Here is a 56,303-nt window from a genome sequence, read left to right as displayed (position 1 = left end):
TGATCAACACCAGACCCGGCGAAAAGGCCTGCAGTTTCGAGGTTTTCACCATCAGTTCGGCCATGTTCTTGGCGTTGCCGCCGGTGGCGTCGGTGATGATCCACTCGGAGAACTTGTCCGAGGCGCGCGTGCCCGCGACGATCACCGCCCCCAGCATCCACGAACTGAACACCACCCTGGCGAACAGCCGGAACGATTCGGCGGCCTCGCTCACGGCCGCACCGCGTCTGGCCTCGGCCAATCGGCCGCCGGTGATGATCACCGAGGCGATCAACAGCAATATCTGTATTTGATAGGTGTAGTCGTTGATCTTGGTGAACAGTGCCCCCGAGTCGCTCACCGCCTCGTTGGGCACCTTCATCCAGAAGGTCAACGCCAGGATCAGCGCCTCACCGAGACCCTTCATCAGCGAGTCGACCACCTTGCCGAAGGTGGAGTCCCACGCCTTGTCCTTGACCGCGTCGGCCGCCTGGCCGGGATGGGAGGCGGCATTGCCCGCCTTGCAGACCGCCGAGGCCGCGTCGCCCAGCGAGACGCCGGGAATCGCGACGCTGTCGAGAGTGTCGTGCAGTTCGTTGCACGCCTCGTCGAAACCGTAGGTCTGGCCCATCGCCACCGTCGGTGTCGCGAGCATGACGGTGAAGATCACCGCGAAGATGGTGACGATCCGCCTCAGCATTGTTGGCACCCCTCGATGGTCGGCGCGGAATCGATCCGGGCTGTGCTTGTCCTCGATCGTCACCATGTCGTCCACCCCGCCAGCGATTCCACGTACTCGGTCTGGGCATTTGCTGTCGTCGACGGTTTGAGCCGCCAGTCCCCGTCGTCCCACACCAGGATCATCCGCATGGCGGCGTACAACTGCTTGCCGTCGATCACCGGGCCCCGCGAGGCCAGTCGCACGATCGCGAGGTCCTCGGCGAAGTCGTCGATCTTGAACGCGTCGGAGGCCACGAAGTACTTGGTCACCTTCTGCGGCTGCTGTTTCGGCAGCTTGTCCCCCGACAGCGCGGAGTCGTAGGCAGCCAATTGCGCTGTGCTGACCCGCAATTGCGTCACGTACAGGTCGCGGTCGCCGGGGCGGGCGTTGAGCCGGTAGGTGATCTGCGCGGCGGCCAGCGCGGCGCCCTGCGGGGTGCGCGCGTAGCCGACGGCGAGTCCGTCCTCGATCCGCGACGGCCCGTCGGAGGTGGAGAACGGCACCGACGCACCGTAGACACGCTGCCAGCCGTGCGGTTTCGTGGTGCCCTCCGGCGCGGCGGTCAGCCAATCCGGGTCCGCGGGGGTACGTTGCGTACCCGGTTCCTGCGCCAGCGGTTGGCCCGCCGGGTTGTTCGGAATGTCGACCCGCCTGCCGAGCAGGTCGACATCGGGTTCGGCGAAACCCGTTCCGCCCGCGGCCTGGGCGGGCGGTGGCGCACTGTCGACCACCGTGTCGGTGTCGCGCGTGAAGTACACGACGGCGCCCGCGACCATGATCAGGGCGAGCAGGGCACCGGAGGCGATCATGCCGAAGGACGCGCGGTCGCGCGTGCCCGGCTCCCTCTCGCTCACTGCGGTGCCTCCAATGTCACTATGTCCTGCGGTAATTCGTCGATCGGGTCGACCGGGCGGTCCATCGAGCCCGGATCGGGTAACTGCAGTAACCAGTCTCCGCCGTACCAGCTGACCGTGGTGTGGTTCACCGCCCGTGACCGGTCGGAGTATTCGGTGTAGACCTCGACTGTCGTTGCCTCATCACGATATTCGGTAATTTTGTAACCCAACAATTTCGGCGCGTACTCCGCCGTGGCGGGCCCGGTGATCGACAGCTGCACCCGGTTGATCGCCCACTCGTCGCGCGCCGGTCCCGGCACGAGTTCGGCGTTGACGACCTGGGCCCACTGACTGTCCGGTGCCACCGACAACCGGATGGTGTGGGTCAGTGCCGCCAGCCCGGCTCCGCGCGGGGAATGCTCGAATCCCGTCGCGGCGCCCTGGTTCACCGTTTTCGGACCCTGGTCGGTGTGCGGCATCGCGATGCCCTGGTAGTCCTGCCAGCCCACCCCGGTCGGGGCGGCGGTGAGGTCGAGTCCGGTATCACCACCGCCGCCGCAGCCGACGGCTGCCGCGAGCAGGGCGATACCGACCGCGACCGGTCGTGTCGTGGTGGACGTCATGCCGGCAGGAAGGCCAGCGCGATCGCGGACGCGGTACTGGCGACCGAGGCACCGATCAGGCTCATCAGGACACCGTGTGAGGCGTCGTTGACCGCCAGGTCGCTGCGGAATGCGATCCACAATCGACCCGCCGACAGGATCATCCAGGCCAGGCACGACAGCAGGACGAACCAGAGCAGCCAGTTGAGCAACTGCATCATCGGCGCCAACACGTCGGCCGGGATCTGTTTATAGGCGAGCACAGTGATCACTAACCGATGACCGCACTCATGATCGTGCCCGCGCTGGTCGCCACGACGCCGCCGATCATGGCGCCCGCCACCATCTTCGGCGATTCGAGTCCACCACCGGTCCAGCGCTCCCACGCGAACTTGCCGCCCGCGTAGGTGATGCCGCAGATGCCCGACAGCAGCACGAACCAGGTGAGGTAACGCACGAGCTGCAGGATCTTCTCCGAGCCGGGAGGAGCCTCCGGGGTCGGATTACCGACCTGGGCCAGCACGGTGCCGTACGTGTCCTGCACGGCGAGGAGGAGCATGCTCATCGGGTGCCTTTCTCCCACTGTAAAGGTGTTGTGCGACAAACACTTCGACGACGACACACGTTTGTACACCACCGACCGGCGACCCGCCCGGTGTTCATGATCGACCCTCGTTCCAGCCGGGTGAGCCGAGGCTCGCCCGGATGGCGGCCACCACTTCCGTGCCGAGGTCACCGATCTCGACCGGCACTTCGTCGAGCGGGTCGGGACGGCGTTTCTTGACCGTCACCTCGTCGCCCGGCGACCACACCGGAAGCGCGTCGGACTCCACCAGAGTCCATTCCTCGAACCACGGCACCTGCCAGACGTGCCCGGCCAGCGAGCCGACCACCTCCCGGTAGCGCCGGATCTCCGGTGCCATCCGCCCCGGGCGCGCGGCGACCGTGATCAGGCCGAGCACCAGCGCCGGGCCCGCGAGCCCCGCGTGGTGCTGGCGCAGCAGATCGTGGGCGCGGGTGAGTCCGGAGATGGTCTCCCTGGCGACCAGGACGACGTAGGGAGACTCACGGTCGAACACACCGGGCCAGCGCCCGCGCGCGTCGGCGGCGGGTGCGAGCACATGCGCGAGCGTGGTCGCACCGGCGCCACCGTGCACGCCGAGCAACCACACCAGTGGCGCCCGGCCGACCCCCGGCACCGGACGCTCCCAGATCTTGGCGCGCAGCGATTCTGGCGGCGCGACTACACCGGCGGGGGCGTCCGGTTCACGACGACGACGAAGATTCATGGCTGCCGTCATGATGCCACCCCGGCGAGCAAGCTCGCATACGCCGAACGCGTCGCCTCGGCGAGCTCGGCGTGGCGGACGAGTTCCCCGCGCGCGAGGTGCGGGTCGTAGGGGATCTCGACGACCTCACGCACCCAGCCCGACAGGTGTTCGCGCAAATGCTCCGCTACGCGCGAGTCGTCGTGCGAATACTGGTGCGAGACAACGATGGTGGTGTCGGCGACCACGCCGGCCCCGTCGTCGCCGTAGTGGTCGTCGAGCCATTCCAGGGTCACCCGCAGCCGGTTGGCGGCGTCGACACGGGCCGGAATGGCAAGAACCAGGGCGATATCGGCGTCGTCGAGCAGGGGACGCAGTTGCCGTCCGGCAATCGGGTTGCCGCCGTCGTAGACCGCGGTGTACCCACCGGTGTCGAGCGCCCGCGCGACAGTGAGGAATGTCGCCCGCCGCCGCAGCGGGGTCGCGTCGCGCCAGAGCAGTCCGAAACCGGAGGTGGAGCGCGACAGGCAGTCTTCCAGCGGTGCCGGTTCGTCGTCGCCGCGTCCGTAGACCCAGGACTGCAGGTTCACCGGGTGCAGGTGTTTGTCGGCGCCGCGCAGGGCGATATCGCTGCCCGCCGCGGTCGCGTCGACCGCCACGGTCGTGGCACCGGCGGTGACCAGTTCCGCCGCGAGGCCGAGCGCGGTCGTGGTCGTGCCCGCACCACCGCAGCCGCCGACCACCAGGATCGGCCTGCGGGTGCCGTCGCGGCGCTCACCGCCCCGACGCCGCAACCGCACCACCGGAGCCGGATCACGCGCCAGGTCATCGGACGGGTCCCCCTCGGGGGCCTCGTCGAGCCAACGGCTCCAGTCGTCTGTCATCGCCTCTCCTTACCCTGCCGCGATGCCCGTGATGAGCGTGCGATCGCCGACCGTCTCGGTGCGCACCGATTGCTTGGTGTAGGTGGCCGGTGCCCCCGCGGGCCGGAACTCGGTGACCTCCACCGTGAACCGGTCGGGCGCGACAGTGGTGATCCGCACGCAGTGGGTGGTCCCCACCGGGATGGTGTCGATACCGCGCTGGATCACGGCGGCAGGCGAGACCTCGGCACCGGGGGCGACCACCGCTCTGGCCTGCTCCCCCGATCGGCTCACGTAGTAGGCGTGTTGGAAGGCGAGGACGGCGTCGGGGCCCGACCCTGTGCCGCCTGCTTCGGCGCTGCGCACCACGATGTCGGTGCGTTCGGTCGGGCACGAGCCCACGGTGTCGGCGGTCAGGTTGCCCGCGGTGAAGTGCAGGGGCGAGGCGGCCTGGCGGGCGGTGTTGTCGCCGCCGCGACCGAACAGCAGGAAGAACACTCCGGTCGCGGCGATCACCAGAACGAGCGCCGAGACCGCGAGGACCACCCAGGCGCGCTGGCGTTTCCGGTTCGCGCGCAGGGCGCCGGAGGGTTCGAGTACGCGGGCGTCGTCGTATTCGTCGGCGGCGGTGTCGGCCCAGGGGAACTGGACCAGTTCGGCGTCGTAGTCGTCGTCGGGGCCCGGTGCGGGGTCGGCGACCCAGTCCGACCAGCCGCCGGTGAAGTCGCTGCGACGTCCGGCCAGTTGGGCGGGCGGCGGGGGTACCGGTTCGGGTTCGACCGGGTCGGGGCGCTTTTCGTCCTCGGCCGCTGGGACGTCGCCGGATTCGGTTGTCGCGTCATCGAACTGGACCGGTCGGCTGACCGGGCCGTCCTGATCACCGACTGTCGGCTCCGGATCGACATTCCAGCCCTGCGGTTCGATGACTATTTTCGACTTCTGCCCTGCCTCGCCGATGGCGTGCGGCGGTTCAGCGAGGGCCGGACCGAACGGTTCCGGCTGACCCTCCCCCGCCACCGCAGGTTCCGGTGCGGGCTCGGGACTCTTCGAATATCGGGCGATGCTGTCGTCGTCGCCCGCCACCGGTTCGGTGGTGTCCGGGCGTGCGGGGGCACCGGCATCGGTCTCGGGCTCCAGCGCCGAGTACCAGCGCGACAATTCGTTGTACGACTTCAACATTTCCCCCTTTCCACGGCGCCGGGCACAGTTCGCATCGAAGACCTCTCGGTGATCAGTTCACAGAGAACGGACGGGTGGTGGGTGCGGTGGTTACGGGTGTCGCGGCAGGCGGAGTCGTCGCGCCGCCGGATGAGGCGCCATCGGCTCCTGTCCCGAAGGGAAATTGTCCCCCACCGGAGGGTTTCGATGTCGTAGACGCGCCGCTCGGGCTCGGGAAAATTCCCATCCCGCGCGAGTCGGACCCACCGACCGGTACGGTTCCCTTCCCCGAAACACCGGCCGCGTCGCGGGCCAGCGCGGCGAACCACTCGCCCACGTACCGCGTCGGCGTCGCACCGTTGGCGCCGACGCCGATGCGCGAGTAGGCGTCATGGCGCTGCATCGTGTTCCAGTAGCGCACCCAGGTGGTCACGTCGAGGAGTTCGGCGTTGTCGGTCACGTTCTGCTGGATCGCGGTGAACGCCTCGTTGACCAGGCGCACCCCGGTGGTCGGCGGCACGAGTTGCGGGACAGCGCCTGCCAGTTTCGTGCCGAGCAACGTGAGCCCGGCCAGCGGATTCGACAGTGTGGCCGTTGCCAATTCGCTGATGGTCGCCGGGCTGATCACCGTTTTCACCACGGTGGCGACGGCGTTGAGACCGATCATCCCGACCTTCAGCAGCGCTCGGTACGCGGCGTTCACGTCGAGCGTGCTGTTCGGGTCGGAGGCGTCCGAGATGCGCTGCGAGATCGACTTCTTCGGCGCGAGCGAGACATCGGCGAGCGTGCTCCCGGAGATGTCCTCCTCGACCACGGCGGTGGCGGTTTTGATGGAGGTGAAGGCGAGCGCCTCGGCGATCGAGGTGAGCGAGCCGATCGGGTCACCGCCGGAGAGTTTCGACTGGCTCATGAGATTGGTGACGGCCCGCACGATCGGTGCGCCCTGCGGTGCGTCGCACGCGAGATCGCCTGTGGCACAAAAGCTTGCGACGCGACCGGTGAGTTTGCCGTAGTCGTCTACCTGGTCGCTCTGCGGCGCGAGTCCGCCCCCGGGGGCGATACCCTGACGCACCTCACCGACGGCCGCCAGCGCAACGCCTGCGGTTCCCGGCGCAGGAAGGGGTGCGGTCCGGTCGGGCGCGCCGGGGAACAGTGGCGCATTCTCGCCGCGGGTCGGGTCGGCGAACAACGCGACCGCGGCCACCTTGTCCGCGGACAGCACACCGGTGCCCGCGCCGACCTCCTGGGCGAACAGCGAGGCCACATGGGCGCCTTGGGAATACCCGACGACCGCGATCCTCGTATCCGGGCAACGCTGCGACACCTGGGTCGCCATCGAGCGGAGTCGTTCCAGGCCACCGGCCACCGACTCCGTGTACGGCACCGCGCCGCCCCGCACCGCACCGCCGAAGCCTGCCTCGTAGGGCACGTACGCACGATCGACGAGTCCCGCGTCGGCGGCACCGGCCATCATCGGACGGAACACCGTCGACAACATCCCGGTGTCGGTACTCGGCGCCGCATCCGGTGACGACTCGCCGGTGCCCTGAATCCCCAACGCATACAACGCAGGACACGCGGTGATGGTTACCTGTGTCGACGGCGCGGTGGGTGTAGGGTCTTGCGCACCCGCCACCCCCGCCGCAACCGACAGCGAAGCAACGGTGAACGCCATGAGCGTTCCCGCGAGTCGTGTCGTGCACCGAGCAAAATCGTTCCGCATCACAGTCCGTTTCCGCTGACCAGTGGAGCGTTGAAACGCACTAAACCGTAACAGATTCCGGGTATCCCAACCCCTGCCCTAATCGGCCCTTTCACTGCCACCGGCAAACCCGATGCGCCCAGCAATCTTTCGGCGATCATCCGGACAGACAGCGGCCCGGGCACCCTCGCGAGGAGAATGCCCGGGCCGTGGTCGCCAGGTCAGGCGGCGGAGGTCACCCGGTACACGTCGTAGACGCCTTCGACGTTGCGCACCACATTGAGCAGGTGGCCCAGGTGCTTGGGATCGCCCATCTCGAAGGTGAACTTGCTGATCGCGACACGGTCGCCATGGGTGGTCACCGCGGCGGACAGGATGTTGACCTTCTCGTCGGCCAGCACCTTGGTCACGTCCGAGAGCAGCCTGGTGCGGTCGAGGGCCTCGATCTGGATGGCCACCAGGAACACCGACGAGGGCGAGGGCGCCCATTGGACCTCGATGATCCGTTCCGACTGTTCCTGCAACGAATCAGCGTTGGTGCAGTCGGTGCGGTGCACGCTCACCGCGCCACCGCGGGTCACGAAACCCATGATCTCGTCGCCCGGCACCGGGGTGCAGCACTTGGCCAGCTTCGCGACCGTGCCCGGCGCACCGGGGATGAGCACGCCTGCGTCACCGGTGACACGCTGACGGGCGGGCGTGGTCGACGGTGTCGACCGCTCGGCCAGCTCGTTCTCGACATCGCCGATGCCGCCGAGCTGGGCCATGAGCCGCTGCACCACGTGATGCGCCGACACCTGGTGCTCACCGACGGCGGTGTAGAGCGTGGAGATGTCGCTGTAGTGCAACTCGTGCGCGACCGCGGTCATCGCCTCGACGCTCATCAACCGCTGCAGCGGCAGCCCGACGCGGCGGACCTCCTTGGAGATCTGCTCCTTGCCGCTCTCGAGGGCTTCCTCGCGACGCTCCTTGGCAAACCACTGGCGAATCTTGGCTTTCGCACGCGGGGAGACCACGAACTTCTGCCAGTCGCGGCTGGGTCCGGCGTTCTGCGCCTTGGAGGTGAACACCTCGATGACTTCGCCGTTTTCCAGCTGCCGTTCCAGCGCCACCAAGCGCCCGTTCACGCGCGCGCCGATGCACTTGTGCCCGACCTCGGTGTGTACGGCGTAGGCGAAGTCGACCGGGGTGGACTTCTGCGGCAGCGTGATCACATCGCCCTTGGGCGTGAACACGAAGATCTCCGGCGACTTCAGGTCGAAGCGCAGCGATTCCAGGAACTCCGCGGGGTCGGCGGCTTCTCGCTGCCAGTCGAGCAGCTGACGCATCCACGCCATGTCGTCGACCTCGGCGGCGTCACCGGAGTGCTTGCCCTTGGTCTCCTTGTATCGCCAGTGCGCGGCGATGCCGAACTCGGCGGTCCGGTGCATGTCCTGGGTGCGGATCTGCACTTCCAAGGGCTTGCCGTCGGGGCCGACCACGGTGGTGTGCAGCGACTGGTAGACCCCGTAGCGCGGCTGGGCGATGTAGTCCTTGAACCGGCCGGCCATCGGCTGCCACAGCGAGTGCACCACACCGACCGCGGCGTAGCAGTCACGCACTTCCTCGCACAGGATGCGCATGCCGACCAGGTCATGGATGTCGTCGAAGTCTTTGCCCTTGACGATCATCTTCTGATAGATCGACCAGTAGTGCTTGGGCCTGCCCTCGACGATCGCGTTGATCCGCGACGCGGCCAGAGTGTTGGTGATCTCGGCGCGCACCTTCGCCAGGTAGGTGTCACGCGAGGGTGCGCGGTCGGCGACCAGGCGCACGATCTCGTCGTACTTCTTAGGGTGCAGGATCGCGAACGCGAGGTCCTCGAGCTCCCATTTGACGGTGGCCATGCCGAGGCGATGCGCGAGCGGCGCGATCACCTCGAGGGTTTCCTTGGCCTTCTTGGCCTGCTTCTCCGGCGGCAGGAAACGCATGGTGCGCATGTTGTGCAACCGGTCGGCGACCTTGATCACCAGCACGCGGGGGTCGCGCGCCATGGCGATGATCATCTTGCGGATGGTCTCGGCTTCGGCGGCCGCGCCCAGGTTGACCTTGTCGAGTTTGGTGACGCCGTCGACGAGGTGGGCTACTTCCTGCCCGAACTCTTCCTTGAGCTGCTCGAGGGAGTAGCCGGTGTCCTCGACGGTGTCGTGCAGCAGGGCCGCGACCAGCGTGGTCGTGTCCATGCCGAGTTCGGCGAGGATGTTGGCGACGGCGAGCGGGTGGGTGATGTAGGGGTCGCCGGACTTGCGGAACTGCTTGGCGTGGCGTTCGTCGGCGACGTCGAAAGCGCGCTGAAGCAGCGCCAGGTTCGCCTTCGGATACAGCTCACGGTGGACCGTAGCGAGGGGTTCGAGGACCGGCTTGACCGCCGCGATCCCCCGCTGCCCGGTCATCCGCCGGGCCAGCCGCGCCCGCACCCGCCGCGACGCCGAACTGGGCACCGAGGCTGTCGGGGACTGCTTGGCCGGTGGTTCCGGGGTCTTCGCGGGCGTGCCCTGACCTGACGTGGCACCGGTGGATTCCTGCCCGACCTTCGCCTCGCCCAGATGTCGAGTCATGCCACCACCTCTCACGCTGCATTCGGACCTGTGGGCCGACTGCTGCAAACCGCCCGGGGCCTCAACTTTAGTCCCCGCACCGACCTGGTGTTCGAGTCACCGGGGTCACAGGCCTGCGACGGTAGTACTTCGAGATCAACGCGGCACTCTTTCGCTATAGATCGACCATGATTTCGCGCCGAAAAGGGCGGGTCGACGTGGGCGAATGCCGAGCATCCACGATCTCGGGCCGGTCCTTGATCAGGCTCGGGCGAGGCGGCGTTTCACAGCGAACAGACAGGTTTCGCCGGTGCGGCGGGCTTTCGGACGTCGGGGAGTGCCACGGGGCAACCTACCGGTGCTGATTGCCAGGCTCTGGTTGCGCGGGTCATCGAGAGACCGGACCGCTCGGGCCGAGTCGGTTCGGGCGAGGCCGACTGACTTCTCAGCGCCCGTCGGGCACAGAGGCTGTGGCCGTCCCGGTTCGTGCGCGGCGACAGACTTTCAACGCCCGTCAGCCGCGGGTCGTCGGGTGCGGATGCTGTGGCCATCGAGGCGGCCCGGTGGGGTGGCGAGGAGGTCGAGGACGGTGGGGGTGATGTCGACCAAGGTGTGGGCGGTGGTGGTGCTCGGGGTGAAGTCGGGGCCCCGGGCGATGACGAAGTTGGCGGTTTCGGCGGGCGTTTGGCCGCCGTGGCCACCGGTCGGGAGGTGGCCGTGGTCGGTCGTGACCAGGACGGACCACTGTTCGCGGGGATTGGCTTCCGCGCGGCGGTCGACTGCCGCGACGATCTGGCCGACCAGCGCGTCCACCCGGCGAATCGCGGACAGGTAGGCGCGCGACGCACCGCCGTGCTGGTGGCCCGCCAGGTCGATTTGGTCGAGGTGGGTGAAGACGAGATCGGGGCCGGAACGCTCGATCGACGAGACCACTTCGGTGGCGGTTGCGATGTCGGTGGCCGACTCGTCGGGGTCGTCGGCGACCGGTGTGGTGGTGAGGGCCAGGTCGGCGCGCCGGTCCCCGGTGGCGGCGATCGTCGCGATCTGGTGCCAGGTGCCGATCGATACTGTGTGCCGCGCGGGGTTCGCCCGTTCGATCCGGGTGAACACGCTCGGATGCGCCAGGAACGGACTCCCGTCGAATTCGTTATCGGTGATCCCGTGCTCGGTATCCCACACCCCCGTCAGCACGCTCGCCCACGACGGCCCGGAAATCGTGATGTGCCCGGCGATGTTTCCCTGCGACAACACTCCCTGCGTGGCGAGATGCCGCAACCGCGGCGCCTGGACCGCATCGGCCTTGTCGAACATCAACCCATCGATCCCGATGACGACGACCTTGTTCACCACTTCCCCCACCCCGCGTCGCGGAGCCCCGAACGCGGCCGCCGCATCGACCGTCGCCCCCATATCGTCGAACGCCGCCACCGACCCGGCCGCCGACCCCACGAGCGGAATCGTCACCAACGAGGTGACCAGCGCAACAAGCACTTTCGCCGGAGCCGACATCTCGCGCATACCCTCACGATGAGGGACCGATCCCTGCTCGGCGACCCCGCCACCACCGTGTTCACCGACGTTTCACCGACCACCCACACCGCGGACGCCCCGCTGAACAGCGCACCAACCACACCTTGCCGACGCCCATGCCGCGCGCACCTCACCTGGCCGGTCCAGACTGGCCGGGCCATACCTGTCCTGGCCTCACCGGCCTGGCCTCACATCGTCCGGCGTCGCCTGGCCTAGCCTCGCATCGCCTGGCCTAGCCTCGCATCGCCTGGCCTCGCATCGCATCGCCTGGAATCGCCCGGCCTGACTGACCTCGCCTCACCTCGCTGGCCTGGCTGACCTGGCTGATCTGGCTGGCCTCGGAAGGCGGAGCCCCAATCGCCGGCGCACGGCGAACCCCTCCACACACCCGGTCAGTTCTTGTCGGCCTCGAACGCCCACACCACTGCAGGCCGCCCCGTCGCCTTGACCCGTCGACGTTCGCCGGTGCGTTCCAGCCCGGGGATCGCGGCGAGGGTGCGGTTGAGGTTGGCCGGGTCGGGGCGGGTGCCGTTGAGGGAGGTGCTGAGGTCGACCGCGCGGGTGGCGGGGAATTCGGTGCCTGCCAGGGCTCGGGTGAGGGTGGCCTCTTTCCAGAGCAGGCCGGCCAGCAGTGCACGGCTCGTGTCGACGATGAGGTTGTGGTCGAAGGCCAGTGGTGGGACGTTGTCGAAGTCCACCCACTCGGCGGGGCCGTCGTGTTCGGCGACGACCGCCCACATGGCGATGGCCAGAGTCGGGCCGCGGGGGTCGCGGTGGGGTTCGTCGAAGGTGACGAGCTGGCCGACGGCGCCGATCGCCTCGGTGGGAACGCCGAGTTTGGTGTGGACGGCGCGCCGGGCGGCTTCGGCGAGACGTTCGCCCCGGCCCAGCAGCACGCCGGGGAGCGCGAGTTCGCCGGTGAACGGCTCGAATTCGCGCGGGGCGATGCCGATACGCACGCCGCTGTCGGCGTCCCAGCACCGCAGGGTCACCACATCGATCGACACAACGGATTGCTCCACGTCATCCCATCCTGCCTCGAGCGCCTCCCGCCGTCTCGAGGTCATTGCGCTGTCCACGAGTACGGCATCCGGATCACAGTGCGTTGTCGCTGACCGCGACCGCAGTTCACGATACGTGCGCCCCCGATTGTGCCCTGCTCACAGAGTTCAGCGGGCCACCGCCCGCGTTCGGCTCGCACCGTGGGCGCGCCACGACTCGGCCACCGCTGTGCGGTCGCGCCGATCCGGGCCGTGACCGGTCAGCACCACCGGCACCCGCAGGCGTTCGGCCAGCCACGTCGCCGGGTCGCCATCGATCGGTGCGAGAACTGGTGTCGCACAGGAGAGTTGGTCGGTGAGCTGTTGCTGGTGCTCGAGATCACGCCACCGGCCGGGGACGAGTTCGGTCAATCTGCCCGAGGGTGTGCCGTATGCCTGTGCGGCGCAGAGCGTTCCGGGCACGTCGAGGTGATTGACCACCAACCCGTCGACTCCCCCGCATACATCGACGGCATAGCGCAACAGGATCGGATCGAGGTGTCCCTGCCGGAACGCACCCTGGTAGTGCCCGGTCCCGTTGTGCGGCTCGGGAATTCGCAGCGGCGCCTCGGTCGGCAGCGGGCCGGCGCCGTGCCGAGTCATATAGGTGCGGGTGACGCCGAGAACCTTTGCTGTGCCCCCGATTTCACGAATCATGGCGCGTGCGTTGCGGGGCTCGACCGTCGACCAGGTGGTGTGCGGGTGCAGGCCACGCCACTCGTCGAGCAGCACGCCCTGCGCACCTTCGAACACCAACCGTCCGCGGTGCGCGGCGCGCGCGAGTTCTTCGCCGCCGGTGATGCGGACGGCGCGCGCGAAATCGCCGTACATCGCCACCATCGCGTCGATCGATTCGTATCCGTGCGCGCTGGGGCCGACGAGTCGGTCGTAGTGCGCGGCCAGCCGATCCAGCTTGGCCCGCAACACGTTCGGCATCCGGCAGTCGGCCACGGTCGGCGCGTCGTGTTCCAGTGCGTACCAGGCTGTTTCGCCGATGCCGCGTCCGCAGGAACCGTGCCGCGAGGAACCCCTCGCGTCCTCGCGCGCACGGTTCGCCGCGATGTGGATCGGCGTGGTCAGCAGGGCGCGCTCGTCGACGGCGAGCAGCCCGAGCGGGTCACCGACACCGAGCGCGGCGAGCTGTTCGGATTCGGCGGCGAGCACGATCGGCTCGACCAGCATGTGCCGCGACAGCCACGTCGGGACGCCCGAGAACGTTCCGGACCCGAACTGCGCGAACGTGTGGTGGCGACCGTCGGCCACGACATTGTGCGCGGCCTGCGCACCGCCGTTGAACCGCACGACGGCCGCCACCCCGAGATCGGCCTCGGCCGAGCACAACCAGTCGACCGTCGCGCCTTTGCCCGCGTCGCCGAATCCCAGATCGACGACCACGAGGTGATCCGCACCGAACATCGCAGTGCCCCTTCCTTTTTTGTTCTCAGCGACCGGGCGGCAGTGCGCGCATGGCCCGTCCGGGCTTGGAACCGAGCGCCCGTCCGACCGCGTCGGCCTCGTCGCCCGACCCGACATCGCACAAGTCGGCCAGCCCGGTATCGAGGTCGACCCGGCCCTCCCCCAATCCGATGGTGAGCGCGATCAACTCGCACACCGCGCCGGGGTCGTCGAGTTTCAGGAAGTTCTGTCCGAGCAGCGTCCGCCAGTGTTCGGCGATCTCCGGATCCCGGTAGTACGAGGACTGGTTCGGCAGGATGTAGTACACGTGCCAGCGCTGCTCGAGTTCGCGATAGATCGACTCGACCGACACATCACGGCGCACGTGATCACCGACCACCGCGCGAATGTGGCGGGCGGCCAGGCGCGGCTTGTTCAGTTCGTCGCCGATCAGGAACAGATAGCCCTTCTTGCCGCGCTTGTCCCACGCGTCGGTCGCGACGTGCTCGACCATGAAATAGGCGGCCAGTTCATAACTTTCGGATTTCTGCCCGCCACCGCCGCCTTCGAGGAGGATCGCCCGCAGCTGTTCGTCCATCCGGTTGTCGGATTCGAACTGCCCGACCTGCAACGGCACCCGGTCGGTGTCGGCGTCGCCGATGGCACCGAACAGCACCTGCGGATCCTGCGCGTACCCCTTGTTCTTCAACAGCCCGTGCAGTTTCCCGAGCTTGTCCTGCATGATCCGCGGCACCCGCCCCATCGACCCGGTCACGTCGAACAGCACCGCCACCGGCAGCGAGTTGCCGTGCTCGGCCGAATCCCGGCACTCACGCTTGTCGACCCCGAACGGATCGAGCAACGGGTGCGCGCTCCAGGTGTCATACGGCTTCGCCCGCATCTCAGCGGTGTACCCGAAGTCGTCCAGCCCCTGCCGAGCCCGGTACGTCTTGCCCGCACGGTAGGCGGTGTCATCCCAATTTCCATATCCCATCCGAACCACTCCCTCTCGAATCGTCGTTTTAGTCTATTCAACCAAAACAATGATCGTCAAGAGGGAGCGGCTCATTTGCCGAAGTTCACCCGGCCGGCGACAGTTCGTCCGGCAGCGGCGTCAGGCGGGTGCCGACGAGCGCAACACCGGGCCCCGACCTGCCGCCCGGGCCGGGATGCCACGTGACGTTGTCCGCGGTGACCGGCGCCGCGCATTCCCCGCAGACGACAACCCCTTCGCTCACCCGACCGCAATCGCGGTGAACTACCGACAGCGGCGGCCCGTCGTCGCCGGCCAGCCACCGATCCCCCCAGGCGAGCAGCATCGTCAGCACCGGATACAGATCACGGCCACGCTCAGTGAGGACATACTCGGTGCGCGTCGGATTCTCTTGGTACACGCGGGTTTCCACGATCTCGTACTCGACCAGAGTGCGCAGGCGCTCAGCCAGCACATTGGAGGCGATGCCCAGATCGCGACGCAGATCCTCGAAACGGGTGATGCCGAGGAACAGGTCACGCAGGATCAGCGGCGTCCACCGCTCCCCCACGATGCCCACGGTGCGCGCGATCGAGCACGCGATATCAGCGAGATCCGTCTTGGCCATAGCACCCACCCTAGTCCATTGCTTTTTGCAAGCTAGCTGGTTACGGTCGAAATACCCGTGAACGTCAGTCACGAAGGAAGGCGCAGGACCCATGCCCGACACACTCGACGATCAGGCCGTCACCGACACGGTCGCCCGCTTCCGCCGCGCCACCACCGACAGCGACATCCCCGCGATCCTCGACACCCTGACCGAAGACGCCGAACTCATCTCCCCCCTCTCCGGCCGCCTCGTCTTCCGAGGCCACACCGACCTCACTCCCCTGCTCACCCTCATCTACCGCCCCCGCAGCCACCTACGCTGGACCGACACCCTGGGCACCGGCCCCACCCGAGTCCTCCTGGGCGAAGCCAAAGCCGGCCCCTTCCGCATGACCGAAGCCCTGGTCCTCACCCTCACCCCCACCGGCCGAATCCACCGCCTGAGCCCCCACCTCCGCCCCTGGCCAGCTCTCACCGCAGTAGCCATCTACCTCGGCCCGAGCCTCCTCCGATACCCCGGAGCCATCCGCCGGGCCGCGAGCCCGAAACGCTGATCCACCCGAACCGCGAAGCACCGCTTTCCGCCTTGGCACACCCCGAGCATCCCGAGCACCGGTCGATCTGGCTGACGCTGCTCTCCGCCCTCAGCACCATGGGTGGCGACCGTGCCGCGTTGTACTATGACTTCATCCTGTCGACGCTGCCCCCAGCAGCACGAAACGAGTGGGAGGCGCTGATGGCCGCCGGGCTTCAAGGGTATGAATACCGCAGCGACTTCGCCCGCACGTACTTCGCCGAAGGGGAAGCACGAGGTGAAGCACGAGGCGAGGCGAAGTCCGTGCTGACCGTACTCGACGCGCGTGGGATTGCGGTGCCCGCCGAGGTGCGCGATCGCATCCTCGAATGCGCTGACCTCGAGCAGTTGCAGCGGTCTGCGTAAGGCGCTCGAGGTCAACCACGCAGCCGACCTGCTGGACTGATCCGCGCTACTCGACCAACCCCTCGGGGGTCAGTTCGAGCCTGCGGGTGATGCCGATGTCGGCGAGGAAGCGGTCGTCGTGGCTGACCACGATCAAGGCGCCTTCGAAGCTTGCCAGGGCTTGGGTCAGGTGGGTCAGGCTGGGGAGGTCGAGGTTGTTGGTCGGCTCGTCGAGCATCAGCAGTTTCGGGGCCGGGTCGGCCAGGAGCAGGGTGGCGAGGGCGGCTCGGAGGCGTTCGCCGCCGGAGAGGGCCGAGGCGGGGATGTCGGCATCGGTGCCGCGGAACAGGAAGCGGGCCAGCTGCCCTCGGATCTGTTCGGCTGAGGCGTGGGGTGCCGCGTCGGCGACGTTCTCGAAAACTGTTCGCGTTTCCTCGAATACGTCGAGGCGTTGCGGCAACAGTCGCCAGGCGACCTTCGGTTCCTCGGCGACGATCCGGCGTAGCAGGGTTGTCTTTCCCGCCCCGTTACGCCCGGTCAGCGCGATCCGTTCCGGCCCGCTCACGCGCAGGTCGACCACCGGCCCATTGGCCAGTTCGACCTGCTGCAGGTCGAGCACGTCCTGCCCCGGATACAGCCGGGTGCCGGGGAGCTCGACCCTGATCTCGCGGTCCGCGCGCACCAATTCCTCGGCGTGGTCGAGAGTTTCACGGGCGGAGTCGAGTTTATCGATGTGGGAGTTGCGCAGTTTGCCCGCCGACACCTCGGCGGCGTTCTTGCGCAGTCCCGCAATGATTTTCGGTACCCGCTTGTTGTCCTGCATCTTCTGGGCGAAGCGGGCCCGCCGGTCCAGTTTCGTGCGCGCGTCGACGAGTTCACGTGCCTGCTTGCGCACATCGCTGCGCGCATCACGTACCGCGGCGCGGGCCGCGTCCTGCTCGGCCTCGACGATCCGCTCGTAGTCGCTGAAACCACCACCGAAGGAACGGATTTCGCCCGCGCGCAGTTCGGCGATGCCGTCCATCCGGTCGAGCAGTTCGCGGTCGTGACTGACCACGATCACCGTGCCCGCGAACTGCCGGATCACCTCGTAGAGCCGCTCGCGGGCGAGGGCGTCGAGGTTGTTGGTCGGTTCGTCGAGCAACAGCACGTCGGGTTCGCGCAACAGTTCGGCGACCAGTCCGAGGAGCACGGTTTCGCCACCGGAGAGGGTGTCGAGGGTGCGGTCCAGGTCGTCGACCGAGCCTGCCACGTAGTCGAGCCCGAGCTTGCCCAGCAGTGCGACGGCCTCGTCCTCGACCTGCCAGGCCGTGCCGACGGTGTCGAAATCCTCGGGCTCACCGGTGCCGCTTTCGATGCGGTGCAGTGCGCGACGCACCGGCGCGATGCCGAGCACAGCATCGACTCGCTGACCCGTCTGCATGCCCAGGTCCTGGCGCAGGTAGCCGAGGCTGCCCGGCACCGAGATCGACCCGCGCACGGGCTTCAGCTCACCGGCGACCAGCCGCAACAAGGCGGATTTTCCGGCGCCGTTGGCACCGACGAGGCCGATCTGACCAGGCCCGACGACAGCATCGAGCCCGTCGAAGACAGCGGTGCCGTCCGGCCAGTGAAAAGTGAGATCGGAGAAAGAAAGAGAGGCCATGCGGATTCCCTGGAGGTGCGACGGAAACACGGTGCGCAGAATCGCGGACCGTCCGAGAGCGCTACCTCATGAAATCAACGCGTGGCTCCGATCGCCGGGAACAAGACTCTCTATTGATAACACCCCGAGGCCCTGCCACGCCACCCCATTTTTCGACCTGTGAGCCCACTCATGCTGACGCTAACCTGGGTCCTGGGCGACCGCCCGAGAGCGAAGGAGTGCGATGTCGAAGACAATTGTGGTTCGTACGGCCGGTCAGAGCGATGTCGACGCAGCAGCGCGGACACTGGGCGAAGCGTTCCAGGACGACCCGGTGATGAGCTGGATCCTGCCGGACCCCCAGCACCGAGCGGCGGGTCTGCCCCGCTTCTTCGCCGCTGTCGCGCGCCACGTCTTCGTGCCGGACGGCGTTTCGGACCTGGCGCTTGGCCCGGACGGGTCCGTGGGCGGCGCCGCCCTGTGGTCCCCGCCGAACGCGCACGCCTCGACCCTCAGCGAACTCCGCATGATGCCCGGCATCTGGCGTGCGTTCGGCCGCCGCATCCTGGTGGGCAAAAAGCTCGGTGACCTGCTGAAGAAGAACCACCCCGCCGAACCGCACTGGTACCTCGGCATGATCGGCACCGCCACCGCCGCGAGAGGGGCAGGCTACGGCAGCGCACTGTTGAGCTCGCGGCTCGCGCACATCGATGCCGAGGGCGGCCTCGCCTATCTCGAATCCAGCAACCCGGTCAACGTGCCGTACTACGAACGCTTCGGCTTCGCGGTGACGCGCGAACTGCAACTCCCCGGCGGCCCGCCGATCTGGCTGATGCAGCGGGCGCCGCGCTGACTCAGAGCTTGACGATCGAGGTCACCGGGTAATCGCCCTGGTGCTCGCGCCCCTTCAGGAATTCGAGTTCGAGCACCACGGCGGCGGCGACCACCTCGGCCCCGACCTCCTTGAACAAGGCGGCCGCGGCGGCGAGGGTGCCGCCGGTGGCCAGGACGTCGTCGAGCAGCAGAATCCGCTTGCCCTCGAGTTCGACGCCGTCGGCCGGGATTTCCAGTGCGGCGGAACCGTATTCGAGCTTGTACTCACGCGAGACGACCGGCGGCGGGAGCTTGCCGCCCTTGCGGATGGCGAGCACGCCGGTACCGAGGGTCGCCGCGACGCCGGCACCGAGCAGGAAGCCACGCGCGTCGACGCCGGCCACCAGGTCGGCGTCGGGGGCGATGGCGGCGAAGCAGTCGATGACCGCACGGAAGCCGACGGCGTCGGCGAAGACGGGGGTGAGATCGGCGAAACGCACACCGGGCGTGGGGAAGTCGTCGTGCCAGCGGGTCAGTCGTTCGACCGCAGAGGCCGCCTCGGCGGTCCGCTCACTGGCCAGGTCGTCGGACTCGACCACCGCGTGCTTGCTCATCGACCCTCTTTCATCACCACTCATCGCTGCAACACCCAGCGATCCATGTTCCACCCGGTACCGGCCTGTGTCGGCCCGGCGATCCCGTTCTGCATGCCGGTGCCGAAGGCGATGGTGCGCGGCGTCGCGAACAACGGGATGCTCGGTAACTGCGCCCACAGCAGGTTCTCGGCCTCGGTGAGCAGGTTCAGCGTGGTGGTCGAGTTGGCCTCGCCCGCAAGCTGATCGGTGATCGCATCGTAGCGACCGTTAGCAAAGCCACCGAAATCGAGGCCGCTACCGGCCCGCAACGCGGCGAACGCGACAACACCCGCGCTCGACCCGGCAGGCCCCGGCACCGCGCCGGTTCCGCCGAGCACCGCGTCGACCGCGCCTTCCGGGAGTTTCACCGGCGTGAAGTCGGGCGCACCCGCGTCGACCACCGTAATGCCCGCTCCCCGACAGGATTCGGCGATCATCGCCACGGTCTGCGCACGACGCGCATCCGGACCCTGATAACCGATCCGCACGGTCGGCTGCTTCGTGCCGGAGGACGCCAGAGTCGCGGTGGCTGCCGGGATATCCGCGCCGAGATAACGCTCGGCCCCACCGACCACCGCCGGGTAGTACAGCGAATCCTGCTGCACCACATGGGCATTCAGCACACCCGAACCGAGACCGTGCTTCGCGGGCTCGCCCGCCTTGCCCAGGGTGTCGAACAGCGCCTGCCGCGGCACACACTGCGCGAACGCGCGACGCACCTCGAGCCGCGAGAACACCCCGCCGGTGGCGAGCACGAGCTGTTCGGCACTGCGGCTCGGCAGGGTCTGTTCGTCGAATCCGTCGAGCTTCAGGTCCGCGACCGACCGGGCCCCGAGATCGATGACCCCGAGCGCGTTCTCCTTCGCCTTGGCGGCGTAGTCGGTGCCCTTGGGCCACACCACGATTCGCTTCGTCTCGGGTGCGTCGCCCCACCACTTCTCGTTGGCGACCAGCACCAAACCGTCCTTCGCAGTGAAGGATTCGATCCGGTACGGACCCGACGAGGGGAACTTGGTCAGGTCCAGCGACCCGGACTTCACCGTCCAGCCGCTGTTCCAGAAGTCGGCGATCCGGCCGATCACCGCGCCGTCGCCGGTCTGCAGGGCGTTCACCACGTTCGGCACGCCGACCGCCTGCGCCACCACGTGCGCGGGCATCACCTCGGCCGCGGTGAACAGCGTCCGCCACGGCAGGTAGTGCTTGCCCGGCCGGAACACCACGGTGGCGTCCTTTGATCCGGGCTGGCAGTCGATGCGTTCGATCTCGTCGTAGCCCGCGGTGCTCGCCGCGTCGAACAGCGAGACGGGACCGCGGTCGCCGGGGCGGGTGAACTTGCCCGAACGCGCCGACCAGGCCAGCACCAGATCGTCGCAGGAGGTCTTCACTCCGTCGGAGTACACCCCGTCCGGGTTGAGCCGGTACTGCACCGTCTGGGTTTCGCCCGGTACTTCCTTGGCGGTGCCGACGTCGGTGTCGGCCACCTGCTGACCGTCGGGTCCGGTGTAGAAGAACCCGGTCAGCACGCGGCCGAACACCGCGGCGGCACCGCTACTGGCGCCGAGCGTGCTCGCGCCGTTGTAGCTGGCCACCGCGGCGTCGACCGCGTAACCGATGGAAGGCACCTGGTTCTTGGTCGAGCACCCGGCCACCACGGAGGTGGTCACACCCGCCGTGGCGAGCACGGTGATCAGTCGAATCGTGCTGCGTCGCATGATGAGACCCCCTCCTGGTTGTCAGTGCCTTCTCTGTTGACGCTTCCCGGTCGGACGCGAACCCGGACGCGGGGCGCCGGTGCCGACCGGACGCGAACCACGCGCACCGGAACCCACCGGAACCCGAGGTGCCGCAGCGACCCCGGCCCGCTTGTCCAGCACCTTCTTGGTGTGCGCGGCCACCGGACCCCAGCGTTCCTTGATCGAGACCAGCACCGGAACGGCGAGGAAGATCGACGAGTAGGCGCCGACGATCATGCCGACCAGCTGCACCAGCGCGAGGTCCTTGAGCGTGCCGACACCGAGCAGCCACACCGCGATCACCAGCATGCCGATGATCGGCAGGATGCCGATGATCGTGGTGCTGATCGACCGCATCAGCGTCTGGTTGGCGGCCAGGTTGGCCTGTTCGGCGTAGGTGCGCTTGTTCAGGTGCAGCACGCCACGGGTGTTCTCCTCCACCTTGTCGAAGACCACCACGTTGTCGTAGAGCACGTAACCCAGAATCGTGAGCAGACCGATCACCGCCGCCGGTGTCACCTCGAACCCGACCAGCGAGTAGATACCCGCTGTCACGAACAGGTTGAAGAACAGCGACACGATCGCCGCGATCGACATGTCCCGTTCGAAGCGGATGGCGATGTAGACCATCGTCAACGCCACGAACACTGCCAGCGCGATCAGCGCCTTCTTGGTGATCTCGCCGCCCCAGGTCTCGCTGATCTCGGCGATGCTGATGGCGTTGCGACTCACCTGCCCGGACGAGTCCTTGGGCTGGAACTCGTCGAACAGCGCCGACTGGACCTGTTCGGTCTGGGCCAGGTCGAGGGTCTCCGAGCGCACCTGAATGGTGGCCGAGTCACCGGAGCCGACCCGCTGGACCGCGACCGGTGCATGACCGAGCGCCTGGGAGTAGACGTCTTCCACCTGCTGGGTACTGATGTCCGCGGCGGGAATCTGGATGCGCGAGCCACCCTCGAAGTCGATACCGAGGGTGAAGCCGCGCACCGCGATGCTCAGCAGCGAGATCAGCAGCAGCACCGCCGACATCGTGTAGAAGAACTTGCGCCGGCTGACGATGGGGAAACCGCCGGTACCGGTGTAGAGCCGTTCGAAGAACCCGTGCTTCGGGCCCTGCGTCGGCTCGTAGGAGTCCAGGTTCACCGATTCCTCGGTGGGGTTGTCGTTGCTCATCGTGACATCTCCTTCGACCTGGCCTGGCCGCGTTCCCTGGCGATCTGCTGAACCGAGCCGAGGCCGTTCACCGAGGGCTTGGCCCAGAACGGCGAGCGCGAGGCGAGCATCAGCAGCGGTGCGGTGACCAGGTACAGCACGATCACGTCGAGCACGGTGGTGACACCGAGAGTGAAGGCGAAGCCCTTCACCTGACCGGCGGCGAGCAGATACAACACGACCGAGGCGATCAAGCTGACCGTCTTACCGGACAGGTTGGTGCGCTGGGCGCGCTGCCAACCGCGCGGCACCGCCGAGCGGAAGCTGCGGCCTTCGCGCATCTCGTCCTTGATGCGTTCGAAGAACACCACGAACGAGTCGGCCGTCAAACCGATACCGATGATCAGACCGGCGATACCCGCGAGATCGAGGGTGAACCCGATCCAGCGCCCGAGCAGCACGATGATGCCGTACACCGCGATACCGGCCGCGATCAGCGAGAACCCGGCCAGCAGGCCGAGCATCCGGTACACGAGCAGGCAGTACAGCAGCACCGCGATCAGGCCGACGGCACCGGCGAGCAGACCCGCCTTCAGCGAGGACAGGCCCAGCGTCGCCGAGACCGTTTCCGCTTCCGAGGTCTGGAACGACAGCGGCAGCGAACCGTACTTCAGGGTGTTGGCCAGCTCGCCCGCGCTGTCGGCGTTGAAGCTGCCCGAGATGGAGGTACGACCACCCAGCTGCGGACCCTGCTGCACCTGCGGGGCGCTGACGACCTTCGTGTCGAGCACGAACGCGACTCGCTTGTTGACGTACTCACCGGTCAGCGCGGACCAGGCGTCGGCACCCGAGGACTTGAACTCGAGGTTCACCTCGTGGCGGGCCTGCTGCGAGTTCAGCTGGGAGGTCGCGTCGGCGATCTCCTGGCCGTCGATGCGGCTGGGGCCGAGCAGGAACACCTCGGTGCCGTCCTGCGAGCAGGTGACCAGTGGGAGACCCGGATCGTCGTTACCGGTCAGCGGGTCGGGCTTGGTGCAGTCCATGCTCGTCATGGCGAGCTGCTGCATGGTCTGGTCGGTGCTCTGACGCAGTTCCTTGGCCTGGGCGATCTCCTTGGCCTGCTGCTGCGCGGTGGTGAGTCCACCGGGCGGCGGCGTCGGTGTCGGCGGTGCCTGGGCGGGGAACACCCGAGACTGCGGTGCCGGGGTGGTCGGCGCGTCGGCGGGCGGCGTCGCCCCGCCCGGCTGGCTCTGTTCACCCGGCGCGGGCACCGGAGCGTCGGTCGCGGGCGGTGCGGTCCCACCCGGCGGTGCGGTGCCGGTGGCGGGCGGAGCCGCCCCACCGGCCTGCGGCGCGGTGGCGAACAGCACCGGGCGGATGTAGAGCTTGGCGGTGGTGGCCAGCGCGCGTGCCTGCTGGCTGTCCTCGCCGGGCACCGTGATGACCAGGTTGTCACCGTCGATGACCACCTCGGAGCCGGAGACGCCGAGACCGTTGACACGGCTCTCGATGATCTCCTGCGCCTTCTTCAGGCTGTCCTGGCTCGGCTTGTTGCCGTCGGGGGTACGCGCGGTCAATGTGACGCGGGTACCGCCCTGCAGGTCGATGCCGAGCTTGGCCGACGGGGAATGGTCACCGGTGAAGAACACCAGCGCGTAGATCACGGCCAGTAGCGCGGCGTAGACGCCGAGCAACCGGAACGGATGCGCCGATCCTTGGGAAGGTGGCACAGCAGGTCATCTCCTAGGCGGAAGTCGAGGGTGAATCGGTGGGCACAACGGTGCCCGGCCCGGCACGCAGCGCGCGCCCGGGCGGGAAAAGGGACTGGTCAGTCCTTGGTCAGCCGGGTCTCGGTCTGTTCCACGGCTTCCTCGGCGACAGGTGCGTCGATGGCTTCGTGAGCCCCGTCGACGGCGGTCTCCTCGACCGTGGCCTCGTCGACGCGCACCTCGCGGATCGCCTGACGCAGCCAGGTGGTCACGACCTCTTCGGCGATCTCCAGGTCCACGGTGGTCTCGTCGGTCTCGACGATGGTGCCGTACAGACCCGAGGTGGTGATCACCCGGTCACCGACCTTCAGGCTCTCCTGCAGGTTCGAGACCTTCTCGGCCTCCCGCTTCTGTTTGCGGATACCGAAGAACATCGGCACGAGCAGGGCCAGGATCAGCAGCGGAAAGAGGAAGTCCATCGTCGAAGTCAGTCCCTAGTCAGTGGTGGACGTGCAAGTACGCCTGACAGTCTGCCAGTTCCCCGCCGCGGCGACACACCGGACACCGACGCGCGCGTGAAACGGGCCACTCAGACGGCGCGACCGTAGGTGTAATCGTCGAGCGGGAAGGTGACCGCTTCGCGGTGCGCGGCGGCGGTGCTGGTCGGGCGCAGCAGCGCCGCTTCCCCGTGTTGGTTGAAGTAGTAACTGCGCGCGGTGGCGCAGTCGCCGCCGTAGAACACCGAGGAACCCAGCTTCTCGGTCATCCGGTCGAGGAAGTCCGCATTGGCCGCTTCGGTGACCTCGAAGGTCTGCTCGCCGCGGCGGAACAGTTCGGTGAACAACCGGCCCATGTGCTTCATCTGGGCTTCGATGGTGGTGAAGTAGGACAGCCCGCTGTAGGAGTAGGGGCTGTTGAGGCTCAGGAAGTTCGGGAACTTGGGCACGGTGATGCCCTCGTAAGCCTGAAAACGGTTGTCGCGCCAGAACTTTCCGAGATTCACGCCGTCGCGGCCGACGATCTCGATGGCCGGGAAGTTCACGTCCCACAGGTTGAAGCCGGTGGCGAGCAGCAGGGTGTCGATCTCGGTTTTGTGGCCGTCGGCGGTGACGATGCCGTCGGGTTCAACATGGTCGATCGAGTTCGTCTCCAGCCGAACGTGCGGGTGGTTGAAGGTCTTGAAGTAGTCGTTGGAGAACGTCGGCCGCTTGCACCCGAAGTCGTAGTGCGGGGTGAGCTTGTCCCGGGTTTCCCTGTCGCGAACCTGCGCGAACAGGTGCGCCTTGGCCAGCAACGCGGCCGCGCTGTTGAACGGTTTGGCCTGCTTGTAATGCAGCACGCCGACGATCATCAGCGCCTCGAGCATGCCGGTGTTGACCAGCCGTGCCGCCTTCTGTGTGAGCGGGACCTTGTCGAACAGACCCTGCACGACGGCCGGAATCGGGGCATCGACCTTGGGCACCACCCAGATCGGGGTCCGCTGGAACACGGTCAGCTCGTCGACCTGCTTCGCGACCTCGGGCACCAACTGCACGGCCGTGGCGCCGGTGCCGATGACGGCGGCCTTGCGACCGGTCAGGTCGTAGTCGGCGTCCCAGTCGGTGGTGTGGATGATCTTGCCCGCGAAGGACTCGATGCCGGGAAACGGCGGCGTATAGGGCTGGGACAGAAAGCCCGTCGCCGCGAGCAGATAGCGCGCGGTGAGCGTTTCACCGCCGGCGATCGTCACCAGCCACTGCTGGTTCTCCGCATCCCAGCGCGCGCCGTCGACAACGGTCCCGAACCGCATCCGCCCGCGCAGATCGTATTTGTCGGCGACGTGCTCGGCGTATTTCTTCAACTCGGCGCCGGGCGCGAACAGCCTGGACCAATACGGGTTCGGCTCGAAGGAGTAGGAGTAGGTCACCGAGGCGATGTCGACCGCGAGACCCGGGTACCTGTTCACATGCCAGGTGCCGCCCAGGTCGTCCTCCCGTTCCAGGATGACGAAATTGCGCAACCCGAGCCGATCGAGTTCGATCCCGGCGCCGATGCCACCGAAACCCGCTCCGACCACCACTGCGTCCCACTGAGGTACCACGCCGAACCTCCACACCGCATGCGAATGCCGAACCTGCAGAATGACACGTCATTCTGATTACGTCGAATGTAACATCGTCAATGTGACGAAGCCACCCTCGCGCATCGACCTACGCAAAGCCGAATTGCGCAGGGACATCATCGATACCGCGTTCGACTGCTTCGCCGAGAAGGGCTATCACGCCACCGGAATCGCCGACATCGCCACGCGCCTTCGCATCGGTCACGGCACCTTCTACCGGTACTTCGCGAACAAGCGCGACATCATCGACCATGTCATCGACGAGGTGAGCGGGCGAATCTTCGGCGCGCTCGACAACGACTCGGAACCCGAAAGCGCCGCCACCATCGACGAGTACGCCGAACTGCTCGACCGGATCGGCGACTCGCTCACCCACGTCCTGCTCGACGATCCGCGCCCGGCGCACCTGCTGCTGTTCCACGCCACCGGCATCGACGACGAACTCACCGAGCGGGTGTACGGCCTGGTCGACGCCACCGAGGTCCTCATGACCCGCTACCTCGACCACGGTGTTCGCGTCGGGTACCTGCGCGCCGACATCGACACCGCCAATACCGCCAAGGCAGCGCTGGGCATGATCGTCGCCGGGCTCGTCGCGGGCATCCGAACCCCTGATCCGGCAGCGATGTCGGTGTACAGTCACGCCGTGCGGCGGCTGTTCATCGATGGCGTGCGCGCCGCTGCCCGATAATGAAAAGCCGTGGGATAGAAGGGCAATCCTGAGACAATGACCGCTGTGACGCCCGACGATGTGAGCCGCACCCACTTCGCCATGCCGAATCTGGGGCATCGCGGCTACCACGCAGACGAGGTCGATGCCTTCATGGAGAAGGTCTCGGCCACGCTCGACGGGCAGGGTGGACTCACCGCCGACGACATCCGCCACGTGCATTTCGGCGCACCGCGTTTCGGCGGTCGCGGGTATCAGGCCGATCAGGTCGACGATTTCCTCGACCGGGTGCGGACCGAGCTCGAACATCGGCAGAAGGGCGGGGCTCCGGTTCCGGCGGCGCGGCTGGGCGACGATGTCGCCGAGATGCTCACCCCCGACGACGTGCACCGCATGCGCTTCACCCAGTCCGCGGTCGGCAGGCGCGGCTACCACGAGGAAGAGGTCGACGCCTTCCTCGACCTGGTCGCGGCCACCCTGGCCCACAACGGGCCCGGCAGTCTCACCACCTCCGATGTGCGTGGCGTGCGCTTCAACGACACCCGCCTCGGCACCCGCGGTTACGCCCGCGAAGAGGTAGACGCTTTCCTCGACCTGGTGATCACCGCCCTCGAGAACGCCGAACGGCGGTAATCTTTGCGGCTGGCGCCGCGGGTTTTCGGCCTGTTCCCTTGCTCTTCCCTCCCGCCGGGCACTCCTTCGTCGCACCCTATGGTCAGTCCATCGCAAGGCGACCGAAAACCAGCATCGTGGGCCTATCCTTGGATGCTGTGGAGTTCGGCTTCGCGGAGGTCGTCGGGGAAGACGTAGCGACGGAAGGCCCAGAAGCGGAAAGCCATGGCCAGCAGGACGCCGAGGATCTGGCCCGAGATGAAGTTGGCGACCATCTGCACCGTCGGATCCACGTGCGGCACACGCAGATTCAGCGCGTAGAGCGAGATCGCCTGCGGGATCATGGTGACCGCGATGCCCAGTGCGCTGACCGCGAAGAACAGGGCGGCCTCGTGACTGCGCTGCCTGCCGCCGCGGGCGCGGAAGGACCACTCGCGGTTGAGGATGTAGGAGGCGATGGTCGCGATCAGCGCGCCGAGCAGGCGCGCGGTCAGCGGCTTGTCGCCGAGCACCGTCAGTTTCACCGCGTACACCACGCCCGTGTCGATGAACCAGGTCATCGCGCCGACGACGGCGAATTTCAGTAGTTCCCGATGCTTCAGGAGCAGGGAACGCAACGGCTCGGGGAACCGCTGCACCACCTCTAGGACTGCCACTGAATCGACAGTAGACGACGTTGCGGTGCCGCGCCCGCCCGGAGCGGGGCTGTTACTCGTAGCGGTCGGTGATCGGCTGTGGTTCTCGCCCACGCACTTCGATGGCGCCGATGACCAGATCAGGGGGCGGCACCAAGCCCAGATGTTCCCAGGCGCCCGCGGTCGCGACCCGGCCGCGTGGGGTGCGGGCGACGAGTCCGGCGCGTACCAGGAACGGTTCGCAGACCTCTTCCACGGTGGCCGCTTCCTCGCCGACGGCGACAGCGAGGGTCGAGACACCCACCGGTCCCCCGCCGAAGCCACGCACGAGCGCGCCGAGGACCGCGCGGTCGAGCCGGTCGAGGCCGAGGGCGTCGACGTCGTAGACCTCGAGCGCCGCCATCGCGATGGGATGGGTGATGAACCCGTCCGCCCTGACCTCGGCGTAGTCACGAACCCGGCGCAGCAGCCGGTTGGCGATACGCGGGGTGCCACGCGAGCGTCCGGCCACTTCGGCGGCGGCGTCGGGGTCGATCTGGACACCGAGGATGCGGGCCGAGCGGGTGAGGATCTGCAGCAGTTCGGCCGGGTCGTAGAAGTCCATGTGCCCGGTGAAGCCGAAGCGGTCGCGCAGCGGTCCGGTGAGCGCACCCGAGCGGGTGGTGGCGCCGACCAGGGTGAACGGGGCGATATCGAGGGGGATCGAGGTAGCGCCCGGCCCCTTGCCGACGACCACGTCGACGCGGAAGTCCTCCATCGCCAGGTACAGCATTTCCTCGGCCGGGCGGGCCATGCGGTGGATCTCGTCGATGAACAGCACATCGCCCTCGACCAGGTTGGACAGCATGGCGGCGAGGTCGCCCGCGCGTTCCAGTGCCGGGCCGGAGGTAATGCGCAGGGCGGTGCCGAGTTCGCCCGCGATGATCATCGCCATGCTGGTCTTGCCGAGGCCTGGCGGTCCCGACAGCAGCACGTGGTCGGGGGTGGCGCCGCGCTGGCGGGCGCCGCGCAGGACCAGTGCGAGCTGTTCGCGCACGCGGGGCTGGCCGATGAAGGTGTCGAGAGAGGTGGGGCGCAGCCCGGTTTCGGCTTCGCCGTCGGTGCTGAGATAGCGGGCGGTGAGGTCGGATTCGTCGGATTCGTCGAAGCTGTCGAAGTCGTCGTCCACGGTCTACCTGTTCTTACCGAGCAGGCCGAGCGCCGCGCGCAAGGCCACCGAGGTGGTGGCGGCCGGCTGGTCGGCGAGCACGGCGTCGACGGCCTGTTCGGCCTGCTTCGCGGGGAAGCCGAGACCGATGAGCGCCTCGGAAACCTGTTCGCGCACAGGGGTATTCGGCGTTTGGGCGCCGGGCGGGCCGGTCGGCACCGCCACCTGGTTCACCTTGTCGCGCAGTTCGACGACCATCCGCTCGGCACCGCGTTTACCGATGCCCGGCACCCGGGTCAGCGCGGCAACATTGCTCTCGGCCAACGCTTTTCGCAGCGCCTCGGGTTCGAGCACGGCCAGCACGGCCATCGCCAGGCGTGGGCCGACCCCGGTGACGGTCTGCAGCAGCGCGAACAGTTCGCGTGCTTCGGTGTCGGCGAACCCGAACAGGGTCATCGAGTCCTCGCGCACGATCATGGTCGTGTAGAGGCGCGTTTCTTCGCCGCGGGTGAGCCCGGCGAGGGTGGCCGGGGTGGCATTGAGCCGGTAGCCGATGCCCGCCGCTTCGATCACCACGTGATCGAGCGCGATCTCGAGTACCTCTCCGCGTACCGACGCGATCACCCGCGCACCACCTTCCGTTGTTCGGCGAGCTTCTGTTCGTAGCGGCGTCGGACCTCGTCGGCCTGCGCCTGCGCGGCCGCCATCCGGTCCAACAGCGGCGCCCGCCAACAATGACAGATGGCGAGTGCGAGCGCGTCGGCGGCATCGGCCGGTTTCGGGGCAACCTGTAAACCGAGAATCCGCGTCACCATCGCGGTGACCTGCGCTTTGTCCGCCGTTCCGTTCCCGGTCACAGCAGCTTTCACCTCACTGGGCGTATGAAACGCCACCCGAATCCCCCGCCGAGCAGCGGCCAACGCGATCACCCCACCGGCCTGCGCGGTCCCCATCGCGGTCCGCACGTTGTGCTGCGCGAACACCCGCTCGATCGCGACCGCCTCAGGCTTGTGCGTATCCATCCACTCCTCGGCGGCATCCGCCACAGCCATCAATCGCAAGGCCAACTCGGCATCCGGTGGCGTCCGCACCACCCCGACATCGAGGGCGACCACCTTCCGGCCGGGCCCACTGTCGACCATGCTGAGCCCGCACCGGGTGAGCCCGGGATCGACGCCCATCACCCGCACCGGCCACCCCTTCGAAGACACGAACAGTTGTTCGAAAGTCTAGAGCATCCCCGACTTCCGCCCGACCAACGACACGACCCTGACCGGCGAGCGCTACCCGAGCGCGGCGGTGAAGGCCTCGAGCGCGCGATCGTCGAACAGTACGAATCGCACCAGGGTCGCGTTCGTGTCGGCCGCGCGCACTGTCTCGACGGCGATTCGCGCGCCGTCGTCCATCGGCCAGCCGAAGATGCCGGTGGAGATCGCTGGGAAGGCGACGGTTGTCGCACCCAATTCGTCTGCGACGCGTAGGGATTCGCGGTAGCACGAGGCGAGGAGGGCGGAGCGGTCTTCGGTGGCGGACCAGACGGGGCCGACGGTGTGGATCACCCAGCGTGCTGGTAGACGGCCTGCGGTGGTCGCGACCGCTTGGCCGGTGCGCAGGCCTTTGCCGTAGTGCGAGGCGCGCAGGTCGCGGCATTCGGACAGGATCTGCGGGCCGCCTTTGCGGTGGATGGCCCCGTCTACTCCGCCGCCGCCGAGCAGGGAGGAGTTCGCGGCGTTGACGACCGCGTCCACCTGCTGTTCGGTGATGTCGCCGCGGACGGCTTCGATACGCGTCATGTCCTCATTGTGCCGGGGTGGATCGCGAGCGCGGGTACCGTCGAGTAGGTCAGGCTTGGGTGACCCGAGACGAGGAGAACCGCAGATGGCCATACCTACCGGCGAGATCACGGTGACGCCTGAGGGGCGGGATCTGGTGATCTCGCGGTCGTTGGGGTTGCCGATCGAGGAGGTGTGGGCGCGGTTGACCGATCCGCATCTGACGGCGGGGTGGTACGGGACCTGGGAGGGGCAGGTGGGGACCGGGAACACCATCCGGGTGCAGATGCGGTTCGAGGAGGGTGAGCCGTGGACGGATATGCGCATCGATGACTGCACACCGCCGCTGCACCTGGGGATCTCCTCGACCGACCAGATCGGGCTGTGGCGACTCGAGGTGACGCTGCTCGACACCGGCGCGGCCACCACATTGCGTCTGGTCCACCATCTGACCTCGGAATACCAGCTGGCGGAGATCCCGCAGATCGGGCCGGGCTGGGAGTACTACGCGGACATGTTCGTCGCCGCGTGCACGCACACCGAACTACCGGATTTCGCCGACTACTATCCGTCGATGTCGGGTTACTACGAACAGCAGACTTCTTGAAACGTGAACCGCCCCAGCCGAATTCACGGCCGGGGCGGGTCAACGGAAAACCTGACTACTCGTCGTCGAGTTCCGCGGCGACCTCGTCGGAGATGTCGACATTGGTGTACACGTTCTGCACATCGTCGCTGTCTTCGAGCGCATCGACCAGCTTGAACACCTTGCGCGCACCCTCGGCGTCGACCGCGACCGACACCGACGCCTGGAAACCGGACTCGGCGGAGTCGTAGTCGATGTTGGCGGCCTGCAGGGCCGAGCGCACCGCGATCAGATCGCCGGGCTCGGAGATGATCTCGAAGACATCGCCGTGATCGTTGACGTCTTCGGCGCCCGCGTCGAGGACCGTCTCGAGGACGTCGTCCTCGGACAGCCCGTTCTTCTCGAGCGTCACCACACCCTTGCGGGCGAACAGGTACGACACCGAACCCGGATCGGCCATGTTGCCGCCGTTGCGGGTCATCGCCAGCCGGACCTCGCCCGCGGCGCGATTGCGGTTGTCGGTGAGGCACTCGATCAGCACGGCGACACCGTTGGGCCCGTAGCCCTCGTACATGATCGTCTGCCAGTCGGCGCCGCCGGCTTCTTCACCACCGCCGCGCTTGCGGGCGCGCTCGATGTTGTCGTTGGGGACCGAGGTCTTCTTCGCCTTCTGGATGGCGTCGAACAGCGTCGGATTGCCCGCAGGGTCACTACCACCAGTGCGGGCCGCCACCTCGATGTTCTTGATCAGCTTGGCGAAGAGTTTGCCGCGCTTGGCGTCGATTCCCGCCTTCTTGTGCTTGGTGGTGGCCCATTTGGAGTGGCCGCTCATGCCCTACTTCCTTCAAGTCGGTTGCGCGTCTGCCCGGGCGGACAAGCTCGATCCAGCCTACTCACTCCCCCGTCGCGCCCGCCGACGCGGGGTTTCACCGCGCGCGGCGGACCATGTCGACGAACAGTTCGTGCACCCGCAGATCGCCGGTGACCTCGGGGTGGAACGAGGTCGCCACCACGTTGCCCTGCCTGGCTGCCACGATGCGGCCCTGCGCGGGACCGTGCGGCACCCGCGCCAGCACCTCGACGTCGTCGCCGACCCGCTCCACCCACGGGGCGCGGATGAACACCGCGCGCACGGGCGTGTCGAGGCCGGTGAAGTCCAGGTCGGTCTCGAAGGAGTCGACCTGACGTCCGAAGGCGTTGCGCCGCACCGTCATATCGATCCCGGACAGGTGCTGGGCGTCGGCGCGAGTATCGAGGACTTCCGAGGCGAGCAGGATCATCCCCGCGCACGACCCGAACGCCGGCAGTCCGTCGCGCAGTCGCGCCCGCAGCGGTTCCAGCAGGTCGAACGCCTGCAGCAGCTTCGAGATCGCGGTCGACTCACCACCGGGCAGGACCAGCCCGTCGACGGCCGCCAGTTCCGACTCGCGCCGCACCAGCACCGGGTTCGCCCCGCAGTGTTCCAGCGCGGCAACGTGTTCGCGCACGTCACCCTGCAGCGCGAGGACGCCGATGGTCGGGCGGGCAGCAGTCGAGGAAGCGTTCACAGCCGTCGAGCTTACGAGCCCGCGCGATGTGTGCCCGCTCACGTCGGCGTTCCCACGGCGTGCGGTCCGCTACTTGTGGCGCGGGGTGCGGATCAGGCCCTCCTGGACGACTGCGGCGACCAGGTTGCCTTCGCGGTCCCAGATCTTGCCGCCGGTCAGCGCGCGACCGAAACCGGCCGAGGGCGAGGACTGGTCGTAGAGCAGCCATTCGTCGGCGCGGAACGGGCGAAGGAACCACATGGCGTGGTCGAGCGAGGCGTTCTGGGTGGGTTCGTCGGGGTGGATCACCTTCGACGAGCCGAGCAGCGTCATATCGCTCATGTAGGCGAGCGTGCAGACGTGGAACATCGGGTCGTCGGGCAGCGGATGGCGGTACCGGAACCACACCTGCTGCGCGGACACGGCGCCGTCACGGGCGACGACCTGCTCCTGCGGGACCGTGCGGATGTCCCAGTGTTCCCATTCGCGCATCGCCCACAGCCGTTCGGGGCTCATGCTCACGCTGGCGTCCGGCAGGTCGTCGGGACCTTCGACCGCGGGCATCACGTCCTGGTGCTCCGGCCCTTCGTCACCGTGATGGAACGAGGCCGACATCATGAAGATCGCCTGCCCGTCCTGCACACCGGTGACGCGCCTGGTGCAGAAAGACCGGCCGTCGCGGATGCGTTCGACCAGGTAGACGGTGGGTTCTTCCGGATTGCCCGGCCGCAGGAAGTAGCCGTGCAGCGAATGCACCTGGAAGGTGGGGTCGACGGTGCGCACCGCCGAGACCAGCGCCTGCCCGGCCACCTGACCGCCGAAGGTGCGCGGTAGCTGAGACTCCGTGGACGCGCCGCGGAAGATGTCGCGCTCCAGCCGCTCGATCGCGAGCGCCTCTTCGATTGTCGCCATGCGCTCGAGATTATCGCCTCACCGACCGTGCGGTTTGTCCGGCTCTCCCACGACGGTCCGGAATTTGCTGTGATGGTCGGGTGCCGACGTTCACCCCCACCTCGCCCACGGCCCTGGCCCGACTCGTCGCCGACCGGCTCGTCGAACTGCCGGGGCGGCGGGTACTCGCGATCGACGGTGCCGATGCCGCCGTGCCCGTCGAGCTCGGTCGTCGGATCGTGGAGACGCTCACGGATCGGGGTCGATCGGCCGCGGTGGTGTCGGTGCACGATTTCGTGCGGCCCGCGTCGTTGCGCATGGAATACGGGCGCGATGACGAATGGTCTTATCGCACAGCATGGTTCGACTATGAAGCGCTGCGGCGCGAGATCCTCGACGCGATGCGCGAGGACGGGCGCTGGTTGCCCGCGCTGTGGGATGAACAGCGAGATCGGTCGGCGCGGGCGGCGATTCGCACCGCGCAGGCGGATCTGGTGTTGATTCTCGCGGGACCGATGCTGCTGGGACGCGGGCTCGACTTCGATCTCACCGTCCGGCTGGAACTGAGTGATCAAGCGGCGCTGCGCCTTACGCCCGCCGATCAGCAGTGGACGTTGCCCGCTGTGCGCGATCACACAGCCGAGAATCCCGAGGACGCGACGTGGACCGTTCGCTGGGATCATCCAGATCGGGCAGCCCTGCGCAGCTGAACCGTTGCGGCACAGTCACACACGAAAGCCCCGTCCGAAAATTCCGAACGGGGCTCGAGCGCGCAGACGATCAGGCGCAGGCGACCGAGGTCTGACCCAGGTTGGTCAGCATGCCGCAGGCCCACGACTTCTGGACCTTCCACTTGCCCTGATCGGCCACGAACGGCACATCGACGACATTGACCTGACCGTTGAGCGTGAAGTTGGCCTTGGCGTTGACGCTCTCACCGAAGGACGTCACCTCGGTGACCTGGATCTGGACGCTGTTGTCCTGCACGGCCTGCGCCAAGCGGTTCGGCAGCTCGGGATCGGCCTCGATGCCCTGCACGAAGTCCAGCTTCTGGTCGTTGGGGATCGACGGGTCAAGCGCCATGGTGAGCTGGGCGTTGAGCTGCTCGACAGTCGGCACGGCAGGCAGTTCCGCGGTGGGCGCGCCGTTGGCCGTGGTCTTGGCGCTCGTAGTGGTCTTGGGCGTGGTGCCGCCCTTGTCGTCACTGCACGCGCTCAGCCCGAGGGCAGCGACCACAGCCAGTCCTGCGATCGCGACTCGTCCGGTCCTACGAAACTTCATCCACTCGTCCTTACGTCGGGTCGACTATCTCGCCCTGTCGGGCGACGGCCCGGAACCACGCCACACAGCGCAGGCCTCGATGCCACGGCCCGGACGCTACCCAGCAATTTTGAGGAAACCCTGAGACACAGACAACGTGGGTCTGTGAGATGCATCGGATTGTGGTGCATCCCAGCATGACTCCCTGCTACGTCACCGCAGACCGGCGATCGCGTCGACGAGTCGGGCGTGGGTGTGTGCGTCGGCCGCGGCGATCAGGCCGTGGGGTGCGGTGTGCAGTGGTTGGCCGGCGAGGCCGGTGACCACGCAGCCTGCGGCCTGGCAGATCGCGATCGCGCTGGTGAAGTGGACGCTGTCGCGGAGGTCGCCGCCGGTGATGTAGGCGGCTCGGCGGCCTGCCGCGACCCAGGCCAGGGCCAGGGAGGTGGAGAGGACTCGCGGGTGGAATTCGGCCGCGAAGGCTTCGGCGTCGAAGAGTTGGGCCGGGGTGGACCAGGGGAACGGGTTGTCGAGGTCGACGTCGACGAGGTGGCTGGAGGCTTGTGGGCGCAGGGGTTCGTCGTGGCCGTCGGTGCGCCGGAACGCGCCGTGGCCTGCTGTCCAGAACACCTCGTCGGCGAACGGATCGGCGGTGGCTGCCGCCTTGACGGTGTCGCCCTCGCGCAGGGCGACGTTGACCGCGACCAACGGGGTTTCGACCGCGAAATTCCTTGTGCCGCAGAGTGGGTCGACGAACCATGTCCGTTCGCTGCGGGCCGATCCGGTGATGCCGGATTCCTCGGCGACGAACCGGTCGCCCGGACAGGCCACCGCGAGCGCATCGAGGATGACTTTTTCCGCCGCGATGTCGGCCTGCGTGGCGAAATCGTCGCCCTGTTTGGCGTAGTGATCGAGTGGAGCGCGGAACGCCGAGCGAATCACTTGCGAAGCGAGTTCTGTTGCGTGGATTGCGATTTCACTATCCGAGTGGTGCACCGTCTCCAGGCTACGGACCGCGCCGCCCACCGGCAGCAGAACTCGCGGACCTACGTGGCCAAGTACACAGCGAGGCCGAGCCCGCCGATCCCGACCGCCACCCGCAACGCATTCGGCGGAATCACCTTCACCACCGGCGGACCACACCAGCCACCCGCCAGCGCACCCGCGCCCAACGCCAGTGCCGCGACCCAGTGCACCGGCCCGAAGACCGCGAACCCCACCGCGGCGACCAGGTTCGCGACACCGAGCAGGAAACTCTTGAGAACCGAAGCGCTCCACAGGGATTCGGAGGTGCACAGCATCATCATCGACAGGTAGATCACGCCCGCGCCCGCACCGAAATAGCCGCCGTATACCGACGTGAGCAGGATGCCGACCGGCACGACCCAGGGCGCGCTCAATTCGCCGATATGCCGTCGAACCAGTGGTTGCACCAGTAGCGCGATCGAGGCCATGGCGACCAGGAACGGCACGACCACCTCGAATGCCCCGTCCGGAGCGACCAGCAGCGCCAGCGCACCGAGGAGCCCGCCCACAGCCGCGAGAACCGCCCAGCGCACCAGTGTGGGCCCGCGCCCTGTGAGTTCGCGTCCGGAATTCGCGGTCGCCCCGACACCGACCGCGACCATGGCGACGGTGTTGGTGACATTGGCCGCGACCGGCGGCAGACCGGCGGCCAGCAGCGCCGGATAGGAGACGATCGAGGCCATCCCGGTGACGAAACCGATCAAGCCGGTGAAGAATCCCGCGACGACCAGCAAGGACAAGTCGAGCGCGGTCACAGACCGACTGTACGGTATGCCCAGTTGGCAGCAATTTCCGGGCAAGACCCGACCGGACCACCCGCGCCGGGATCACTCCGACGCGCCGAAGGCCGTGCCAGGATGGCGGAGTGCAGATGACGACTTTCGAGCCGGGCGAACCACCCGTTCGACGTAACCGGCTGGACTCCAACACCGTTGCCCGCCTCGACGACGTCACCACCTTCGCCCAACTGCTCGACGCGGCCGAGCTGGTCCGCATGGATCATCCCGGTGTCAGGATCCTGTGCACGCTCGACGACCTCGGACAGTGCGCGTACACGAGCATGCACGCCACCCTCGGCCTGGTCGACGACGACGGCACCGACCACGACGACCCCGTCGCCTCCCACCACTTCGACAACAACGCCGTCGCCCGGATCGCCGCGCTGCTCGACAACCCGGCCGCCCGCGTCCCCTGGGAAGCCCTGCGCGACACCCGCAACGCCTCCGAGGACGAACTCACCGCCCTCGTCACCGCCAACCGGTCCCCCGACCGCGTGGTCGACGACGTGGTCCTGATCCAGCGCGTCCCGGTCGACCGCGACGACCTCGCCATCGCCGGCATCCCCAACGGCTATTTCGCCGACGACTGGTCCACCTACGACAACCACACCGTCATCCGCCGCATGGCCACCCACGGCTACCGTCACCTCGCCATCGGCGCCTCCCTCCTCGCCTTCGCCCGCCCCACACCCCCCACTCCCGAACAAGCCGCCGCCCTGGTCACCGACCTCACCCACCTCTACGGCTCCCCCACCGCCATCGCCTGGCACGAACTGGCCGTCCAACTCCCCACCCAACGCCACCTCATCCTCGGCTACGCCGAAAACTACGCCGACGCCCTCACCACCGACACCGAGGGAGCCTCGGGCCAGCCGTAGGCAGCGGGTGCCCGCGACTCCGGACACCCACTCGCCGATCGCTATCGCACTGGATCGAGACCTGGCCGACCGAACGCGACAGCCGTCGGCTTCGAGGTGACGCTCGACCACACGGTCCATGCCAGCCAGACCATGCCGACGCCGGCGACGACGTGGCCGACGCGGACCACCGGGGCGGGGAGCAGGAACGTCAGGCAGAGGACGGATAAACCGACGGTGTAGAGGATCGCGGCTGTGCGAGGGACTGCCGCGCTCCGCAGCAGGGCCGCGCCGAAGAGCAGGGTGCCGGTCAGGGCAAGGATCGCGGTGGCGAGGAAGGCGGATTTGGCTGGGGTGGTAAGCAATTCGTCCACGACCGGTTTGTCCAGATACACCAGGACGAAATTCTTGGCGAAAGCTACGCCGGCGAAATAACCGAAGCCGAGAAACTGGGTGGCGAAGGCAAGCGCCCCGAAACGGCCGAGGCGCTGGTGCAGCAGGGCGTACAGCGCCACCAGCAGACCGATTCCGAACGGGACGGCGGTGCCGTTGAGGACCTGGGTGAGCGGTGTCTTGCCGTCGGCGACCAGTTCGCAGGCGCCGGCGAGGGCGATCGATGCGCCACCGATCAGGCCGCTGATGCCGCCGAGGCGAAGTAGTGCTCGTGTGTCCATGTCGAAATCCCTTCTCGATGTTGTGGTCGACGGTAGGAATCCGGTGGTCACGGCGGTAAGTGCCGGGCGACCCATGACTTTCGGCTACATTCGCCGCGCGGCCCTGTCCGTGTGCCGGATCGGCCCATAAGCTCGGGAAATGCATCGACCGCGCGCACTGACCTGGGTGGCGTGTTTCCTCTACGTCTCGGTGTTGCTCGCCGGACTCGCGGTCGCCTCGACCGCTCCCGTCGAACCTGTCCGGCTCAGTGCTTTCGCCGGGGCCCTCGTTGTCGCCTGTGTGCTGGAAATCGTCGAAGGGCGGTTCACGCCCAGCGCGGCATCCCGGGGGCCAGGCACGCAGGCGATCGCGGTCGCCGGGCTCATCGTCCGTGCCGGCCTCTACACGCTGATCACCGCGCTCGACAGCAGCGGCAACGCGAAAGTCCTGTTCGTCCTGGTCCCGCTGACCGCGTATTTCACGGTCGGACATCGAGTGGCATACGCACTCGCCGGTGGCGGGCTGCTGCTCGCCGGGGTCCTCGTCCTCGGGCAACCCGCGGTGCGCGACGATCCCGAAGCCCTCTCGGATCTGCTGATGCTCACGATCGGCGTCGTCTTCGCGCTCGCGATCGCGGTGATCGCCGAACGTGAGGAGGCCGGGCGGCGGCGTGCCGAGACGCTGGTCACCGAACTGACCGACGCACACGTCCGGCTGCGTGAGTACGCCGACCAGGCGGTGTCGCTTGCCACCGTCGCCGAGCGCACCCGAATCGCCCGCGATATCCACGACAGCGTCGGCCACCACCTCGTGGTCACCGCGATCCAGCTCGAGAAATCCGCCGCCTACCGAACGCTGGACACCTCCGTCGCCGACCGAGCACTGGCCGAGGGCCGCAATTCCGTCCGGCTCGCCCTCGACGAGGTCCGTCGCGCGGTCGGCCATCTGCGCGGCGACACTACGCAGTTCACCCTCGCGACCTCGCTGAAAGCCCTCGCGGCCCGACTCGACGACCCCGCCTTCGCCGTGACTCTCGATGTCACCGGCACCGAGGACACCGTCGGCGAACCCGTCCGCCTCGCCCTGTATCTCGCCGCCCAGGAGGCGCTCACCAACGCCCGCCGCCACTCCGGCGCCACCACTGTCGCGGCCCGTGTCGACCTCGGCACGAGCGCCGCCGTCCTCGATATCGCAGACAACGGAACAGGTTTCGCGCCGGGCACGGTCGAAGGACAGGGACTGTCCGGGATGCGCGAACGTCTCGACATGGTCGGCGGCAACGTGCGGATCATGTCCGGCGCCAGGGGAACTCGCCTCCTCGCGACGATCCCGGCAGTGGCGCGATGACCGGCAGGTCGGACACCGTGCCAACCGTGCGGGTACTGATCGCCGATGACGAACGTCTCGTTCGCGAGGGGATCGCCGCACTGCTCGCCCTGCAGCCCGGTATCGAAGTGATCGGCACGGCCGAAAATGGTTCCGACGCAGTCGAACTCGCCACCGCGCTGACCCCGGACGTGGTGCTGATGGACGTGCGCATGCCCGGAGTGGACGGCGTCGAGGCGGCGACGCGATTGCGCGGCCTGGCGACGGTGCTGATGCTCACCACCTTCGACGACGACGGCTATATCGTCGCGGCCCTGCATGCGGGTGCGTCCGGCTATCTGCTCAAAGACCTCCCCGCCACCGAACTGGCCCAGGCGATCCGCCTCGCGCACGCGGGCGTCGATCAGTACTCCGCCGCCGTCACCACCCGCCTCGCCGCGATGGTCCGATCCCGCATCCCCCGCCCGACCATCGACCTCACCGACCGCGAAACCGACGTTCTGCGCCTCCTCGCCACCGGCGCCGCCAATCGCGAAATCGCCAGAGCCCTCTACCTCAGCGAGGGCACCGTCAAGAACCACATCTCGAGCATCCTCAACCGCCTCGGCGTCCGCGACCGCACCCAGGCCGCGATCTACGCCCACGAACAGGGCATCTTCTGAAAGCGCCGACGAGATCGAGGTAGGCGGTCACGGTCGCCTCAGGGACATCCGCATCCCGCGAGAGGCGTGCCCGGACGACCTCTGCCGGCTCCAAGTCGCTGTTCTGCAACCTCCAAGTCGCTGATTCTGCCAAATCACAGTGATCGGCACCACAGTTCTATCCCGGCCTTTCGCCCCCACCCCTGAACAAGCAGCAACCCACTGTTCGGCGAGTCGCAAGCACCACACCGTGTCACGATGGCCCGGTGCAGATCACTCTTTTCGAATCCGGCGAACCCGTTGGACGCAATCGTCTGGATTCGAACTCCGTCGCCCGACTGGACGAAGCCGGCGGATTCACGGATCGGTTCGACGCACTGGAGGCGTTGAGCGCAACGTACCCAGGCGCCGAGCTGCTGTGCACTCTCGACGACCTCGACCAGTGCGCCTATACGAGCATGCACGCTACCGGCAGACTCGAAGACGATCACAACCTCGCCGTCGACCGCGACGATCTCGCCATCGCGGGCATCCCGAACGGCTATTTCACCGTCGACTGGAACATCTTCGCCGGGGCAGACGAACGTGGGCCCGTCCGAAATGGACGGGCCCACCTTCGAATTGTTCAGTGCCCGAACAACTTCGGGCGAAAGATCACCAGCCGCGCTCGGCGAGGCGGTGGGGCTGGGGGATTTCTTCGACGTTGATGCCGACCATGGCTTCGCCCAGGCCGCGGGAGACCTTGGCCAGCACGTCCGGGTCGTCGTAGAAGGTGGTGGCCTTGACGATGGCGGCGGCGCGCTGTTCGGGGTTGCCGGACTTGAAGATGCCGGAGCCGACGAAGACGCCTTCGGCGCCGAGCTGCATCATCATGGCGGCGTCGGCGGGGGTGGCGATGCCGCCCGCGGTGAACATGACGACGGGGAGCTTGCCGGTCTGGGCGACCTCGCGGACCAGTTCGTAGGGGGCCTGCAGTTCCTTGGCGGCCACGAACAGTTCGTCCTCGGACAGCGAGGTCAGGCGGCGGATCTCGCCGCGGATGGTGCGCATGTGGGTGGTGGCGTTGGAGACGTCGCCGGTGCCTGCTTCACCTTTCGAGCGGATCATGGCCGCGCCTTCGGTGATGCGGCGCAGGGCCTCGCCGAGGTTGGTGGCGCCACAGACGAAGGGGACGGTGAAGTTCCACTTGTCGATGTGGTTGGCGTAGTCGGCGGGGGTGAGGACCTCGGACTCGTCGATGTAGTCCACGCCAAGGCTCTGCAGGATCTGCGCCTCGACGAAGTGGCCGATGCGGGCCTTGGCCATCACGGGGATGGAGACCGCGGCGATGATGCCGTCGATCATGTCCGGGTCGCTCATCCGGGACACGCCGCCCTGGGCGCGGATGTCGGCGGGCACCCGCTCGAGCGCCATCACGGCCACGGCGCCGGCGTCTTCGGCGATCTTGGCCTGCTCGGCGTTGACCACATCCATGATCACGCCACCCTTGAGCATCTCGGCCATGCCGCGCTTGACGCGGGCGGTGCCGACGGTGTTGGTGGTCTCAGGCGTAGTCACGAATGTCTCCTGTGTCATGGGCGCCAATCAAGTCGCTCGGGTACGGGTTCACCGTCGATTCTAGAGCTGCCCGAATTCGGGCTTCATAGCCAGTTGAGCACGACTGGCCTTCTTACGACCAGCGGCGATGCGGAACCCGCTGCCAGCTGGCCTTGCCCGCTCAGCGGATCGAGCGGACCACGTGTTCGGTGTCGTCCTCCGCGGCGGTCACGGCTTCGGCGAGCAACTCGTCGAGGTGGTAGGGGTACACGGCCTCGCCCTTGGCGTCGAGCGCGCGGATGTCGTCGGCGGTGCACCAGCGGTGGTCGGTGATCGTGCGGCGTTCCAGGGCGTCGAGGTCGGCGGGGCGCCATTCGAAACCCGGGGAGCGCAGGGTGAAGAACAGTTCTTCGGAGCGAATGAGTTCGCCGTTGAACGGAAACACCGCGACGCGACGCCACAGCGGGCCGCGCAATGACGAGGGGTCGACGCGCTGGCCGGTTTCCTCGTAGGTTTCGCGGACGGCCGCATCACGCAGATTCTCCCCCGGTTCGACGCCGCCGCCGACGGTGAACCAGAAGGCGACCTCGGGGATCATCGGGTCGTGGCCGCGCAGCAGCAGCACGCGGTCCTGCTCATCGAGCAGGACCACCCGCGCGGAGGTGCGGGTGGTGTGGACGACGAGGCCGGTGGCGGCGGCGGGGGTCGCGCGTTCGGTGATCTCGAAGTAGTGCGGCAGCGGGGCGGTGCCGCCGAGTTGCAGGATGCGCACGGGTCGGCGGGTGCGCAGGGCGAGGGTGTCGCGGACGGCGTCGTTGTGGAAGCGGCGCGCGATCAGCACGCGGGCCTCGGCATCGGCGAGTTCGGCGACCAACTGGGGTCGCAGGTGGTCGATGTCGACGAGTGACAGCGCGGCGGAGAGCTGGTTTTCGACCGTTTCCCGGTCGCTGCGGTCGACGCGTTCGGCACGATCGGCGAGTGCGGCGAGCTGGGCGGCCCGTTCGGCCCGGCGCGGATCGGTGCTCACCGGTCCGGCCTCGGACATGGCCACCGCGCGCGCCACCACCGCACGCCGGGCCAGGGCCGCGTCGAGGGCCTGCCAGGACTGATCGGAGCGCACGTGCAGCCGGTCGAGGCGGTTAGCGGTGGAGTAGGCCCACACGCCGAGGGCGAGTACGAGCAGCGCGATCAGCCCGAGAACGAGGACCGTGGTCGCGGAGAAGGTGATCATCCGGCGGCCCGCACCCGGTTGTCACCGACGGTGACGGTCTCGTACACGCGCAGGATCTGTTCGGCCACGACCGGCCAGTCGTAGCTCGCGACCACCTGGGTCGCGGTGCTGACCAGACGTTCGCGGGTCTCGTCGTCGGTGAGCAGCGTGTCGATCGCAGTGGCCAGCGCGTCGGAGTCGCCGATCGGGGTGAGCACGCCGGCTGTCCCGTCGCGCAACACGCGCCGGAACGCATCGAGTTCGCTCGCGACCACGGGAGTGCCCGCCGCCATCGCCTCGATCAGGATGATGCCGAAACTCTCGCCACCCAGGTTCGGCGCGACGTACACATCGGCACTGCGCAGCGCGGCAGCTTTCTCCTCATCGGAGACCTGCCCGAGGAACCGCAGGTGCCCCGCGTGCTCGCCTGCTTCACGCCGCAGCCGCTCCTCGTCACCGCGCCCGACGATGAGGATCTCCACGTCGGGGTGGTGTTCGATGAGCGCGGGAAGCGCGCCGAGCAGCACGTCCATGCCCTTGCGCGGTTCGTCGTAGCGGCCGAGGAACAGCACCGTACGGCCCGCGCGCGGATACCCGTCCAGTGGCTCACCGCGCGCGAACGCCGACACATCGACACCGTTGGGGATCTCCACCGCATCGGATCCGAGCGCCTCGACCTGCCAGCGCCGGGCCAGCTCGGACACGGCGATCCGCCCGCTGATCTTCTCGTGATATGGGCGCAGCACTCCCTGAAAAGTGCTGAGCACCAACGACTTCGTGGTCGAGGTGTGGAAGGTTGCCACGATGGGACCTTCGGCGATCTTGAGCGCCAGCATCGACAGACTGGGGGCGTTGGGTTCGTGGATGTGGAGCACGTCGAAGTCGTTGCTGTCGATCCAACGGCGAATCCTGGTGTAGGCCATGGGGCCGAACGACAGTCGCGCCACCGACCCGTTGTAGGGAATCGCGACCGCGCGACCCGCCGAGACGACGAAATCCGGCAGCGGTGTGTCGTCGGAGGCGGGGGCGAGCACGCTCACCTTGTGCCCGCGTTCGATGAAGACACGGGCCAGCTCGACCACATGCGCCTGCACACCGCCGGGAACGTCGAACGAATACGGGCAGATCATCCCGATCTTCACCGCTGGCCACCCGCCTGCTGCGCGCTGATCCGCGACAGGCGTTCGGATGACAGATCGCCTTCCCAGAGCGGCTGTAGCATGTGCCAGTCGGCCGGGTGTTGGGCGATGTTCGCCGCGAAAGCATCGGCCAGCAGCTGCGTCGCCGCCGCCACGCCGCCGGAAACATCCAGCGGCGCATCGACTTTCAGACCCCAGCCCTCGGTGCCGTCGGCTTCGGTGGTGAACCAGGCATGGACGGGCATGAGCGCGGCACCGGTCTCGATGGCCAGTTTGGCCGCGCCCGCAGGCATCCAGGTGCGTTCGCCGAAGAAGTCGACGGGCACGCCTTTTCCGGTGAGGTCGCGTTCGCCCATCAGGCAGACGACCCGGTTCTCGCGCAACCGCTGCGTGAGCGGGACGAAGGGTGGCTGTTCGCCGCCGGTCAGCGGGAACACTTCGAAGCCGAGGCTTTCGCGATAGGCGACGAACCGTTCGAACAGCGATTCCGGTTTGAGCCGTTCGGCCACGGTGGTGAAGGTGTCGTAGTGCTGCACCAGCCACACCCCGGCCATGTCCCAGTTGCCCGAGTGCGGCAGCACGAAGATGACACCGCGGCCCTGTTCGAGGCTGGCGTCGAGGTATTCCAGGCCGTCGACGTGGTAGTCGATGGCAGCGTGGTCCATCGACGGCAGTCGGAAGGCCTCACGCCAGTAACGGGCATAGGAGCGCATGCTCGCCCGCATCAGCTCGTCGGGCACCTGATCGGCGGGCACACCGAGGACGCGAGACAGGTTGCGCCGCAACTGTTCCGGGCCACCGTCCTTCACCGCACGGTCGGCACCGAAGTTGAAAACCTTGCGCGCCAACCCTTCCGGTGCCGAACGCACCAGACGCCAGCCCGCGGCATAGCCCCAGTCGCTCAGCTGATCTTTGAGACTCACGATGCCTCCTGCTGCGGTGCGGGCGGAATGACCACCCTGGCACCCGGCGAATTACGCACGGCCAGCACCCGCTGGAACACCGTCACAATGCTCAGCACCGCCAGCACCCACATCGCCACATAGATGGCCCAGGTCAGCCAGCCGATCCCCCAGTGCCCGCCGATGCCGGTGAGCCCGGTGCCGACCAGCACGAGAACCAGGCGATCCGGGCGTTCGATCAGCCCGCCGTCCGCTGACAGTCCGCTCGCCTCGGCGCGAGCCTTGGCATAGGAGATCACCTGCGAGGTCACCAGCACGACCAAGGTGACCGCGAACAGTTCCCTGCTGTGCTCGTGATAGACCGCCCACCAGGCGAGCCCACCGAAGATCGCGCCGTCGGCCACCCGGTCACAGGTGGCGTCGAGGACCGCGCCGTACTTCGTACCGCCGCCGCGGGCGCGCGCCATCGCGCCGTCGAGCATGTCGAACATGACGAACAACCAGATGACCAGCGTTCCCCAGAACAGGTGCCCGGAGGGAAACAGGGTCACCGCGGCGGCGATCGTCGCAGTGGTGCCGATCAGTGTCATCGCGTCCGGGGTGAGCCCCGTCCCGACGAGCGCTTTGCCCAGCGGCGCAGTCGCTTTCGCGAACGTCTGGCGGCCGAAGAAGCTGAGCACGGTCTTTATTCCTCCTGCAACCTGCGGGACACCCGCACCCGATCGGCTGCGAAGTGTGCGGCTTCGCGATGGTCACACATCTACGCCTCCCATGCCTCCGCCAGCAGCTGCCGCGTCTCGCGCAACAACTGAGGCATCACCTTCACCCCGCCGACCACGGTGATGAAGTTCGCATCCCCGCCCCAGCGCGGCACGATGTGCTGGTGCAGGTGGTCGGCGAGCGAACCACCGGCCACCCCACCGAGATTGAGACCCACGTTGAATCCGGCAGGCCGCGAGACCTGCTTCATCACGCGAATGGCCCGCTGCGTGAAGGCCATCAGTTCCGCGCTCTCGGCGGGCGTGAGGTCCTCCAGGTCGGCTACCCGGCGGTACGGCACCACCATCATGTGCCCTGGGTTGTACGGGTACAAGTTGAGCACGGCGTAAACATTCTCGCCGCGGGCGATGATCAGGCCGTCTTCGTCCGACATCTTGGGGATATCGGTGAACGGATGCCCGGTCGCGTCCTTGGGTTTGACCTCACCGGTGATGTAGGACATCCGGTACGGCGTCCACAGCCGCTGCAGGCGATCGGGCTGCCCCGCGCCGGCGTCGACGATCTCACCGGCGCCGGGGGCGATGGGCTCGCTCATGAGGAGACCTTGACGATCTCGAACCCCTCCGCGGTGGGCGAGGCGTTCTCCCGGTTGCGGACCCAGGCGGTGATGGTGGCGATCGCGTCGGCGACCGGCACGGTGTTGACCTGGGTGCCGTCGCGGAACCGGAAGCTCACCGCGTCGGCTTCGACGTCGCGCGCGCCTGCCAGGAGCATGAACGGCACCTTCTGCGCGGTCTGGTTGAAGATCTTCTTCTGCATACGATCGTCGCTGCGGTCCACCTGAGCCCGCACGCCCGCGTCACGCAGCTGCTCGATCACCGAATCCAGGTGCGGGGCAAAGTTTTCCGCGACCGGGATGCCGACGACCTGCACCGGCGACAGCCACGCGGGGAACGCACCGGCGTAGTGCTCGGTGAGCACGCCGAAGAAGCGTTCGATCGAGCCGAACAGGGCGCGGTGGATCATCACCGGACGCTGCTTGGTGCCGTCGGAGGAGGTGTATTCGAGGTCGAACCGGTCGGGCAGGTTGAAGTCGAGCTGCACGGTCGACATCTGCCAGGTGCGGCCCAGCGCGTCCTTGACCTGCACGGAGATCTTCGGGCCGTAGAACGCGGCGCCGCCCGGATCGGGCACCAGATCCAAACCCGAAGCCTCAGCGACCTTTTCGAGGGTTTCGGTGGCCTCGGCCCACAGCTCGTCCGAACCCACGTACTTCTTCGGGTCCTTGGTGGACAGCTCGAGGTAGAAGTCGTCGAGGCCGTAGTCCTTCAGCAGGCCGAGGACGAACTGCAGGGTGCTGGTGAGCTCGGCGTGCATCTGCTCTTTGGTGCAGTAGATGTGCGCGTCGTCCTGGGTCATGCCGCGCACGCGGGTCAGGCCGTGCACCACGCCGGACTTCTCGTAGCGGTACACCGAACCGAATTCGAACATGCGCAACGGCAATTCGCGGTAGGAGCGGCCGCGCGCCCGGAAGATCAGGTTGTGCATCGGGCAGTTCATCGGCTTGACGTAGTAGTCCTGGCCGGGCTTGCGCACGGTGCCGTCTTCGTTGAGCTCGGCATCCAGGTGCATGGCCGGGAACATGCCGTCCTTGTACCAATCGAGGTGCCCGGAGGTCTCGAACAGCGCGCCCTTGGTGATGTGCGGGGTGTTGACGAACTCGTAGCCCGCCTCGATGTGGCGCTGGCGCGAGTACTCCTCCATCTCCTTGCGGATGATGCCGCCCTTGGGGTGGAACACCGGCAGGCCCGAACCGAGCTCGTCGGGGAAGGAGAACAGGTCCAGTTCGAGGCCGAGCTTGCGGTGGTCGCGGCGCTCGGCCTCGGCCAGCAGCTCCAGGTAGGCGTCCATCGCCTCGGTGGATTCCCACGCGGTGCCGTACACGCGCTGTAGGTCCTCGCGGTCCTGGTCGCCCCGCCAGTAGGCGGCCGAGGATCGGGTCAGCTTGAAGGCGGGGATGAACTTGGTGGTGGGGATGTGCGGGCCGCGGCACAGGTCACCCCACAGCTTTTCACCGGTGCGCGGGTCGAGGTTGTCGTAGATGGTCAGCTCGTTGCCGCCGACCTCCATGATCTCGGGATCGTCGATGCCGGACTTGTCGCTGATCAGCTCGAGCTTGAACGGCTCGTTGGCCAGTTCGACGCGGGCGTCGTCGACCTCGACGACACGACGCGAAAAGCGTTGCGCGCCTTTGACGATCTTCTTCATCCGGGATTCCAGCTTGGCCAGATCCTCGGGGGTGAAGGGCTTGTCGACCTGGAAGTCGTAGTAGAAGCCGTCCTTGATCGGCGGGCCGATGCCGAGTCTGGCGTCGGGGAACTCCTGCTGCACGGCCTGGGCCAGCACGTGTGCGGCCGAGTGCCGGATCACGCTACGTCCGTCCTCGGTGTTCGCGGCGACCGGCTCGACGTCGACGTCTTCTTCCGGGATCCACGACAGATCCTTGAGCGCACCGTCGACATCGCGCACGACCACGATCGTGTCGGGTCCCTTGGTGGGCAGGCCCGCTTCCCGCACCGCTGCGCCCGCGGTAGTCCCCGCCTGCACCCGGACGAGAGCGACTGGACGGATGGGTGCAGAGGTGGTCACGGGAATGTTCTCCTTGACATCGTGGGCCGGGTCGATCCGGCCGTTCGCGCGCAGGGTCCTTCCTGCGTCGCCCATGCTATCGGGACCGCCGACAGGCCGTGACGATGGACCTACGACCGCGTGTTGGTGAACGACAGCGCAGATTCGCGTCGGCAACGGTGAGGCGACCGCGCTTTCCGGCCGAACCAGCGTCGAGCGCAATCCGCCACGCCGCCTACGATCCCGTCGTTCCGCGTGGCCGAGAGCGTCGTTTCAGAGCCGGGCCCGCGCGGCGGCGGCGAGGCGTTCCGCGCGATCGGCGGGCGCGCGTTTCGGACAGCTGGTGCACATTTCCCGACCCGGCGCCTCGTAGACCAGGCAACACGAGGCGCGACGAACGAACGTGCGGCCTTCGACAGTGACGAATCGCGGGGTCGGCAGGCGCGAGCCCACATCCGCCGCCAGCCGGGTCGCCGCCTCCGGGGAGCCCGCATCCAAGGCTCGGTTGCCTATTGCATCGGCGACGACCGCCCACAACGAGGGTGCCCCGGCCCCGGAAACAGCCGCGACCTGGGAGATCACGGTGGTCAAGGTGTCGCGCAGGGCGGTCGCGACCTCGTCGTCCGCTGCCGCACCGCTCTCGCCGCCGACGTCCGAGCGCACAGATCGCCCGTTGGCGTCGACCGGCACCCGGCGGAACCGCACGTGCTCGACACCACCGTCCGGGCGGACCACACAGTCGAATTCGCCGAGCGCGGCGACCGGAGCCGGGGTGCCTGCCGCGTAGGCGACGGCGATCTGCTCGACCAGCGTCGAGGCGACCATGCACCACCACAGCGTGCCCGCGACTCTCGGCACATCGGTGCCCCAGGTGTGGCTCATCGCGTCGATCTTGGCGGCGACCCAGCCCGGGTCGGTGAGGAGGTGGCCGGGAGCGGTGCTCACGACATCAGGGGACTGCGTAACCATGACCAATCGACTCCGATCCACCCTGCGACCATCGAAAACGTACCGAGCAGCCACAACGTCACCATGACGAGGGCGAAGGTACCCACCGCGCCGAGCACCTTGATGAACCAGCCGCGCGAGGTGTACCAGTCCATGACGATCCGGTACTTGCCGCGCACCCAGGTCAGGGCGTGATGGGCCCAGGTGAACTCGGTGGCCAGGATGCCGAATCCCGCGAACACCAGCGCCCAGCCGGGTCCGGGGTACGGGATCGTGATGATCCCGATCAGCAGTACCAGTCCGCCGACCACGCCGACGACGATGCGGTAACCGAGCTCGAGGGTAGGGCGATGCGCGAGGCCTTCGCGGAAGGCGCGCCAGCGCTCCTTGAAAGCGGCGAACCGCCCCGATCCGGCGGAATCGGTGTCCGCGGGATCGGAGCGGTCGGTGACGCTGTCGGCTGCGGTCGGATCGCTGGTCATCGTTCCAGCCTACGAGTCCGACCGTCGGCGGTCGCGGCGTCGTTATCCGGTGACGACCGGCGTGGCGTGATCGTCGATGGCCGCGACCCCGTCGACGGTCACCGACAGCACCCGCGCACCCGCGATATCGAAGAACAGCCCCGACAGCTCGAGCCCACGTTCGGCAACGGCACGCCGCACGGCGGGGTTGCGGCTCAAGGTCTCGAGCTGCACGGCGACGTTGACCATGCTCAGCTGATCCACCTCGCTGTACCCCGCTTCCCTGGCCGCGGCGGCCACCGGGTGACCCGCGCGGAACCGTTGCAGCGTCGGCTCGGCGTGGCGCAACCAGGAACCGAGCCCACCGCCCGCATCGGCGGCGGAGTGGACCGCTTTCATCGCCCCGCACGAGGAGTGCCCGCAGACCACCACCGTGCGGACGGCAAGGGAGTCCAGCGCGAAGGTCAGCGCCGCTTCGACCGAATCGTCGCCGCTGACCGGCACCAGGTTGCCGACATTGCGCACGGTGAACAGGTCACCGGGGCCGCTGTTGGTGATCACATTGGGCACGATCCGCGAATCCGAGCAGGTGAGGAAGAACGAATCCGGATCCTGATGCGCCCCGTCCAGGTGCGGGCGCACCACGTGGGCGTGGCTGCGATGGAAGGCCGCGACGCCCGCGGTCACCGCCGCACCACCGGATTTCTGATGCCGCCACGGGCGCAGCATGTCGTCGATGGCGGCGCGCGCGAACCCGCGGGTGGGCGGCGAGGCCGGGGTGGCTGCCATCTTGGCGTGCCCGATTTCGACGAAATCGATACGGCCGCCGGTGCTGTCGTGTTGACGCTGCCAGTCCTCGATCGCCTCGAACGCGGCGTGGTCGAGGAAGTCGACGGTCATCTCGACCGTCACATCGACTCCTGCGGGCACCTTCGCCAGTTCAGCCGACAGTGTCGGCAGGGCGAGGAAGGTGCACGAGCCGTCGATGTGGACCTGCCAGGTGCCGTCGGGCAGCGGTGCCGCCTCCACCCGCACGCGCACGACCCGCCACAGCAGCAGACCGAACGCCAGCGCCAACCCGATGATCACGCCTTCGAGTAGATTGGTGAACACCACGCCGAGCACGGTCACCACATAGACCAGCAGGTCACCGGTGCGGCGCGCGAGCCGGATGTGGGCCAGCTTCACCAACTGCGTGCCGATCACGATGAGCAGCCCGGCCAGCGCCGCCTTGGGAATCTGTTCCACCAGCCCGACCAGCGCGACCGAGAACAGCAGAATCCAGAGTCCGTGCATCACCGTCGAGGCCCTGGTTCGGGCGCCCGCTTGCACATTGGTGGCGCTGCGCACGATCACGCCGGTGATCGGCAGCCCACCGACCAGGCCGGACAGAACGTTCGCGGTGCCCTGGCCGATCAGTTCCCGATCGAAACCGGTGCGCGGACCGGTGTGCATCTTGTCGACGGCCACGGCCGAGAGCAGGCTCTCCACGCTGGCGATCAAAGCGATGGTCAGCACCATCATGGCGACGGCGGTCCAGTTACCCGACGGCAGTTCCGGCAGGCCGAGCGCGTCGAAGACCGACCCGTTCAGCTCGATGCGTTCGACATCGGACAGGCCCAGCGAGAGTACGGTGCCCACGAGCACCGCGACCAACGGGCCCGGTACCGCGCGCAGCTTCGGCGGGACGTACTTCCAGCCGAGCATCACCGCGATCACCACGGCGCCGACGATCGCGTCGTCACCGTGCAGCGACAGCAGCTGTCCGGGCAGTTCGATCAGGTTGCGCAGCGCGGTGCTGTGCGAGGAACCGCCGAGCAGCACGTGGATCTGCTGCAGGGCGATGGTGATGCCGATCCCGGCCAGCATGGCGTGCACCACCACCGGCGCGACGGCGAGTGCGGCCCGCGCAATTCGACTGAGCCCGAACAGGATCTGCAGCACACCGGCGGTGACCACGATGAAACAGGTGACACCCCAACCGAATTGTGCGATGGATTCGGCGACGACCACGGTAAGGCCGGCGGCGGGACCGCTCACCTGCAGGACCGACCCGCCGAGCAGGCCCGCGACCACACCGCCGATCACGGCGGCGATGAGACCCGCGGCGATCGGCGCACCGGAGGCGACGGCGATGCCGAGCGAAAGGGGCAGTGCCACCAGGAAAACCACGATGGAGGCGGGGAGATCGTGACGCAGCAGCGTCTGTTGCCACGCGGGGCGGGGCGATTCATCCGTGCGGGGCGGGGCAAGGTCGTTCTCGACAGACATGACTCTCCTTCGCCGACTCCCGGCGCTGGTTTCGAGCAATCCAGCGCCGAGGCCGATCATCACGGGGACGGTGGTGAAGCAAAGGGGGCGAGCAAGAGACCGGTGCGACGGCGAACCGGCTGCTGATGGATCCAACCTATTGGTAAAGAATTGGCAAAGCCAGTGTGCCGCAGAAACAGTGGGTCTCGCCATAACGCCTGGCAGTCTGTGGTGTGACCCACAACCACCCGGGTTTACACCGGTTCGGCGGCGATCTCGCGCGTCTCGTCGAACCCGGAGATCCCGTCGGCGTTGATCTCGATCACCCGCGCGGTCGCCAGGTCGAAGAACAACCCGGTCACCGCGACACCGCGTTCGGCCATTCCGGCACGGATCGCGGGGTAGTCGACGAGGGTCTGCACCTGGCGGGCGACGTTGACCATGCCGAGTTGGTCGACCGGGCCGAAGCCCGCGAGTGCGGCGGCCGCCGCGACGGGATGGCCCGCGTGGAACTCGGCCAGGGTCGGTTGGGCGTGCGCGAGCCAGTCGTCCAGGCCGGGCCCGGCTTGGACCTGCCCGTAGAGGGCTTCCATCGCACCGCAGCCGCTGTGCCCGCACACCACCACCGAGCGCACGTCGAGTTTGTCGAGCGCGTAGATCAGCGCGGCCTCGACCGAGACGTCGCTGCCACCCACCGGGACCAGGTTGCCGACATTGCGGACGGTGAACAGGTCGCCGGGGCCGCTGTTGGTGATGATGTTGGGCACGATCCTGGCGTCGGCGCAGGTGAGAAAGAAGGTGTCGGCGTCGGGGCGGTCGCGAAGGCCGTGCAGGTGCGGGCGCAGCAGGTGCGCGGGCCCGCGGTGGTAGGCGGCGATGCCCGCGGTGATGGCGTCGCCGGTCCCGCCGGTGCGGCGCCACGGCCCGATCGCCTCGTCGATCACCTTGCGTGACTGACCACGTTCGGGTGGTGCGGCGTCGGCGCGGGCCATGCGCGCGGTGCCCATTTCGACGAAATCTACGGTATCACCGGCGAATTCGCGTTGGTCGGCCCATTCGGCGATGGCCTCGCTGGCCGCGTGGTCGAGGAAGTCGACGGTCATCTCCACCGTCACGTCGACACCGGCGGGGACCTCGGCCAGTTTCGCCGAGAGTTTCGGGAGGGCGAGGAAGGTGCAGGAGCCGTCGATGGTGACCAGCCAGCGCGACGATCCCGGCACCGGTGCGGCGGTGATCGTCACCTTGACCACCCGCCACAGCAGGACGGCGAAGGCCAGCGCGAGCCCCATCACCACACCTTCGAGGAGATTCGCGAAGACGACCCCGGCGACCGTGACGACATAGACCAGCAGGTCACCGGTGCGCAGCGCCCGTTTGATGTGGGCGAGTTTCACCAACTGCATGCCGATGACGATAAGCAGTCCGGCCAGCGCGGCCTTCGGGATCTGTTCCACCACCCCGACCAGTACCACCGAGAACACCAGAATCCAGATGCCGTGCAGCACAGCGGAAGCCCTGGTGAGCGCCCCGGCCCGAACGTTGGTGGCGCTGCGCACGATCACGCCGGTGACCGGCAGCCCGCCGATCAGGCCCGACAGCAGGTTGGCCGAACCCTGGCCGAGCATCTCGCGGTCGAAGTCGGCGCGCTGCCCGTTGCGCATCCGGCCGACGGCCACCGCCGAGAGCAGGCTTTCCACGCTGGCGATGAGCGCGATGGTGAGCACCGTGAACACCACATGCCACCACGCCCCTGTCGGCACCTGCGGCAGGGTCATCGAGTCGAACAGGGAGGCGTTCAACACAATTCGCTCGATCTCGGTGGGCAACACCATCGCCAGCCCGGCACCGGCGAGGATCGCGACCAGCGGCGCCGGGACGAGGCGGATCTTGGTCGGTAGGTACTTCCAGCCGAGCAGGATCGCCATGACCGCGGTGCCGACGACCACATCACCCCAGCGCGCGTCACGCAGCTGGGCGGGCAGCGCACTCAGATTGGCCAGGCTCGAGCTACCCGACACCCCACCCAGCAGAACCAGAAGTTGTTGTAGCGCAATGGTGATGCCGATACCGGCGAGCATCGCGTGTACCACCACCGGCGCCACGGCCAGCGCCGCGCGGGCGATCCTGCTGAGCCCGAACAGGATCTGCAACACACCCGCCACGGCGACGATGAAACAGGTTGCTCGCCAACCGAACTGCGCGATCGTCTCAGCGACCACCACGGTCAGCCCCGCCGCGGGCCCACTGACCTGCAACGGCGAACCGCCCAGCAGTCCGGCCACCACACCACCGACAACCGCGGCGATCAACCCGGCGGCCACCGGTGCGCCCGAGGCCACGGCGATACCGATCGAGAGCGGTAGCGCCACCAGGAACACCACCACGGACGCGGGAAGATCGTGTCGCAGAACAGCTTTCCATCGGGGGCCCTGAGCATTGTCGGTAGCCATCATTCTCCTTCGCCGCGAGCGGACTCGGCGGTTCATCGGTCGAACATGCACTGGCAATAGAGGCGAACGGCTTCGTGGAGCTCTGACTCAAAACGCGAAGACCGCGACAATGGTAAAGAACTCCTCAAGCGCTAGGAAAGCCTTTCGGCGAGATTGTGATCAATCGCGGCCGATTTGTGATATCAGTCACATAGCAGACTGTCGGCCAACCGGCGTTGGGTCGCCCGGTCGAGACCGGCGCCGGTCGCCCAGGCCGCGGGGCCGCCGTACTCGGTGTCGAGGTGGGTCAGGAACTGGCGCATGGTGGTGGCTTCGGCGGCGAAAACCCAGGCAGGCACCCGGTTGTCCGGTCGTGGGCCGCGGGCCCGCAGCGCCGCGAGGTTCGGGGTGGTCGCGGCGTAGTCGGCGATGATGTCGTCGGTGCGCACCCCGACGACGGCGAGCAGCAGGGCGACCACCACGCCGGTGCGGTCCTTGCCCGCGGCGCAGTGGATCAGCGCGGGCAGGTGCCCCGAGGTGGCGAGCAGGCGCAGCACGGCGGCGATGTTCTCGCCGCTGTGCTCGAGGTATTCGCGGTAACGATCGAACAGGCTCGAGTCGGGTGCGACTTCGGTGAGGTCGAGGCGTACCCGGCTCGCGCCGTAGACGTGCAGGTTCCGGTAGGTCGCGACGGTGTCGACGATGGAACCTGTTCCGTCGGTGACGGTTTCGTCCGGTGCACGCAGGTCGACGATCGTGCGCAGCCCGCACTCGCCGAGCAGGAACGCCACATCACCGGCGTCCAGCCCGGTCAGCAGATCCGACCGCAACACCCGCATCCGGCGCACCTGCCGCCCGTCCACCGTGCGCAGCCCGCCCAGATCCCGCGCGTTCACCGCACCGCGCAGCGGCAGTTCGCGACCTGTCGAAGACGTCTCACCGTTGGTCATCGCATTCCGATCTCACAGGGTGGGTCGGATGCTCCTCCCTTCGCGCGCGCACCGCGTCAGCGATCACGAACATCGATGGCCGGATCGGTTCGTGCGATGGCGGTCGACAGCGGTGCTCGCGCCGCAGCGTGGCGAGATCCAGCGCGGGTGAAACGATCAGGAATCGAGAAGTTTCGAGGTCGGCGCCGTGGAAGCATTGTTTCTATGTGGATTCGACAGTTCCATCGTTGGCTGGCCGTCGGGTTTCTCGCGGCGGTTCTCATCACGGTGCTCGGGTTGGCGCTCAGCGGACCGGAATGGGTGGTTTACCTACCGCTGATTCCCCTGGCCGGACTGTTCCTGTCCGGTGCGCTGATGTTGGTGAAGTTCGTGCGCGGCCGGTCGGTCGCGGCGGCGTTCGGCGGGAGTTCCGGCCGCATCCGCCAGATACATCGATGGTCGGCGGTGATCTTCGTGGTCGCTGTGGTCGCCACCGTGATCGCGTTGGCCCAGCCGGAGCCGATCGTGTGGGTGTCGTATCTGCCGTTGATCCCGCTGGCCGGGCTCGTGCTGTCCGGTTCGGTCATGCTGGTGCGGGCGCGGCGCGGCCGGTAGGTCGGCGTCAGCCGATCTCGACCACACGCGCCCACTCGGGTGGGTTGTCCGGGATGTAGTCCGGGTCGTCGTGCCGCCATTGGCGCTCGCGGCGGAACAGTCCGACGACGGTTCGGCAGGCCGGTTGCTGCGACGGCCACGGTGTTTGACCGTCCGTGAGTGCCACGAGCACATCCGGGCGGGTGCGCAGGGCCTTGGTGAAGCCGGTGCGCAGGT

At 67.6% G+C, this 56,303-nt stretch carries 59 protein-coding genes (2 of these 59 cut by a window edge); 12 read left to right on the top strand and 47 right to left on the bottom strand.

All coding sequences use genetic code 11. From position 1 onward, the window contains the following. The 15 genes from ACFWUP_RS08880 to ACFWUP_RS08810 form a co-directional block, all read right to left on the bottom strand. A protein-coding gene (locus ACFWUP_RS08880) for a hypothetical protein (protein ID WP_379232346.1) crosses the window boundary here: on the bottom strand, positions 1–679 show its 5' portion. Its footprint begins 773 nt before the window's first position; the window shows 679 of its 1,452 coding nt (coding positions 1–679); the start codon lies at positions 677–679; the stop codon falls past the left edge of the window. Positions 680–738: 59 nt separating this feature from the next. After that, positions 739–1,554: a hypothetical protein gene (locus ACFWUP_RS08875; RefSeq protein WP_379232245.1), complete on the bottom strand. Its 816-nt coding sequence runs from the start codon at positions 1,552–1,554 to the stop codon at positions 739–741. Beyond that, the gene (locus tag ACFWUP_RS08870) at positions 1,551–2,159 is read right to left on the bottom strand and encodes a hypothetical protein (RefSeq protein ID WP_379232243.1); all 609 of its coding nucleotides are present in this window, start codon (positions 2,157–2,159) and stop codon (positions 1,551–1,553) included. The genes ACFWUP_RS08875 and ACFWUP_RS08870 overlap by 4 nt, the downstream gene beginning before the upstream one ends. After that, positions 2,156–2,410 carry a hypothetical protein gene (locus ACFWUP_RS08865; RefSeq protein ID WP_056810720.1) on the bottom strand — a complete coding sequence of 85 codons (255 nt, stop codon included), beginning with the start codon at positions 2,408–2,410 and terminating at the stop codon, positions 2,156–2,158. The genes ACFWUP_RS08870 and ACFWUP_RS08865 overlap by 4 nt, the downstream gene beginning before the upstream one ends. Continuing rightward, positions 2,410–2,703 (bottom strand): hypothetical protein, encoded by a 294-nt coding sequence (locus ACFWUP_RS08860; RefSeq protein ID WP_056815437.1) that lies wholly within the window; start codon positions 2,701–2,703, stop codon positions 2,410–2,412. The genes ACFWUP_RS08865 and ACFWUP_RS08860 overlap by 1 nt, the downstream gene beginning before the upstream one ends. A gap of 94 nt (positions 2,704–2,797) precedes the next feature. After that, a complete protein-coding gene (locus tag ACFWUP_RS08855) occupies positions 2,798–3,439 on the bottom strand; it encodes a hypothetical protein (protein WP_379232242.1) in 642 nt (213 codons plus the stop codon). Beyond that, positions 3,436–4,290: a MinD/ParA family protein gene (locus tag ACFWUP_RS08850; protein ID WP_379232240.1), complete on the bottom strand. Its 855-nt coding sequence runs from the start codon at positions 4,288–4,290 to the stop codon at positions 3,436–3,438. The genes ACFWUP_RS08855 and ACFWUP_RS08850 overlap by 4 nt, the downstream gene beginning before the upstream one ends. Positions 4,291–4,299: 9 nt before the next feature. Continuing rightward, positions 4,300–5,448 carry a hypothetical protein gene (locus ACFWUP_RS08845; protein WP_379232238.1) on the bottom strand — a complete coding sequence of 383 codons (1,149 nt, stop codon included), beginning with the start codon at positions 5,446–5,448 and terminating at the stop codon, positions 4,300–4,302. Positions 5,449–5,500: 52 nt separating this feature from the next. Continuing rightward, positions 5,501–7,102, bottom strand: coding sequence for a cutinase family protein (locus ACFWUP_RS08840; RefSeq protein ID WP_379232236.1), 1,602 nt, complete (start codon positions 7,100–7,102; stop codon positions 5,501–5,503). A 248-nt stretch (positions 7,103–7,350) separates the two neighbouring features. Continuing rightward, a complete protein-coding gene (locus ACFWUP_RS08835) occupies positions 7,351–9,726 on the bottom strand; it encodes a RelA/SpoT family protein (protein WP_379232234.1) in 2,376 nt (791 codons plus the stop codon). A 483-nt stretch (positions 9,727–10,209) separates the two neighbouring features. After that, complete coding sequence (locus ACFWUP_RS08830) at positions 10,210–11,223, bottom strand: alkaline phosphatase family protein (RefSeq protein WP_379232232.1); 1,014 nt, start codon at positions 11,221–11,223, stop codon at positions 10,210–10,212. Positions 11,224–11,627: 404 nt separating this feature from the next. Beyond that, on the bottom strand, positions 11,628–12,257 hold the full coding sequence (locus ACFWUP_RS08825; RefSeq protein ID WP_379232344.1) for an NUDIX hydrolase: 630 nt from the start codon (positions 12,255–12,257) through the stop codon (positions 11,628–11,630). 147 nt (positions 12,258–12,404) lie between these two features. Continuing rightward, positions 12,405–13,691: an adenylosuccinate synthetase gene (locus ACFWUP_RS08820; RefSeq protein WP_379232231.1), complete on the bottom strand. Its 1,287-nt coding sequence runs from the start codon at positions 13,689–13,691 to the stop codon at positions 12,405–12,407. Positions 13,692–13,716: 25 nt separating this feature from the next. Further along, positions 13,717–14,664: a hypothetical protein gene (locus ACFWUP_RS08815; protein ID WP_379232229.1), complete on the bottom strand. Its 948-nt coding sequence runs from the start codon at positions 14,662–14,664 to the stop codon at positions 13,717–13,719. Between the two features lie 85 nt (positions 14,665–14,749). After that, positions 14,750–15,271 carry a winged helix-turn-helix transcriptional regulator gene (locus tag ACFWUP_RS08810; RefSeq protein ID WP_379232227.1) on the bottom strand — a complete coding sequence of 174 codons (522 nt, stop codon included), beginning with the start codon at positions 15,269–15,271 and terminating at the stop codon, positions 14,750–14,752. A gap of 91 nt (positions 15,272–15,362) precedes the next feature. Between ACFWUP_RS08810 and ACFWUP_RS08805 the strand changes: the two genes are divergently transcribed. After that, positions 15,363–15,806: a nuclear transport factor 2 family protein gene (locus tag ACFWUP_RS08805; protein ID WP_379232225.1), complete on the top strand. Its 444-nt coding sequence runs from the start codon at positions 15,363–15,365 to the stop codon at positions 15,804–15,806. 32 nt (positions 15,807–15,838) lie between these two features. Next, positions 15,839–16,192, top strand: a complete 354-nt coding sequence (locus tag ACFWUP_RS08800) for a hypothetical protein (RefSeq protein WP_379232223.1) — start codon at positions 15,839–15,841, stop codon at positions 16,190–16,192. A 46-nt stretch (positions 16,193–16,238) separates the two neighbouring features. Here the strand turns inward: ACFWUP_RS08800 and ACFWUP_RS08795 are convergent, their stop codons facing one another. Further along, complete coding sequence (locus ACFWUP_RS08795; RefSeq protein ID WP_379232221.1) at positions 16,239–17,816, bottom strand: ABC-F family ATP-binding cassette domain-containing protein; 1,578 nt, start codon at positions 17,814–17,816, stop codon at positions 16,239–16,241. 223 nt (positions 17,817–18,039) lie between these two features. Here ACFWUP_RS08795 and ACFWUP_RS08790 point away from each other — a divergent pair, with 223 nt between their 5' ends. Then, complete coding sequence (locus ACFWUP_RS08790; protein WP_379232220.1) at positions 18,040–18,648, top strand: GNAT family N-acetyltransferase; 609 nt, start codon at positions 18,040–18,042, stop codon at positions 18,646–18,648. Position 18,649: 1 nt separating this feature from the next. Here the strand turns inward: ACFWUP_RS08790 and ACFWUP_RS08785 are convergent, their stop codons facing one another. The 6 genes from ACFWUP_RS08785 to ACFWUP_RS08760 all read right to left on the bottom strand — a co-directional run bounded on the left by ACFWUP_RS08785 (position 18,650) and on the right by ACFWUP_RS08760 (position 25,917). Continuing rightward, positions 18,650–19,222, bottom strand: coding sequence for an adenine phosphoribosyltransferase (locus ACFWUP_RS08785; protein ID WP_379232218.1), 573 nt, complete (start codon positions 19,220–19,222; stop codon positions 18,650–18,652). Positions 19,223–19,242: 20 nt separating this feature from the next. Continuing rightward, a complete protein-coding gene (locus ACFWUP_RS08780) occupies positions 19,243–20,955 on the bottom strand; it encodes an ABC transporter substrate-binding protein (protein WP_379232216.1) in 1,713 nt (570 codons plus the stop codon). 21 nt (positions 20,956–20,976) lie between these two features. Continuing rightward, positions 20,977–22,149: a protein translocase subunit SecF gene (secF, locus tag ACFWUP_RS08775; RefSeq protein WP_379232215.1), complete on the bottom strand. Its 1,173-nt coding sequence runs from the start codon at positions 22,147–22,149 to the stop codon at positions 20,977–20,979. Next, the gene (gene secD, locus ACFWUP_RS08770) at positions 22,146–23,858 is read right to left on the bottom strand and encodes a protein translocase subunit SecD (protein WP_379232214.1); all 1,713 of its coding nucleotides are present in this window, start codon (positions 23,856–23,858) and stop codon (positions 22,146–22,148) included. The genes secF and secD overlap by 4 nt, the downstream gene beginning before the upstream one ends. A gap of 98 nt (positions 23,859–23,956) precedes the next feature. Then, positions 23,957–24,316, bottom strand: coding sequence for a preprotein translocase subunit YajC (gene yajC, locus ACFWUP_RS08765; protein ID WP_379232213.1), 360 nt, complete (start codon positions 24,314–24,316; stop codon positions 23,957–23,959). Positions 24,317–24,426: 110 nt separating this feature from the next. Continuing rightward, the gene (locus tag ACFWUP_RS08760; RefSeq protein ID WP_379232211.1) at positions 24,427–25,917 is read right to left on the bottom strand and encodes a flavin-containing monooxygenase; all 1,491 of its coding nucleotides are present in this window, start codon (positions 25,915–25,917) and stop codon (positions 24,427–24,429) included. An 82-nt stretch (positions 25,918–25,999) separates the two neighbouring features. On the opposite strand from ACFWUP_RS08760, the gene ACFWUP_RS08755 reads away from it, so the two are divergent. Together ACFWUP_RS08755 and ACFWUP_RS08750 are read left to right on the top strand one after the other, a co-directional pair. Beyond that, positions 26,000–26,629, top strand: coding sequence for a TetR/AcrR family transcriptional regulator (locus ACFWUP_RS08755; RefSeq protein WP_379232210.1), 630 nt, complete (start codon positions 26,000–26,002; stop codon positions 26,627–26,629). A 36-nt stretch (positions 26,630–26,665) separates the two neighbouring features. Then, positions 26,666–27,241 carry a DivIVA domain-containing protein gene (locus ACFWUP_RS08750; protein ID WP_379232208.1) on the top strand — a complete coding sequence of 192 codons (576 nt, stop codon included), beginning with the start codon at positions 26,666–26,668 and terminating at the stop codon, positions 27,239–27,241. Positions 27,242–27,363: 122 nt separating this feature from the next. On the opposite strand, the gene ACFWUP_RS08745 is transcribed toward ACFWUP_RS08750, so the two are convergent. The 5 genes from ACFWUP_RS08745 to ACFWUP_RS08725 form a co-directional block, all read right to left on the bottom strand. Continuing rightward, positions 27,364–27,876 (bottom strand): GtrA family protein, encoded by a 513-nt coding sequence (locus ACFWUP_RS08745; RefSeq protein ID WP_379232206.1) that lies wholly within the window; start codon positions 27,874–27,876, stop codon positions 27,364–27,366. Positions 27,877–27,928: 52 nt separating this feature from the next. Beyond that, entirely contained in the window at positions 27,929–29,023 is a 1,095-nt protein-coding gene (ruvB, locus tag ACFWUP_RS08740) for a Holliday junction branch migration DNA helicase RuvB (RefSeq protein ID WP_379232205.1), read from the bottom strand. Between the two features lie 3 nt (positions 29,024–29,026). Further along, on the bottom strand, positions 29,027–29,626 hold the full coding sequence (gene ruvA, locus ACFWUP_RS08735; RefSeq protein WP_379232203.1) for a Holliday junction branch migration protein RuvA: 600 nt from the start codon (positions 29,624–29,626) through the stop codon (positions 29,027–29,029). After that, entirely contained in the window at positions 29,623–30,192 is a 570-nt protein-coding gene (gene ruvC / locus ACFWUP_RS08730; protein ID WP_379232342.1) for a crossover junction endodeoxyribonuclease RuvC, read from the bottom strand. Before ruvC ends, ruvA begins: the two co-directional genes overlap by 4 nt. 93 nt (positions 30,193–30,285) lie before the next feature. Further along, on the bottom strand, positions 30,286–30,795 hold the full coding sequence (locus ACFWUP_RS08725; protein WP_379232201.1) for an O-acetyl-ADP-ribose deacetylase: 510 nt from the start codon (positions 30,793–30,795) through the stop codon (positions 30,286–30,288). Positions 30,796–30,880: 85 nt separating this feature from the next. Here ACFWUP_RS08725 and ACFWUP_RS08720 point away from each other — a divergent pair, with 85 nt between their 5' ends. After that, positions 30,881–31,381, top strand: coding sequence for an SRPBCC domain-containing protein (locus tag ACFWUP_RS08720; protein ID WP_379232199.1), 501 nt, complete (start codon positions 30,881–30,883; stop codon positions 31,379–31,381). A gap of 55 nt (positions 31,382–31,436) precedes the next feature. Here the strand turns inward: ACFWUP_RS08720 and ACFWUP_RS08715 are convergent, their stop codons facing one another. From ACFWUP_RS08715 to ACFWUP_RS08705, 3 genes are all read right to left on the bottom strand, one after another. After that, on the bottom strand, positions 31,437–32,192 hold the full coding sequence (locus ACFWUP_RS08715; protein ID WP_067452155.1) for a YebC/PmpR family DNA-binding transcriptional regulator: 756 nt from the start codon (positions 32,190–32,192) through the stop codon (positions 31,437–31,439). Positions 32,193–32,286: 94 nt separating this feature from the next. Further along, on the bottom strand, positions 32,287–32,907 hold the full coding sequence (gene pdxT / locus ACFWUP_RS08710) for a pyridoxal 5'-phosphate synthase glutaminase subunit PdxT (RefSeq protein ID WP_379232197.1): 621 nt from the start codon (positions 32,905–32,907) through the stop codon (positions 32,287–32,289). Positions 32,908–32,976: 69 nt separating this feature from the next. After that, on the bottom strand, positions 32,977–33,798 hold the full coding sequence (locus tag ACFWUP_RS08705) for an acyl-CoA thioesterase (protein WP_379232196.1): 822 nt from the start codon (positions 33,796–33,798) through the stop codon (positions 32,977–32,979). Between the two features lie 80 nt (positions 33,799–33,878). On the opposite strand from ACFWUP_RS08705, the gene ACFWUP_RS08700 reads away from it, so the two are divergent. Continuing rightward, positions 33,879–34,487 (top strand): hypothetical protein, encoded by a 609-nt coding sequence (locus ACFWUP_RS08700; protein ID WP_379232194.1) that lies wholly within the window; start codon positions 33,879–33,881, stop codon positions 34,485–34,487. A 70-nt stretch (positions 34,488–34,557) separates the two neighbouring features. On the opposite strand, the gene ACFWUP_RS08695 is transcribed toward ACFWUP_RS08700, so the two are convergent. The 3 genes from ACFWUP_RS08695 to ACFWUP_RS08685 all read right to left on the bottom strand — a co-directional run bounded on the left by ACFWUP_RS08695 (position 34,558) and on the right by ACFWUP_RS08685 (position 36,818). Next, positions 34,558–35,058 (bottom strand): hypothetical protein, encoded by a 501-nt coding sequence (locus ACFWUP_RS08695; protein ID WP_379232192.1) that lies wholly within the window; start codon positions 35,056–35,058, stop codon positions 34,558–34,560. A 192-nt stretch (positions 35,059–35,250) separates the two neighbouring features. After that, positions 35,251–36,033 carry an inositol monophosphatase family protein gene (locus tag ACFWUP_RS08690; protein WP_379232191.1) on the bottom strand — a complete coding sequence of 261 codons (783 nt, stop codon included), beginning with the start codon at positions 36,031–36,033 and terminating at the stop codon, positions 35,251–35,253. 50 nt (positions 36,034–36,083) lie between these two features. Beyond that, the gene (locus ACFWUP_RS08685) at positions 36,084–36,818 is read right to left on the bottom strand and encodes a sulfite exporter TauE/SafE family protein (RefSeq protein WP_379232189.1); all 735 of its coding nucleotides are present in this window, start codon (positions 36,816–36,818) and stop codon (positions 36,084–36,086) included. Positions 36,819–36,934: 116 nt separating this feature from the next. On the opposite strand from ACFWUP_RS08685, the gene ACFWUP_RS08680 reads away from it, so the two are divergent. Continuing rightward, positions 36,935–37,720, top strand: a complete 786-nt coding sequence (locus ACFWUP_RS08680; RefSeq protein WP_379232188.1) for a hypothetical protein — start codon at positions 36,935–36,937, stop codon at positions 37,718–37,720. Between the two features lie 41 nt (positions 37,721–37,761). Here the strand turns inward: ACFWUP_RS08680 and ACFWUP_RS08675 are convergent, their stop codons facing one another. Then, positions 37,762–38,373: a hypothetical protein gene (locus tag ACFWUP_RS08675; RefSeq protein WP_379232186.1), complete on the bottom strand. Its 612-nt coding sequence runs from the start codon at positions 38,371–38,373 to the stop codon at positions 37,762–37,764. A 139-nt stretch (positions 38,374–38,512) separates the two neighbouring features. On the opposite strand from ACFWUP_RS08675, the gene ACFWUP_RS08670 reads away from it, so the two are divergent. From ACFWUP_RS08670 to ACFWUP_RS08660, 3 genes are all read left to right on the top strand, one after another. Further along, positions 38,513–39,700 carry a sensor histidine kinase gene (locus ACFWUP_RS08670; RefSeq protein WP_379232184.1) on the top strand — a complete coding sequence of 396 codons (1,188 nt, stop codon included), beginning with the start codon at positions 38,513–38,515 and terminating at the stop codon, positions 39,698–39,700. Next, positions 39,697–40,341 carry a response regulator gene (locus tag ACFWUP_RS08665; protein WP_379232182.1) on the top strand — a complete coding sequence of 215 codons (645 nt, stop codon included), beginning with the start codon at positions 39,697–39,699 and terminating at the stop codon, positions 40,339–40,341. Before ACFWUP_RS08670 ends, ACFWUP_RS08665 begins: the two co-directional genes overlap by 4 nt. Before the next feature lie 245 nt (positions 40,342–40,586). Then, entirely contained in the window at positions 40,587–41,027 is a 441-nt protein-coding gene (locus ACFWUP_RS08660; protein ID WP_379232180.1) for a hypothetical protein, read from the top strand. Here ACFWUP_RS08660 and pdxS read toward each other — a convergent pair. The 12 genes from pdxS to ACFWUP_RS08600 all read right to left on the bottom strand — a co-directional run bounded on the left by pdxS (position 40,975) and on the right by ACFWUP_RS08600 (position 55,493). Continuing rightward, a complete protein-coding gene (gene pdxS / locus ACFWUP_RS08655) occupies positions 40,975–41,895 on the bottom strand; it encodes a pyridoxal 5'-phosphate synthase lyase subunit PdxS (RefSeq protein WP_379232178.1) in 921 nt (306 codons plus the stop codon). The two genes, ACFWUP_RS08660 and pdxS, sit on opposite strands and share 53 nt — an antisense overlap. 142 nt (positions 41,896–42,037) lie before the next feature. After that, entirely contained in the window at positions 42,038–43,084 is a 1,047-nt protein-coding gene (locus ACFWUP_RS08650) for an NUDIX domain-containing protein (RefSeq protein ID WP_379232340.1), read from the bottom strand. Then, positions 43,084–44,208 (bottom strand): glycosyltransferase family 4 protein, encoded by a 1,125-nt coding sequence (locus ACFWUP_RS08645; RefSeq protein WP_379232176.1) that lies wholly within the window; start codon positions 44,206–44,208, stop codon positions 43,084–43,086. The genes ACFWUP_RS08650 and ACFWUP_RS08645 overlap by 1 nt, the downstream gene beginning before the upstream one ends. Further along, positions 44,205–45,131, bottom strand: a complete 927-nt coding sequence (locus tag ACFWUP_RS08640; protein ID WP_379232339.1) for a phosphatidylinositol mannoside acyltransferase — start codon at positions 45,129–45,131, stop codon at positions 44,205–44,207. The genes ACFWUP_RS08645 and ACFWUP_RS08640 overlap by 4 nt, the downstream gene beginning before the upstream one ends. Next, a complete protein-coding gene (gene pgsA, locus ACFWUP_RS08635) occupies positions 45,125–45,787 on the bottom strand; it encodes a phosphatidylinositol phosphate synthase (RefSeq protein WP_379232174.1) in 663 nt (220 codons plus the stop codon). Before pgsA ends, ACFWUP_RS08640 begins: the two co-directional genes overlap by 7 nt. A gap of 80 nt (positions 45,788–45,867) precedes the next feature. Next, positions 45,868–46,422, bottom strand: a complete 555-nt coding sequence (locus ACFWUP_RS08630; protein WP_379232172.1) for an HIT family protein — start codon at positions 46,420–46,422, stop codon at positions 45,868–45,870. Continuing rightward, entirely contained in the window at positions 46,419–48,476 is a 2,058-nt protein-coding gene (thrS, locus tag ACFWUP_RS08625) for a threonine--tRNA ligase (RefSeq protein ID WP_379232170.1), read from the bottom strand. The genes ACFWUP_RS08630 and thrS overlap by 4 nt, the downstream gene beginning before the upstream one ends. Before the next feature lie 252 nt (positions 48,477–48,728). Beyond that, positions 48,729–49,400, bottom strand: coding sequence for a (2Fe-2S)-binding protein (locus tag ACFWUP_RS08620; protein WP_379232168.1), 672 nt, complete (start codon positions 49,398–49,400; stop codon positions 48,729–48,731). Further along, on the bottom strand, positions 49,397–49,885 hold the full coding sequence (locus tag ACFWUP_RS08615; protein ID WP_379232166.1) for a TIGR02611 family protein: 489 nt from the start codon (positions 49,883–49,885) through the stop codon (positions 49,397–49,399). Before ACFWUP_RS08615 ends, ACFWUP_RS08620 begins: the two co-directional genes overlap by 4 nt. Positions 49,886–49,927: 42 nt before the next feature. After that, on the bottom strand, positions 49,928–52,135 hold the full coding sequence (locus tag ACFWUP_RS08610; RefSeq protein ID WP_379232164.1) for a SulP family inorganic anion transporter: 2,208 nt from the start codon (positions 52,133–52,135) through the stop codon (positions 49,928–49,930). 233 nt (positions 52,136–52,368) lie between these two features. Beyond that, positions 52,369–54,564, bottom strand: coding sequence for a SulP family inorganic anion transporter (locus ACFWUP_RS08605; RefSeq protein ID WP_379232162.1), 2,196 nt, complete (start codon positions 54,562–54,564; stop codon positions 52,369–52,371). 182 nt (positions 54,565–54,746) lie between these two features. Continuing rightward, positions 54,747–55,493, bottom strand: a complete 747-nt coding sequence (locus ACFWUP_RS08600) for a tyrosine-protein phosphatase (RefSeq protein WP_379232160.1) — start codon at positions 55,491–55,493, stop codon at positions 54,747–54,749. Between the two features lie 204 nt (positions 55,494–55,697). On the opposite strand from ACFWUP_RS08600, the gene ACFWUP_RS08595 reads away from it, so the two are divergent. Next, a complete protein-coding gene (locus tag ACFWUP_RS08595; RefSeq protein WP_379232159.1) occupies positions 55,698–56,087 on the top strand; it encodes a hypothetical protein in 390 nt (129 codons plus the stop codon). A 7-nt stretch (positions 56,088–56,094) separates the two neighbouring features. Here the strand turns inward: ACFWUP_RS08595 and ACFWUP_RS08590 are convergent, their stop codons facing one another. Continuing rightward, a protein-coding gene (locus ACFWUP_RS08590) for a VWA-like domain-containing protein (RefSeq protein WP_379232157.1) crosses the window boundary here: on the bottom strand, positions 56,095–56,303 show its 3' end. Its footprint extends 1,015 nt past the window's final position; only the last 209 of its 1,224 coding nucleotides appear in the window; its start codon lies off the right edge, out of view; it ends in the stop codon at positions 56,095–56,097.

The organism is Nocardia sp. NPDC058658, from assembly GCF_042716665.1.
In the GTDB taxonomy this organism is placed as follows: domain Bacteria; phylum Actinomycetota; class Actinomycetes; order Mycobacteriales; family Mycobacteriaceae; genus Nocardia.
This window is presented reverse-complemented; position numbering and strand designations above follow the sequence as displayed.

Coding starts and splice junctions, on each gene's coding strand:
- ACFWUP_RS08870 (WP_379232243.1), bottom strand. CDS start 2,159: ATGACGTCCACCACGACACGACCGGTCGCGGTCGGTATCGCCCTGCTC.
- ACFWUP_RS08860 (WP_056815437.1), bottom strand. CDS start 2,703: ATGAGCATGCTCCTCCTCGCCGTGCAGGACACGTACGGCACCGTGCTG.
- ACFWUP_RS08855 (WP_379232242.1), bottom strand. CDS start 3,439: ATGACGGCAGCCATGAATCTTCGTCGTCGTCGTGAACCGGACGCCCCC.
- ACFWUP_RS08850 (WP_379232240.1), bottom strand. CDS start 4,290: ATGACAGACGACTGGAGCCGTTGGCTCGACGAGGCCCCCGAGGGGGAC.
- ACFWUP_RS08845 (WP_379232238.1), bottom strand. CDS start 5,448: ATGTTGAAGTCGTACAACGAATTGTCGCGCTGGTACTCGGCGCTGGAG.
- ACFWUP_RS08840 (WP_379232236.1), bottom strand. CDS start 7,102: ATGGCGTTCACCGTTGCTTCGCTGTCGGTTGCGGCGGGGGTGGCGGGT.
- ACFWUP_RS08835 (WP_379232234.1), bottom strand. CDS start 9,726: ATGACTCGACATCTGGGCGAGGCGAAGGTCGGGCAGGAATCCACCGGT.
- ACFWUP_RS08830 (WP_379232232.1), bottom strand. CDS start 11,223: ATGCGCGAGATGTCGGCTCCGGCGAAAGTGCTTGTTGCGCTGGTCACC.
- ACFWUP_RS08820 (WP_379232231.1), bottom strand. CDS start 13,691: ATGTTCGGTGCGGATCACCTCGTGGTCGTCGATCTGGGATTCGGCGAC.
- ACFWUP_RS08815 (WP_379232229.1), bottom strand. CDS start 14,664: ATGGGATATGGAAATTGGGATGACACCGCCTACCGTGCGGGCAAGACG.
- ACFWUP_RS08810 (WP_379232227.1), bottom strand. CDS start 15,271: ATGGCCAAGACGGATCTCGCTGATATCGCGTGCTCGATCGCGCGCACC.
- ACFWUP_RS08805 (WP_379232225.1), top strand. CDS start 15,363: ATGCCCGACACACTCGACGATCAGGCCGTCACCGACACGGTCGCCCGC.
- ACFWUP_RS08795 (WP_379232221.1), bottom strand. CDS start 17,816: ATGGCCTCTCTTTCTTTCTCCGATCTCACTTTTCACTGGCCGGACGGC.
- ACFWUP_RS08790 (WP_379232220.1), top strand. CDS start 18,040: ATGTCGAAGACAATTGTGGTTCGTACGGCCGGTCAGAGCGATGTCGAC.
- ACFWUP_RS08785 (WP_379232218.1), bottom strand. CDS start 19,222: ATGAGCAAGCACGCGGTGGTCGAGTCCGACGACCTGGCCAGTGAGCGG.
- ACFWUP_RS08780 (WP_379232216.1), bottom strand. CDS start 20,955: ATGCGACGCAGCACGATTCGACTGATCACCGTGCTCGCCACGGCGGGT.
- secF (WP_379232215.1), bottom strand. CDS start 22,149: ATGAGCAACGACAACCCCACCGAGGAATCGGTGAACCTGGACTCCTAC.
- yajC (WP_379232213.1), bottom strand. CDS start 24,316: ATGGACTTCCTCTTTCCGCTGCTGATCCTGGCCCTGCTCGTGCCGATG.
- ACFWUP_RS08750 (WP_379232208.1), top strand. CDS start 26,666: ATGACCGCTGTGACGCCCGACGATGTGAGCCGCACCCACTTCGCCATG.
- ACFWUP_RS08725 (WP_379232201.1), bottom strand. CDS start 30,795: ATGACGCGTATCGAAGCCGTCCGCGGCGACATCACCGAACAGCAGGTG.
- ACFWUP_RS08720 (WP_379232199.1), top strand. CDS start 30,881: ATGGCCATACCTACCGGCGAGATCACGGTGACGCCTGAGGGGCGGGAT.
- ACFWUP_RS08715 (WP_067452155.1), bottom strand. CDS start 32,192: ATGAGCGGCCACTCCAAATGGGCCACCACCAAGCACAAGAAGGCGGGA.
- ACFWUP_RS08705 (WP_379232196.1), bottom strand. CDS start 33,798: ATGGCGACAATCGAAGAGGCGCTCGCGATCGAGCGGCTGGAGCGCGAC.
- ACFWUP_RS08695 (WP_379232192.1), bottom strand. CDS start 35,058: ATGAAGTTTCGTAGGACCGGACGAGTCGCGATCGCAGGACTGGCTGTG.
- ACFWUP_RS08680 (WP_379232188.1), top strand. CDS start 36,935: ATGACGACTTTCGAGCCGGGCGAACCACCCGTTCGACGTAACCGGCTG.
- ACFWUP_RS08675 (WP_379232186.1), bottom strand. CDS start 38,373: ATGGACACACGAGCACTACTTCGCCTCGGCGGCATCAGCGGCCTGATC.
- ACFWUP_RS08670 (WP_379232184.1), top strand. CDS start 38,513: ATGCATCGACCGCGCGCACTGACCTGGGTGGCGTGTTTCCTCTACGTC.
- ACFWUP_RS08665 (WP_379232182.1), top strand. CDS start 39,697: ATGACCGGCAGGTCGGACACCGTGCCAACCGTGCGGGTACTGATCGCC.
- pdxS (WP_379232178.1), bottom strand. CDS start 41,895: ATGACACAGGAGACATTCGTGACTACGCCTGAGACCACCAACACCGTC.
- ACFWUP_RS08630 (WP_379232172.1), bottom strand. CDS start 46,422: ATGAGCGAGCCCATCGCCCCCGGCGCCGGTGAGATCGTCGACGCCGGC.
- ACFWUP_RS08615 (WP_379232166.1), bottom strand. CDS start 49,885: ATGACCAGCGATCCGACCGCAGCCGACAGCGTCACCGACCGCTCCGAT.
- ACFWUP_RS08610 (WP_379232164.1), bottom strand. CDS start 52,135: ATGTCTGTCGAGAACGACCTTGCCCCGCCCCGCACGGATGAATCGCCC.
- ACFWUP_RS08605 (WP_379232162.1), bottom strand. CDS start 54,564: ATGGCTACCGACAATGCTCAGGGCCCCCGATGGAAAGCTGTTCTGCGA.
- ACFWUP_RS08600 (WP_379232160.1), bottom strand. CDS start 55,493: ATGACCAACGGTGAGACGTCTTCGACAGGTCGCGAACTGCCGCTGCGC.
- ACFWUP_RS08595 (WP_379232159.1), top strand. CDS start 55,698: ATGTGGATTCGACAGTTCCATCGTTGGCTGGCCGTCGGGTTTCTCGCG.